Below are 57,671 nucleotides of genomic sequence, written 5' to 3'. Positions count from 1 at the left end.
AAGACGATATCACAACGGGCTACATCTATGTGCTGAGAAGCAAATCCGACGATCCCTTCATTGTTCAGAATTATGAGTTAGTCCACAAAATTGGTGTCACGGTCGGTGATGTCAAAAAGCGAATTGCCAACGCGAAAAAAGACCCAACCTACCTACTCGCAGAGGTAGAAATCGTCGCTACCTTCAAACTGGCTAATATCAACCCAAAGAAACTGGAAGCACTCCTGCACAAGTTTTTCGACAATGTTCGTTTAGATATGGAATTGCGCGATCGCTTTGGCATTCCCGTACAGCCGAGAGAGTGGTTTCTCGTTCCCTTAGAAGCGATTGAAGAAGTCATTGCCAAAATCAAGGCAGGAACAATCGATCAATTTCGCTACGATCCAGAAACCGCAAGTCTCACGCGATCGTAATACCATCCAAAGAGAACAGCTTCACGAAGACGGTTTAATCTAAACCGCGACTCTCCTTACATAATCTTTATATAATTTTGGATTTTCATGAAACCGCTTTATATTGAAGCAGTGGGGCAGCAGATTGAGAGTATAGAACAATTCAAAAAAGGCTTGCTGCAAAAAATGTTTGTTTAGCTTGTTAAAATCAAACCAAATAACCCAGAACTAAACTACCCCCAAGCAGCGACAAACTTAGGAGGTCACGAAACCATGATTGCAGCCCCAGAAAAATTCCCCACCCTAACCCCTGAAGAATACTTCACTTGGGAAGAACAGCAACTAGAAAAACACGAGCTGATCGACGGTCAAGCTTATGCCATGAGTGGCGGTAGTGTTAATCATGGTCGCCTTGCCATTAGACTTACAGCCATGTTTGATAACCACCTAGAAAATAGCAGTTGCATCACGGGCAATTCTGACATCAAAATTAATATTGTTGAGACTAATAACTACACCTACCCCGATGCCAGCGTCACTTGCGACGATCGCGACAAAACCACAACCCAATACATTACCTATCCCTGCTTAGTCGTTGAAGTTCTTTCCCCCAGCACCGAAGCCTATGACAGAGGCAGCAAATTTAGAATGTATCGCCATAATCCAGCCCTACAAGACTATTTGTTAGTCAGTTCCACCCGCCTCGAAATCGATTTGTATCACAAAAAAGAGACAGGCGAATGGCTGATCATTAACTACCAAGCAGGCGACACCATCGAACTCAAAAGCATCAATCTAAATTTTCCCATTGAGCAAATCTATCGCAACCTCGACCTCAACCCAGAAACTGAATCAACTCAATTACTCTAAACTCTATTCCCTACCGCCGAATCCCTCCGCGCCGAAGCTTGGAGAGAAACCAAGTCATGATCCTTTGTGATACGAATGTACTTATAGAATTCTATAAAGGCAATCCCGCGATCGTCCAGGAGCTAAGACAGATCGGCATCGCGCAACTAGCAATCAGCGTGATTGCCCAAGCCGAACTCTACTACGGTGCGCTCAACAAAGCCGAATTACTCAGAATCCAAAAACACCTAAATCTACTGCACAACCTGCCGATTGATCGGCAAGTCTCCAGTCAGTTCATTGAACTCATGGTGCAAGGACTTATACACGATGTTCTACATTGCTTAAGCTTTCCTAGAAGGTAAAGGGCTTTCTTTTTCCAAGCATTCTAACGTTAAAATGAGGTTATCTATTTAGTGCAAAACGAGCCAATGCTAACCCTAGACGAACTCATTGCCGAAGCCACTGCCCTCCCTGATGCTGACAAAGCAATCCTGATTGATAAACTGACAGCAAGCATGGACGAACAATGCACTGCTCCAAAAACCGCAACCATTCCCCCCGCTACTCTCACTAAACTCCGAGGATTTCTAGTATTATCGCTTTTCCTATATGGCATAGCACTTGCGCTACCTTGCCTTTTGTTTAATGTAGTTCCTACAGACTCTGTTGGCGTGAGTCCCTCTGACCCTAATGACGTTTATGCCATGAAGGGGATCGAACTGACTTTCTTTGGCATTATTGGATTACTTTTTCTGCAAATTCCCGCGATTGGATGGTTCGCTAATCCACTCTATTGGTTGTGCTGCATCACTTTTATAATGCAACGATACAGGTTCTCAGCTATAGCTGGAATAGCCGCCGTTCTTATTGGTTTTGGAGGAACATTTTCAGCATTTTGGTTCAAATTACCCGCTGATAGTGGTGGCGTTTCTGAATTTACTCTGAATCAATTATTGTTGGGTTTCTGGCTGTGGCTAGCGGCTCCTGGCTTAATAGCCCTAGTTTCTATCATCGGTCTATTAAAACAGCCAGCCCGATTAAGCACTAGAAGCGATTAAGAGGGGAGCAATAGATATAGCGCTACGCGCTAGGCAATGGGCAATAGGCAATAGGCAATGGGCTTTCTTTGAAGAAAGAAGCTTACCGTATAAGGGATTGAGCGATTTAAATTTTTCTTCATTTGTCCTAACGTGTGTGCGTAGTGCTATAAGAGCTATGAAAACTAAACCTGTCAAGGCAACTTGTAATGAAAAAACATCCCGTAACTTGGTTCTACATCTTAGCGTTTAGCTTCTCATGGCTTGGCATGATATCAGCAGCCTTAGGCTCGCGAGATATTGCCCCATTTGACAGTCCTTACTTTCAGTTGTTTTCCATCTTTTATGCCGTTGGACCTGCGCTTGCGGCTGTTATTGTGTCACAAGTGGCCTATGGGAAGACAGGGGTGCAAGAATTTGATCAGGGGCTTATTCAATGGCGGGTTGGTCTAGTCTGGTACATCGTAGCGGTGCTGGGTCCTGTTGTTCTTTTAATTGCGGCACAAGTCGTCACAAAATTACTTAGCTTGCCCGTAACAATCGCAGTGCCACAAGGCAATTTATCTTTCTTCGCCATTTTTGGTTTCGTGATTAATTTCTTCGCCAATACCTGTGAAGAAATTGGGTGGCGTGGTTTCGCATTGCCACGATTGCAGAAACGACATAATGCCTTGACTGCCACCCTCATAGTGGGCATATTGTGGGGTTTTTGGCATTTGCCGCTTGTCTTTTTGGTAGGCAACCCGATGTCTGAGTTTCCTTTCCTCTGGTTCATCATCATCGTGACCAATGCTTTTATCTATACTTGGATTTACAACAGTACTAAAGGCAGTATTTTGCTCGTGGCACTTTTTCATGGTTCGCTGAACATATTTGGAGCATTTATACCTGGAGTGTCTCCTATCTCGGATGTCCTTCTGAATTGTGTGGTGGTCATCATCCTGATCGCCGTGTTTGGAAGAACGAATCTCTCTCGCCGAAAAAGAGTTTGTGCGGGCTAAAATCTGGTTCCAACTAACCGTTAGGCTCCTGAGTGATTAACACAATGGTCTTGGGCCTGCTGGCTGCTTTCTTCGGTTGTTAGACCACAGTTGCCCACCTTAGGTATGGTGCTGTTTATCCCGGGGATTTTTGGCCCCGGTATCGCGGCGATCTCTGTGGTGAGGTATGCCAGTGGACAGAACGGGCTGCATAGTTGGCTCTGGCGTTCTCTTCAATGGCGGCTTGGCTGGCGCTGGCTGGCGCTGTGCACATTGCCCTGGGCATTCCATCCGATGACAAGGAACTTCCCCGAAATCATTACCAGTCCGAGTCTTCACCGACAACAGATCGCCTAGTCAATCGACATAGCTGGTCAGTTTTACAAAGTAATTTTTCAGTTTGTTAAGGCTTTGGTAACTCTTGTATCATCCTCAGTACAATCGTGAGTTGGGTTGTTCGAGATGAGTTATGGTAAAAAAAACCAAGCAATCCTTAAGTAATTCTTAAAGGAGTCGTGTTCTTTGCCAGATCGCGACACAGCGCTGGAAAACCAGCTTTATTTCTCGGCTGCTGCCACTTTACCTAAGGAAGGAGATTGTATGACTCCCACAATGCTGCGTCAGTTGTGGTCTTTAATTGAAACGACTCAAACTAACCTGCTACTGAAACTTGACGATGCTAGTCTCGTTCAGTGGATACTCAAGCAATTCAAACAAGAGCGAGGTCTCAATTCAGAGGAAATGCATATTTTGAATGACTATCTCTATAATCGCTTGTCTCTGATCCGAGATCTGGCAGAACAACGGTATACGGCAAGTCACTCGTCATCCTAGGGCAATTTGGCTGCAAGCACTCATCAGTTCACCAAAGAGGGGGTGATGAGGTGAAGGGGTGACGGTATACAGAAGATTGAGGTGGGCAATAACACTCTCTTGATAACCTGAGCATTTCCAGGTTGATCACTCCTGCCCACCCGACTTCACCTTCAAGTGACTTATTCTCAACATTTATTAAAAAATATTTCGGTAAATTACTATATATTTCGTGCCTAACCAGCGCTACGTTACCACCAATCCCTGGAACACTAAAGAGAATCTGTTTCAGCTTTTATTTATCTTGTCAGACTGAGATAATAGGTTTAAACTTTGATCAGGACAAGGAAGAAGGCTTCGCGTCAAGCTCCGATCAATGAATCTCAAAGAAGAGAGGTTCCTCTTCCCCCAAATATTAAGCTTTTATAAAAGGTAGACCTGATACAGAAATCTAGGTCATTATTGACTAAACTTAATGAGAATTACTTTTAACAAGTTGCAGAATTCGCATCCTATCATTGGAGTCAAGACGATATGGAATGTCACAAATGTCAGAACACCTGCCACAGTAAGCCCAAAAGAGGGGTTGGCTGGAAATGGTGGGGAAAACCGCCGCAACCATCACCTCTGAAAACTGAACCCATTCCCCAAGTGGCTTTGGTGGGAACGCCCAATGTGGGTAAAAGTGTTCTGTTTAATGCCCTGACGGGAACCTATGTCACCGTGTCAAATTATCCCGGTACAACGGTGGAAGTCTCCAGGGGTCAGATGACGGTTGGGGATCGCCCGTTTGCGGTGGTGGATACGCCGGGAATGTATTCCCTACTCCCGATTACCGAAGAGGAAAAAGTATCGCGGGATTTATTACTCAGCGAACCTGTAGACTTGGTGATTCACGTCGTCGATGCCAAAAACTTAGGGCGAATGCTTCCGTTGACGTTTCAGCTTATTGAAGCGGGTTTGCCGGTGCTGTTAGCCGTCAACATGATCGATGAAGCCGAACAACTGGGGATTGAGATTCACCGGGATCATCTGGAGATGGAATTAGGGATTCCGGTTGTCACTATGGCAGCTGCACTGAATGTTGGTTTACGAGATTTGAAATATAAGGTGGGTGATTATGTTAAGTCAGGTTGCTTATCCGGAACCTATTGAGGGGGCGATCGCGAAACTGGAGTCATTGTTATCACGATTGTCGCTATCCCAGGATTATCCCCTTTCCCGGCGTAGTATTGCCCTACTCTTGTTGCAAAAAGATCCTGCACTTTGGCAACAACTTCAGATTCAGGAGACAGAAGCCGAAATCAAAGCCGCGATCGCAGATGCTGAGAGTCAGTTGGATGAACCGCTAATCGCAGTTATTGCTAAGGCGCGTCAGCAACGGGCGTGGGCGATCGAACAAATTGTCCTCAGCGAATCGAATCAAGGCAAAACCCCCTTAGCGGAACGACTGCACCAACTCACCGTCAATCCGTGGACAGGATTTCCGATTTTGCTGGCGATTCTCTATTACGGGGTTTACAAATTTGTCGGCGAATTCGGCGCGGGGACGATGGTGGATACCATTGAAACCTTTTTTGAGACATATATTAATCCCGTTGTCAACCAAACGGTAACGGTAATTTTGCCCTGGCAACCTTTACAGGATTTAATTGCCAACGACTACGGGATTATTACCCTAGGGATTCGCTATGCTGTGGCGATTGTCTTACCTGTGGTTGCCACATTCTTTTTCATGTTTTCCTTCCTAGAAGACAGTGGCTATCTGCCGCGATTATCCCTGATGCTGGATAACTTGTTTAAGGCGATCGGGTTATCGGGGCGGGCGGTGATTCCAATTGTGTTGGGATTGGGCTGTGATACGATGGCAACCTTAGTTACGCGAACCCTGGAAACGACAAGGGAACGACTCATTGCCACATTTCTGCTCTCCTTAGCCATTCCCTGTGCCGCACAGTGGGGGGTGATTGTGGGATTGTTAGCCCAAAAACCTGCGGCGTTGTTGATTTGGGGAGGAGTGATTGCGGCAATTTTTATGATTACGGGCTATTTAAGCGCCCGAATGCTTCCGGGGAATCCGGCTAGTTTCTACATGGAAATTCCCCCCTTGCGCTTTCCTAAACTGCAAAACATTCTGGTGAAAACCTATCTCAGAATGAAGTGGTATTTCTTGGAGATTTTGCCTCTATTTATTTGGGCATCAGTGATTATTTGGTTTGGGCGTTTGACCGGGTTGTTTGGCTTGATTATTCAGGGGATTGAGCCGATTGCTTTAGGGTTAGGATTGCCCAGAGAAGCTGCACCCATCTTTTTATATGGTTTCTTCCGGCGGGATTACGGCGCGGCTGGGTTGTTTGATATGCAGCAAGAGGGAATTTTTACAGGGAATCAGTTGGTGGTGACGGCGATTGTGTTGACGCTGTTTTTACCTTGTATTGCCCAACTGCAAGTGATGTTGAAAGAGCGGGGGGCGAAAGTAACTTGGGCGATTGTGGCATTTATTTTCCCCTTTGCCTTTTTTGTGGGATATCTGGTCAATGGTTTGTTAAATGTATTAGGAGTAACGATTTAAATGATTGCACTAGCATCGGTTAAACGGGGAAATAGCGGCACCGTTGCTGCGTTGAAGACGAAGGATGAGATGACGTTGCAGAAGTTGATGGCGATGGGGATTAGTCCTGGAATGCCGATTCTGTTGGAGCAGCGGTTTCCCTCTTATATTATTAAGGTGGGCAGAACGCGGGCGGCGTTGGATCGGGAAATGGCAAAGATTATTTATTTGCATCGCTAAGAGGGCAAATGTCACCTGGTTTAGGGTGATTTTGGCTAGGGTTAGATTGACGACAAGTGGAGGGTTAGGCAATGCTGTGTCTTTACCCTAGACAAACCCCTCCCTAACCCTCCCCTGCAAGGGGAGGGAACTCGAATTGATTGAGAACGGGCAATTAAAGAGATTTCTGTGGGATTGGATTTAGGATCTATATTGATGATGAGAGGGCATGGCAGTGCCATGCCCCTACCGTAATTCAAGAGATGGTTGATGGGGTAGGGGTACGATACTATCGTGCCCTTATGATTGTGATGTCAACCGCCCAGTTGACGGCAAGAGATTGGTTGAAAATGCAAGCATCTGTGTCTGTTCAGGTTTGGAAGGCTGGGGAATGGGGTGCAAATCCATACAGGGCTTGGGTTTGCGGCTAGTTCAAGGAGGAGGGAGATGCTTGCAAAATGCTGGAATTCCTTGTATGGTAAGGGCTGTAGCGTTTTGGATTTTGGGAATTTTGCCCCGATTTGACCCGATTTTGGCGTGAGGAGAGTTGGATTTTGGAGATGCTTGCAAAATCGATTGGCAGCCATTATGATTTAAGGGGTCTAGCGATCGCGGTGCGATTACCTTTGATGCCGTTAGGCGTTGAGCACTACCAAATATAGGAATGACAAACGGTGCAATTGAAGAGTGCGATTACCTTTGATGCCGTTAGGCGTTGAGCACATCGAAATCATTTAGATTTCAGTAAAGCGCATACTGTGCTATTACCTTTGATGCCGTTAGGCGTTGAGCACCCACCACAGGGCAAGGCGTAGCTCTTCCATACACCACGTGCTATTACCTTTGATGCCGTTAGGCGTTGAGCACGATATGACTTATCATTTATTGATGGCTTATTGAAGGTGCTATTACCTTTGATGCCGTTAGGCGTTGAGCACTTCCAAGACGACGATCGGGAAATTCCCCAGTTACCTGATCGTGCGATTACCTTTGATGCCGTTAGGCGTTGAGCACTTACTGATAACTGTTCACTGTTAACTGATAAGCTGTTCGGCATTTAAACCTTAATGTCAATAATAGCGAAAGCCTTGTAGTGCGAGCATCTTGCTCGCTACTAATGCCCAATTTAAATGCATGACAGCTTAACTGGTACTCCCACCTCAGATGCCAATCGGCGTGTTCAACTCTAACCAAAGGTATCTTTTATGCAAACACTTGATTCGACCCAAGACACGATTCGTGTGTCTGCCCTCCATGCCCTCGCTTATTGTCCACGCCTATTCTATCTAGAAGAAGTCGAAGAACTCTACACCCAAGACGCCGCCGTTTTTGCAGGGCGCCGACTCCATGTCGAACTGGAAAAACAAGAGGATGAAGACTGGGAAGACTTATTCCTAGAAAGCCCAGAACTCGGATTACGCGGTCGAGTGGACGCCCTCCGCACCCGCGATGGACAAACTATTCCCTACGAACATAAACGTGGACGCTGTTACCGAGACGAGAACAATCAACCCCAAGCTTGGAACAGTGATAAACTGCAAATTCTCGCCTACGCTTACCTGATTGAATCGGCTTTGGGTATCCCAATTTCAGAAGGACGAATTCGTTACCACGCCGATAACGTCTTAGTTCATGTTCCCCTAGATGATCTCGGACGCGCCACGGTGCGAGATGCTATCCAACAAGCGCGAATTCTGCGACAATCCAGTCATCGTCCCCCCGTCACCGACAACGAGAGGATGTGTGTCCGTTGTTCCCTCTCCCCCGTCTGTTTACCCGAAGAAGCCCGACTCGCCCATAATCGGGAATGGCAACCGATGCGCCTCTTTCCCCCGGATGATGAACGCCAGGTGATTCATGTCTTGGAACCGGGAACAGCCGTTGGGCGTACCGGAGAACAATTGAAACTCAGCCGCCGGGGTCAACCTGTGGAAACGGTTCCCGTGCGTCAGGTGGGACAACTCGTCCTCCATAGTTTCTCACAAATCTCCACCCAAGCGCTGCATTTTTGTGTGACTCAAGGAATTGGTGTGCATTTTATCTCTGGGGGTGGACGTTATATCGGCAGTTTTGATACCCGACAAGGCAGTATTCAGCGGCGCATCCATCAATATCAAGCCTTGAGTCAGCCGGATACTTGTCTGGAATTAGCCCGAAAATTAGTCACCTGTCGCGGTCAAGGACAGCGCAAATTCCTGATGCGGGGAAAGCGTGGCAGTCAGGGAAAATCGGCTAAACTAAAACGTGCGATCGCGCAGATGAAAGCGGTACTAAAAAATGTCTCTTCTGCCCCATCTCGTGAATCGTTATTGGGATTGGAAGGGAATTTAGCCGCGTCCTATTTTGCCGCGTTACCCTGTTTAATTGCCGCCACAGTTCCGCCTGAATTACGCTTTGACCATCGCAATCGCCGCCCCCCGAAAGACCGATTTAATGCCCTATTGAGTTTTGGCTATGCCTTATTAATTAAGGATGTGATGAATGCCATCCTTACTGTGGGGCTAGAACCCGCATTGGGATTTTATCACCAACCTCGTTCTCAAGCTTCACCATTGGCACTGGATTTAATGGAAATTTTCCGAGTTCCGTTGGTGGATATGGTGGTTATGGCTTCGATTAATAAAGGTCAGTGGGATGTACAAGCTGACTTTGACGTGCGGGGTGGGATGTACAAGCTGACTTTGACGTGCGGGGAGTACAGGTGTGGTTAAGTGATACGGGACGACGAAAGTTCGTGGGTTTATATGAACGCCGGAAACAGGAAACCTGGAAGCATCCTGTTACGGGTTATTCTCTCACCTATCGCCGTTTGTTGGAACTTGAAGTCCGTTTGCTGGAAAAAGAATGGTTCGGTGAAGGTGGTTTATTTGGTCAATTAATAGTGCGTTGAGGTGGGATATGGGTGAACAAAAAAACTGGTACTTAATTTGTTACGATATCCGCTGTCCCAAGCGCTGGCGCAAGGCGTATAAGTTACTTCAGGGATACGGTGAGCGGATTCAATACTCTATTTTCCGCTGTTTTTTGACCTTGCGGGGACGGGAAAAGTTGCGATGGGAGTTGGAGAGGGTATTAAAGGCGGAGGATAGTTTATTGCTAATTCGTCTTTCCGATCAATGTGTAAGTGGACTTCGCGCTTATAATCGTCCTGAGGCTTGGTCTGAGGTTCAAGCGGGATATCGGATTGTTTGATGCAACACTTAAGATTACCTCTGATGCCATTAGGTGTTGATTGATCATGTTTTAACCTCTCTCCTACAAGGAGAGAGTGCTTTTCTACTCTTGGAAATGGTGTATCACATTGAGTCTGAAAACGCTGTAGCAGCGAGCAAGATGTTAGCAGCGAGCAAGATGTTAGCAGCGAGCAAGATGTTAGCAGCGAGCAAGATGCTCGCAGCGAGCAAGATGCTCGCACTACTATAAGGATGGTTTGGGAAAGGCTTGCCAAACCGATTGGCAGTTATTATGATTTAAGAGTTCCTGTGATCGCTGTGCCATTACCTTTGATGCTGTAAGCGTTGAGTAGAGTAGAGTAGAGTAGAGTACCCATTAGGTGTTGAGCAGAGCAGCGTTGAGCACTATCCCGTAAGTTGGACAGTCGCTGTGAAGCGGGCGGTGAGATTTATTCATACTTGGATCTTGCTGTCCTTGTTCCCTCAGATGCCGTCAGGCGTTTTTCTTGAATTTCCTTTTACTGTTGACGAGGTGTATAAACCAATGTATCCTGTAAGTAAGAATAGAACATCTTAAGCCAGATGGTGCTGAAATTTTGGCTGGTGGGCAATACCCACCCTACGGCTGATATGAGTGCCATTCATCCCCACCTCGGATTGCCGTAAGGCGCTGAAAACACCTGGTTTCAACTAGGTTCAACAATGAATTCGACAATAGTAGAACGGCAAACAGGCGCGTCTCCCATCGAACTGTTTGTCAATTTAAGCTTTAGCATTCAAGGACAAATGCTTCCGGCTGATCACGGCTTTGGCTTGTTTTCGGCTTTATCTAAACGGTGTGCGGCGATTCACCAGCAGAATGAAATTCAGATATTGACGATTCCGGGTATTCCCGATCGCCAAGGGAAGATTGCGCTGACGGATAGATCGCGCCTGCTGATTCGTTTACCGATTACCAAGATTCCCTTGGTTTATGCGATCGCGGGAAAGCGAGTTCAGATTGGCAATCATCCCATACAGATTGGGATTCCCAGGATTGAACCCCTCAACGCCAAGTCAAGGGTGCGATCGCGGATTGTGACGATTAAAGGTTATACCGAACCCGAATCCTTCCTCCAGGCGGCGCAGCGTCAACTGAATCGGTTGGGGGTGTCGGGAGAGTTGCGAATTCCTCTAAATCGGGATCAAACACCGAAGCGCAAAGCGATAAAAATTCAGCAAGATACGGTAGTGGGATTTACCACTGAAGTTAGCCATCTTAGTGAAGAGGATTCCCTGACATTGCAACGGTGGGGATTAGGAGGGCGGCGACACATGGGTTGTGGGGTGTTTTTGTAACCAAGTCATTTGTCAAAACACTGATTTCACTGATTTATGGGAGAGATGGGGGTAGAGGGGTGAGAGGTTAGTCACACGGATTACACTGAAACGTTTATTCTCTCGTCTTGAGAGGCTGAATTCGCTGCGAAAATTAGGTTGATTATGTCTAAATTTAAACGACTTCTGGCTAAATCTCTATCTGATTCTGACTCAACCCGGAGTCAAAATGCGGCGACTTTTACGGGTCATATTGCCTTAGTTAAGCGAGGGGCTGAGGTATTGCTGAAGTGTTTAGATCGGCGAATTTTTCAACAACTGGGATTGGATGAGAGTGAAGTGGACTTATTTGCCAATACGGTGAGATTGGGGGCATACCTGCATGATTGGGGTAAGGCAAATCAGCATTTTCAAGAAATGGTTTATCTGAATACTGCCCAAAAATCCCCAGACCCGAAAAAACGGGACAAGCTTAAACAACTGCGTCAATTATGGGAGAAACATCATGGTAAACAAATGATTCGCCATGAAGTTTTAAGCGGTATCCTCGCCTTGCGTGTTCCTGAATTTCGCCATTGGTTAGAACAATGTGCAAATGCTGATCTGGTGATAGCTGTTTGGGCGGCGATGGGACATCATTTGAAGATGACGTCTGACCTGGACTTGACAATCCGTAGTGGAACCGGAAGTAGTTTATTTATTTATACCGACCACAATGATTTTAAACGAATGTTAAAAATGGGTCGGCAATTGGGACTCCCGGCTAATTTACCTGCCGTTCCTGGAAAAGTCTGGACGAAGGAAGAACTAGAACGGGAATTAAAAGGATTATATCATGAATTTGACCAGATTGAACAGCAGATTATTTCTGAAAACGATACCAGGCGACTGAGATTTATTGCGGCGGTGAAAGCTACGGTAATTGCGGCGGATTTAGCGGGTTCGGCTTTACCTGTTGTGGACGAGAATATTAAGGATTGGATTGAGAACGTTTTATCGATCACCCTATCCGAAAACGACTTAGATCAGGTTCTTCAACAACGACTGCAAGGGAAAAAATTACGCCCGTTTCAACAGAAAATTGCCGCCACTCCCCATCGAATTACCTTAGTTAAAGCCGGGTGTGGTACGGGTAAAACTATTGGGGCGTATGCATGGGCGAAAAAATGGGCAGGCGATCGCAAGTTGTTTTTTGGCTATCCGACGACGGGAACCGCGACGCAGGGGTTTATTGATTACGCTCATGAGACGGATATTGAAGCCGATTTAATGCATTCTCGCGCTGATTTAGACCGAGAAATCTTGTTTTCTGGGGATGAAGATGAAGGGATTGATGATCGCCTAGCCGCCCTCACCGCTTGGAGACAAAAGTTGATTGTTTGCACCGTAGATACAGTTTTGGGGCTAATGCAAAATAATCGGCGATCGCTGTATTCCTGGAGTGCGATCGCTCAAGGGGCTTTTGTGTTTGATGAAGTTCATGCTTATGATAACCGCTTATTTGGGGCTTTATTGCGATTTATAGACACCTTTCGCGGCGCACCCATTCTGTTGATGAGTGCCAGTTTTACAGAGGAACAGATTCAGGCAATTCAAGGAGTAGTTGGCGAATTAGGAGAAGCGACTCAGATTATTGAAGGTCCGAAAAATTTAGAAGTTTTACCACGATATCAGATTGAGTCTATCCCATCAGCCGATCAAGCTTGGGATAGGGTGCGAGAAACATTAACTCGTCAACACCAGAATAAAGTGTTATGGGTGACAAATTCGGTTAAGACTTGTCAGGAATTGTATCTAGAAGCAAAACAACAGATTCCGGATTCCATTCCTGTACTGATTTATCACAGTCGCTATCGCTATTTTGATCGGTTGGAGAAACATAAATGGGTGATAGATGCTTTTGAACATGAGGGTGCGGTGCTAGCAATTACCACTCAAGTTTGTGAAATGTCCTTAGATTTGAGTGCGGATTTATTAGTCACCCCAATCGCCCCAGCATCGGCGTTAATTCAACGGTTAGGGCGATTAAATCGTCGGGTGATTACCACAGCGAACCATCGGGTAAAACTGGCGTCGGGAAAAATTGCCCCAACCTTAGTTTATCCTTGGGATGATTCACGTCCTTACTCCCAAGACGAATTAGAAACGGGACAGCATTTAGTTGATCAATTAGCCGGAAAAGCGATTTGTCAGGAGAATTTAGCCAAGATTGTTGCCCAAATGTCTACTCCAGAACAACAGCCAAGTCAATCGGAATGGTTAGAGGGATGTTGGTGTACCCGTCCAAATTTTTTACGGGAACCGGGTTATACGATTACGGTTTTACTAGAGGAAGATTTAGCTAATATTAAAAATGCCGCCAATCAACGTCAGGATAAATCCTTTAAAAAAGAACGCCAACGGTGGACAATTCCAATTCGGATTATCCCTGGGTTTGAGAAGTGGCGGCGGAATGGATATTATCCCATTGCACCTCCCGATCAGGTGAAATACCGTTCAGAAACAGGGGCAAAATAACCCGTAGGGACACCATCCTTGCGCCCGAAAACCCCAAGCAAACGCCAATAATTTGAATCAGGGCGGGTTTTGTTGTTCGGTTATCAGTCACTCCCTTAATTAAGTCCCTAAACCCGCCCCTACAGATCGGTTCACAACCACCAATTAACCAAATATCCAAGAATGATTTTGAATTTTCATCGTCAATTGAATCAGGGCGGGTTTTGTTGTTCAGTTATCAGTCATCCCTTAATTAAGTCCCTAAACCCGCCCCTACAGCCCTGATTAATTAAAGCCAATTTCAGTAACACTAGGTCGATTAAACGTTTATGTCAACCCAATTAACCTTAAACTTAAACAATCCTCACTTCACCTTACTCCATCGGGCTGGATTAGCGGGATTATGGATGAGTTTAAAGCAACTAGACGCCGAAACAAATGTTCGCGATCGCCCGGGTTATATTACCTGGGAACTAACACAGCGTCAGGTGAGTTTACAGTGGGAGGGAGAGGATTTTCAAGTCTTAAATTGGCTATTAAACGAATCCTTTCAATTAGACGATGGACGGATATCTTTAAGGGGATTAGACTCAAAGACAATGGATATTCAATCTCAGTTAATCCTGCATCAAGGTATCCTGGGAACCTTTTTACAGCATAACAAAACCCACACCTCCACAGGACTTGTCTCTAAATCCTTTATCCTTGAAGAAGGTAAACCGGAATTAGTGGCGCGATATAAACATCTGTCTGGATACATCTATCAACAGGCAAAAATCCTGTGTGACAAGCAGGGAAAATTCCTCACCAAACCGATTAAAGTACCGGGATGGTTAAATCCGGGGACAGTGGTACGACATATTGCTTTTAGTTCCAATACTAGCTTTGAAGAAACACCAGAATCCGTATTCGTTTTATTATTTGCGGCGGTAGCCTGTTGTTACTATTCGATTCGGTCAAAATTACGGGATAAACGGGCAGAATATGCTTTAGTTATTCCCGAAATTACCGACTTAGCCGCTTACGCTAATTGGCGGCGTCATCGGAAATGGCGAGAAGAGGGATATAAGGACTTTTTTGCCTCTGGGTTAGGGGATGCTGGGTTAAAGTTTTTGACCTATATTACTAAAGATATTTTGGCAGAACGTCCCTTTAAACGCTGTCAGGTGATTACATTAGGAACAGTCCCTTGGGCGAGTCAGCAAAAAACGCGCACGGATTTGTATTTAGTTGAGGCAAATGAGCGAATTGAGCGGAATTATCAGGTTTGCGATAATTATTTAAGTACCCGTGATGTGGCGGGGAAAGAAGGGTTGTTTATTTCCTGTAGTTTTGCCAGGGAGTTAATTGCAGAAAACTTAGCCAGGGGTAAACATTGGTATGCAGGTTTGGCAGATAATGCCACGAGTAATGAGTTATTTCAAAAGTTGACCTATGAACGCGGAGGACTAAATCAGATGGTTCAAGAAGTGGAATGGGATCGAGAAAGTGAGAAGCTATTTGTCAAGGCTTGTCATGAAGCAATTGGCTATAACCATAAACAACTTTATAAACGAGCGAAAGACAGGAAGGAAGTGCCGAATTATGAACGGGAAGATACCAAATTTCGCACAGGGTTGGCGCGGTGTAAAACCGCTGTGGCGTTTCGGGAGTTTATTACTGATTACTTATCGAGGGCGCAATTTATGCCCACGCTGGAGGAAAATTGGGAAGGGTTTATGGATTTAATTATGGGGGCAAAGGATTGGAAAAAAGGACGGGATTTGGCGTTATTAGCCTTAGCTAGTTATAAGCGCAGTAGTCAGAGTCAAAAGGTAGGGACGGAGGAATCAGCAGAAGATGAGGATGAAATTGATTTTGGATATTAAATACATAACCCTGATTATTTCTGATTTTGTCGAGGCTTGTTCAGGTATGTAGGGGCGAAGCATTCGTGCTAATTTTTTTATCCGAAGCCGAATAATTTTGGGTTTTAATCGTCAATTGAATCAGGGCGGGTTTCGTTGTTCAGTTATCAGTCACACCCTTAATTAAGTCCCTAAACCCGCCCCTACAGCCCAGATCTCAACCCCAAAGTAATCAATTATCAACCGTTTGGAGAACAAATCATGACGTTTCATTTATTTGGCAATATCTTAACCAGCTACGGCACCGCCGCCAATAACCGTGGCGAAAACGAAGGCAATATCACCACCCTCCAAAAACTCCTCTGGAAAGGAGAGGTTCACACCACCGTATCCGCTGAAGCCATCCGCTGGGCGCTACGATACTATTGGCAAACCGCTGGGAGTGACTATACCGTAAATCGCTGTTGGGATGATCAGAAAAATGATAATGTTTTACAGGGCAGTTTTGATGAAACCACCTACATTGATGATGATGTCCTCGGTTACATGAAAGCAGAAGGGGCGAAACAAGAATTTAGCGACGAAGAGAAAAAAGGGAAAGGCAAAAAAGCCAAAGGAACCAATCTGGCAAGGCGAGGAGTCTTAGAAGTCACTCGCGCCGTTTCCACGATTCCTTATGCGGGAGATATTACCTTTAATTCCGCCAGTGGACAAAAGGGGAGAACCTCTCTTTATGGCACAGAAGTTCACGCCACGCGCTATCAATATGGCTTTGCGTTAACCCCTAATCGATTGAAAGAGACATCTCGGATTATTCCAGTGTTAGACGGGTTAGTTTCCTTAGGAGAAGTCGCCGGAAACCACGCCCGTTTTCTCTATGATTTTTCGCCAGAAAGTTTAGTCTTGCGGTGGACACAGGATTTCTCGCCTCGGATTCTCTATTGTTTCCAGGAAGATGAAGAGGGGGAGATATCTCTGCCCAGTTTAATCCATCGTGTGGAAGTGGGAGACATTGAAGCAACCGAACTCTGGGTAGCGGGTGCAATTGCCAAAACCCCAGAAGGCGATCGCTTGGAGGAATTAGGTGCTAATGTGCTAGCGGGGACAAAAGTAGCAGTTTCGACGCTTAAACAACAGATTGCCAATGATTTACAGTTACCGCAATTGGAGGGAGTATCATGATTACCGCCCTCAAAGTTGAGGTTCCCATCGCCTGTTTCCGTGTCTCCCGCGCCAGGGAATACGCCCAAACCTACCCGGTTCCGCCTCCAGCAACGGTTTATGGTATGCTCTTATCCATGGTGGGAGAAATGGATCGATATCGGCATTGTGGGATTAAGTTAGCGATCGCACTATTAAATGAACCAGAAAAATCCACCATCCTCCGTACCTTTCGCCGATTCAAAAAGAAGCAAATCTTTGATCCCACCAATGCGCGTCCAGATTATCAAGAGTTACTCAGTGATATTCAGTTTATCGTCTGGGTAGCCTCAGGAAACGACAACGCCCAACCAAGATTATGCCAACGATTAACAGACGCGATCGCGAATCCAGAAACGGTGGATCGATTTGGTGGGTTAAGTTTGGGTGAAAGTCGGGATTTAGTCAATGGGATTAATTTGTTACCGGAAGACTATCGGGGTGAATCACTACGCTGGTTAGTGCAACAGGAGGATGGACTATTAACGTTACCCTATTGGGTGGATCATGTTGGTTCAAAAGGAACCCGTTGGCAACGATTTCAGTTACTTCCTCTGAGTGAATGGTGTCAACCGCCTGATAATGCGTGGATAGAGATTCGGGTAGAGTAATTTACAAGCATCTGTGTCTGTTGAGGTTTGGAAGGCTGGGGAATAGGGTGCAAATCCATACAGGGCTTGGGTTTGCGGCTCTTTTAAGGGAGAGGGAGATGCTTGCAAAATGCCGGGATTCCTTTCAGGATAAGGGTTACAGCGTTTTGATTTTTGTCAAAATTAGCCAAATTTGAGTCAATTTTGGCGTGAGGAGAGTGGAGTTGGGGAGATGCTTGCAAAACCGATTGGCAGCCATTATGATTTAAGGGTTCCCGCGATCGCGGTGCGATTACCTTTGATGCCGTAAGGCGTTGAGCACCCCTTCCACAAAAAAAGCCTTTTCTGTGTTCAGGAGTGCGATTACCTTTGATGCCGTAAGGCGTTGAGCACTTACTGGGATATCAAACGGATCGATCAGCCGCCTGTAGTGCGATTACCTTTGATGCCGTAAGGCGTTGAGCACCAGATTGTATTCTGCACACAACTCGTGGAATGCGTGTGCGATTACCTTTGATGCCGTAAGGCGTTGAGCACAACACAAGGATATAAGCCCAAAAACGGGGGTCTAAGGTGCGATTACCTTTGATGCCGTAAGGCGTTGAGCACAAAGGGGTGTCGCCGACTCCCTCCCTGTAATCCCAGGTGCGATTACCTTTGATGCCGTAAGGCGTTGAGCACTAGAAATAGTTGGGCGGGTGAGCCATCTAGGTTCACGTGCGATTACCTTTGATGCCGTAAGGCGTTGAGCACAGACAACTTCTGCGGATCTCGACCTAGTGTTTGGTGTGCGATTACCTTTGATGCCGTAAGGCGTTGAGCACATGTTGGCTGCTATGCAAAGGTCAGTTTTGCCCTCAAGTGCGATTACCTTTGATGCCGTAAGGCGTTGAGCACTTCTCATTCTACCATGAGAGTCGATATGAAACTTAAGTGCGATTACCTTTGATGCCGTAAGGCGTTGAGCACTTTCCGACCTAGCTCAGTGGAACTGGATTGGGAATAGTGCGATTACCTTTGATGCCGTAAGGCGTTGAGCACAAGTGCGATCGCCCGACAGTCGGCGACATTGGTTAGTGCGATTACCTTTGATGCCGTAAGGCGTTGAGCACAGTCGATTAACACAACGTCTGGCTCGAATTCCTTTGTGCGATTACCTTTGATGCCGTAAGGCGTTGAGCACTCCAAGGGCTGAGTGGTCGCCAGAAGAAAGAGATGTGCGATTACCTTTGATGCCGTAAGGCGTTGAGCACTGGCGGGCTAGGTTTCTCAAGGTTATGCCATTGGTGTGCGATTACCTTTGATGCCGTAAGGCGTTGAGCACTTGAGGCTGGAAAACACTTCGTAGAAGGGGAAATAGTGCGATTACCTTTGATGCCGTAAGGCGTTGAGCACCCACTATACTGCGGGGACGGGCGAGGCGGGTTATCTGAGTGCGATTACCTTTGATGCCGTAAGGCGTTGAGCACGAGTGGAAGAGAAGCTATAATTTGCTTTGATTCTGATGTGCGATTACCTTTGATGCCGTAAGGCGTTGAACACTTGGTTATTCGAGAAAGTTCCCCTTCTCCCGTGCAACAAAAGCGAAGCATCCTCTGTCCTCCCCCCTCTTGTAGGGGGGAACGAGGGGGGTAGGGGGGAACGAGGGGGGTAGGGGGGAACGCTGACAGGTGTAGGTTTTTTACTCTTAGGTGGGGACAAGACAAGGAGGACAAGGATGGAAAGAAGACAAGGGGGGAAAACCGTACAGCATTTTGTTCGGTCAAACTAACTTCTAAAAGCCGAAACGCCCTATTTTTCGTTAAAACTCTTCCTTTAAAACTCTTCCTTGTCTACGGTCGCTGAGCGAAGTCGAAGTGATGGTCTACCGGTCTTCCTTGTCTTACCTGAACCGCAATCTTAAAAAACCTACCCTTGTGAGAACGAGGGGGGTAGGGGGGAACGAGGGGGGTCGGGAGAAGGGGTTAGGGGATGAGGGTGAAATGCTTGCCAGTCGTGCTTTTCAGCTTAAGTTGACACCAATAACAGATGTGCGCCCTTCTCCAAGGTGCGATCTAATGTAAGTAAACAATCAAGCGGACATGGTGTAAGTTGGATTACTCTTCCAGAACCCTCCGCCTACGTTCCCAGGAATCAACCGACAAACTTGACATACATTCATTCACCTCAATTCCCCATAATCCTCCATTCTCTTTCCTTAAGTTCCGCTAATTTCTCCAACAAACTTTCGGCTAAATCAAATAACTTAAACTCATCCTCTTCATCACCCGAATCGCGGGTTATCTCTCCAACCGTAACCCCACCTGCCAAAATCGCGATCGCTTCATGCAGTTTATCCGATTCATCAGCAATACTCAAACAGCCTTCCAACCGGGCAATAATTTGAGCTAATCCCTCAGTTTCCATTTGCTGCTGCACTCGCATCGCTAACGGATGATCACTTTCTCGCGCCCAGACTGCGGCGGAATAATCACTCGCCAAAAAAGCACCAATAAATTCGACAATTGAGGTATCAATAAACGTTTCTTCCGATGCTAAAGTAACAGAATTCTCTACCGTTGTTTCATCATCATCCCATCTGTCTAACCAATCTCCCTCGATATCCTCAATATACAAATTCACAAAATCAAGTCCATGAGTCAGCCAATCCTGCTGCATTTTTCGGGATTTTTCCAGCGCTTCAGAAAAAGCGCCTAAGTCATCATGACTGTAATTTTGTTGTTTGGTGACCATAAGTTAGATAGGAAATTCCGTTTGTGCTAAAAAAATTCGGTCGTCATGACTAATCTGCCCAGTTAGGGAAATTGGAGATAACGCCCCAGGGGAAGAAAGTCACTGTTATGAAGTGTTATTGTTACTAACTGCTCCAAAAAATCGGGTTTTCCAGGGTTATAACTTAGAAAAAGTCCTCTATCGATTACCCACATTTGTAGCGTATTTTGCCAATTTTGATATTTTTTTTGAGAATAGTTATTACTCACGCTAGTCACCTGAAGGCAAAGTGGTTTTCTTTGACGATAACTAACAATCAAATCGGTTGCCATAGAAAAATCGGCGATATAGCGTCGCCAAACTGTACCCCCTCGACTCTCTATAGTTTGAACAATGGACTTAAGGATATCATCGTCCGTTTGACTAAATTCGCATGACATCAATTTTTGTTTCCAAATATAAAACTTTGGATCATTGCTATTTAGCCATAGGGGAAAAAGATAACCATACCAATATTGTTCCGTGGGCGTCATTTTCTCAAAAGCAGAGTCCTGCAATTCTGGAGAGGATAAGCCTTTAAGCTTAAGCCAAACGTCAGCATCTCGAATCACCTCTAACAAAAACGCCATGACAAATTTTTTGGCAGTAAGCGAACCTGGCTTGATGTCTTTTACCCAGCGATTGATCTCATCTAACCGTTTCGCTAAACAGGGTTCTATCGATGATGCTTTTTTCATTAGGGATTTGAGTTGATCCTTGATTTCTAGGGGATGCACATGATTGCTCTATTTGTCGATAACGGGATGATGGTTGAATTTATTATATCTCACTTCGTCCCAAGTCTCTACTCAATTAGCCATTAATTAAATTAACCTAAAGAAGCGCTGTATTGAGCAAAAATTGTACTTAGGATCAGGGCAGGTTTATTCACTGGGTAAGATCTCGCCGCAGCTAAGAGTAAAACCCGCCTCTACAAATCAACCTTTTGATTGAAGGGTGTGATGCAAGCGTTGATGGCGAAGACAGCGCCTACTACAAACGGCGCGATCGCACACAAGAAGGCGAGGATGGCAGCGAACCCTAGACGCCTTAAATTAGAACTAGCCAATACCTGGATCATTTCTGTTGCTTATTCAGATTGCTGGGACTGTAGCCAATTGAGCAATACTTGAGTGCTACTAAAATAATTGGTAATCCCCACATTTCGCAAGGCGGCTTGAACTTCGGGTGTACCAAAGTCCCGTTCATTACTACTCAAAAATACTTGAGTTTCCGTCGGGTATAACCGAGCCTGATGTAGAATACAGTGAAGAATCAGATTATCTGTATAATCTTGATCAATTAAAGAAATAGTTAAACCATCTTGGATTATGGGCGACGTTAAATCAATGAGTTCGGCTTTCCCAGATATCTGGTTAATCGCTTGAAACAGACGCATTTTTACCTCTGACAGTAACGCCCTGTTTTCTTGACGGGATTGATCTAAATATAATAGTAATCGTTGAGCATGGGATGAGGTTTGATCACGCCGTACTTGACTAATTTGTAAGTTTAACTCATTTTCAAAGCGTCTGCGATACTTTAGCTCCTTTTCCAAGGCTGATAATGCTTCCATCACGCAAATACTTGGCAGGACGAATTGTACCGATGGTAAGCTACTCTCTAACAGAGTATTGGCTTGCGGATCACGCCCAGTACAAATACTCATCAAAAAATTGGTCTCCAAGTAAAGTATCACCCGCAATCTCCACGTCACTTTTGGTGCTTCCATCTTCTAGCTGCTGCAACAAACCAATAGCAGCTAAATCGTTAGTTGCTGGCGGTGTGACGGATTTCCAGTGATAAGCTAAGTCTCGCAGCCAAGACTCAATTAACGCTTCTAGATAATCTCCATCAATGGTTTGATTGTCGCAGCTTGGATCATAGTAGTTTACTATATTTGTTGTTTTTAGGGAACAGATCGCCTCAGACCAATTGACGCCATCCCATTGAACAATTTGAATCGTTTCGGGGTCAACTAGCATCGCGAATGGAACGACGGTTTGTGTGGCTTTTAGGTAGGAGGTAAATTGAGAGAGGGTAAGCTTAACCACACGGCTACCTCTGACATCAGCAACTAGAACAACTCGTCCCTGTTTGTCTAAGGCAATTACATCAGCAGAGATTTGATGGCGGAATATCGGATTGGCGGTTTCCATAGGGTTGATTGGTGATGGGTGATTGGTTATAGTTTAACAACAATGGGTTGACAATCTAATCCCTTGGCGGCTGTTAATTTTTCTTCACACTCAATCGGATTCGGCTGAAATAACAGTTTCAAATTGGTCGTATCTTCGGGAACTTCAAACACAAGCTGTCCCTGTCGTTGATCGCCGGGACTAATTTCACCTGTCGGCGTCTCAATATCCTCCAATGCACTGGCTAAAAGCGCCACTTCATAAGTATTATTGTTGCTATCGATAACTTCAAAGGAAACCACGGAAAAGGTTTGTGGTTGTTGTCCTTGATTAACAATTGTTGTATCGACTACTACCCACTGATTTCCTTTATTGGGTTGAATCACGCCTTTTCCGGGATGTACCCTGGTGCTGTTAACAGTAAATTGGAGATTGAGATTGTTTTGGCTGATGGAAATGACCTCACCGAGAGAATGGGTTGGTGCTGAAATGGGCTTGGTTGCAGGAGATTCAGTCGTTTCCCCAGACGTGCGATCGCGACTTTCAATCGTCTCAGGGTTTTGTTCTGATGGAGAACATCCTAGGGCTAAAGTGAGGAGGGTAATCGACGCGATCGCACCGATTCTTTTTATTGTTTTATACATACTTAGCCATCCTTGTCAAGACAAGCAAGAAAAATAAACGTGATAAATTGACTAACATTTGGGCAAATCAAACGAATCTAGGCAACAATTTGGTTGATAAGCGATAGCCATGGGCAAGAAACTGGTAGAAGGCAGGAGGTAAAAGTTATATATTATTGTAGGGGCGGGTTTAGCCGTTTAATTGATGGGTATACCGATAACTTATCAACAAAACCCGCCCTCTTGTCGTTTCGATTTGAGACAAATGACAAATGACAAATGACAAATGACGAATCTCCTAACTTCCCAACATCTGCAACTTATACAAAGCCGCATACAAACCATTCTGTTGCAACAGGTGTTCATGAGAACCAGATTCAACCAACTCACCCCGCTTAAGCACCAAAATTCGGTCTACATTGCGGATGGTTGAGAGACGGTGGGCGATAATAATCGCCGTGCGTTTTTCCAATAAATGATCAAGGGCTTGTTGAATCAACGCTTCGGTTCCCACATCTAAACTCGCCGTCGCTTCATCTAACACCAGAATTTGTGGATCACGAATTGCCGCCCGCGCAAATGCTAATAACTGCTTTTGACCCCCAGAAAGGTTGGTTCCCCTCTCCCGAAGTTGAGTATCGTAACCTTGAGGAAGTTGTTCAATAAATTGTGCCACATTTGTGGCTTCCGCCGCCGCTTTAACTTCTTCAATCGAGTAGTCTTCGCCCAAGGTAATATTACTTTTAACATCCCCAGCAAACAAAAACCCCTCTTGCAAAATAACCGCCATCTGACGCCGTAATTCAGCTTGGGGCAAATCCCGAATATCAACCCCATCCACTAAAATGCGTCCCTTTGTCGCTTCATAGAGGCGACACAGCAAGCGAATAATCGAACTCTTTCCCGCCCCCGTGGGACCGACTAACGCCACTTTTTCTCCGGGGCGAATGGTAAAGTTTAAATCCTTGAGAACATAGTCATCATCTTTATAAGCAAACCAGACATGTTCAAAGCGAATTTCACCTCGATGCGCCGCTATTTCTCTCTTACCATTTGTTCTCTGCTGTTCTGAAATTAACGCCGCATGAGATAACTCTGGATCACGAATTTCAATCGGCTCATGCATAATATCACTCACCCGTTCAAGTGCCGTGAATCCAGCTTGGAACATGGTAAACTTGTCCGCAAACTGACGCAAAGGATTAAATAAACGCTGGGCATAAAGAATAAAAGCAGATAAGACACCAAAACTGAGATTATCTCGCAGAATTAACCAGCCTCCTAACCATAATACCGCCGCGATCGCAACCAAAGAAATCCACTCTAATGTGGCAGATACAGCAGAATCGTGAAAAATGGTTTTATCAACTTCCGCGACATAGCGCTGGTTCACCGCCCGAAACATCTCAGCATTCACTTGTTCCCGGCGAAATAGTTGGACAATATTAATCCCAGCGATATTTTCTTGCAACATTGAGTTGAGTGTGGAGAGTTCTTCTCTAGCTGTATAATTCGCTTTCCGATATTGCCGCTGGAAGTAGACAATTAACCCGGTAACTGGAAATAACATTAATATCAAAATTAGCGCCAGTTGCCATTGTAGGGAAAACATGAAAATGGCAATAACCAGCATTGAGAAAATGTCATTGAGAATGCCAATGGCACCACTGGAAAAGACTAATCCTAATGCTTCCACATCACTGGTGATCCGGGTAATCAGTTTTCCCACCGGAGTTCGGTCAAAAAATCGCACCGCCAGGGAGGTAATATGGTCAAATAAATCATTGCGAATCCCGGCGGTAATTTGCTGACCTAATTTTTCTTCCAGGAATTTCTGGAAAATGCTACAGGATAATCGGATAATGATACTCAGTAATAACAGAGTCGCCAGGATATTGATGCCTTCGGATAAAGAACGATTATCCAGAAACCACCACGTTTCTTCTTGACGAATCAAGGAAACCGCTTGACCAATAATTAAGGGTTGAATCGCACCTAGAATGGATACGGGAATGAGTAAAATAATCGCTGTGATCAGTAAGCGTTTTTTAGTCAGCGCGTAAGGAACCAATCTCCGGAAAAGTCGCCAATCCGTTTCCCCGCGTCGGTTAACGCCTCTAGATGTTGGTGATGATGCCTTAGTCATAGTAAACCCTGGTTTGTAAAAGTCATACAGTCATAAATTCATACATTCGTAGGGGCGAAGAAACCTTCGCGCCCATATTTTTCGGTTCTACGGCTAAATTTTCGCCGCGAACGCTTCGCCCAGTAAAATTCTAAATTTTCGTCACCAAGGCTTTTTCTATAATAGGATTCTGTTTCCACAATTGGAAATCGTTCTCCCGATAGATACGCCGGAAAATGCGGCTGAAAATACGTCCAATATATCATTCTAAATTAAACTATTCAGATAACTTCATACTCATTCCTGATAAAGGATTGACAAAACCCGAACATTGACAGTCAGAGGATTGTTAACTGTTCAAGGTGTGGGTACGGGGAACCGTCTTCTAGCATACAGGTTAACCTATCTGGGCAGATTCTGGAGGAGTTCGTCGTGGCGCTGTCTTCGCCTTAAAGTCAGACACTGACTACAAACGCTGAAGTCAGCAACATTCTCGGTAGGTGTGTCAACCCGCCTCGACAAGCGCCGGATGTATTTCTTTCCAAGATAACGGATCGAGATACACCCGTACAGTGGAGTCAATTTAGCAATTTAGAGGTAAAATTGAGATAAAATTATCCAGTATTAGAAGCAGGAGAAACAAGAATGGCTCAATCAAAATCCAATCCTACAGTACATCGTCGAGGCAGAGTATTTTCTGAGATTCAATGGTCTCCGGAAAAAATAGCCCATTGGAAATCTGAAAAGGAAGAATTGTATCAGCGTTGTCAATTAATTTTTGACCGATTAAAGCCGGAACTCTTTAGTAAGTATAACAATGGGTATGTCGTGATTGAGCCAAATAGTGAAACCTATATTATAGACTTCAATGAGATTACACTCCTGCAAAAGGTGCTTCAAACTTATCCTCACACCCAAACCTTTATGTTTAAGGTGAATAAAACTGGAGTATTCGGCACAATATGATTGAGGGGGAATTTGGAGATAATGAGGAGTTGATTTTTCCAATCGAGATCATTGCGGCTGAAGGATTATATTCTTCAGTCTGATTACTCATGAATTCTGCCATCGGGTAAAATAGCTCCCGATAAAATAGCTCCCGTTAATTTAACCAACAATCGGTCGCCTGTTCCCACTTTAGCGCCCCGCAAATCCGCACCACTCAAATCCGCACCACTTAAATCTGCACCAATTAAATTCGCATCCCGTAAATTTGCCTGAACTAAACAGGCTTGAAATAAGTTAGCGCGAAACAGATTTGCTCCTTCTAAATTCGCGCCACTGAGATTCACCTTATGTAAAAAAGCATCCGTCAGGTTAGCTTGACTGAGATTGGCATTACTAAGATTACGTCCAGATAGGTCTTTTTCTTTCAGATCAACCCCCTGAAAATTAGCGCCACTGAGATCAGGCTGCGATCGCGGGCGCTGGGATTGCTTAGGTTCTCTGGGTTGGTAGTAGTTCCTGGATGAGGAAGGCGGTTGCTGCGGTTCTCTGGGTTGGTAGTAGTTCCTGGAGGAGGAGGGCGGTTGCTGCGGTTCTCTGGATTGATAGTAACGCCGCGATTGAGTGGGTTCTCGTCGGGGCGATTTAGCACGGTAATAATAGGTATTGGAAGCAGGTTTGGGCGGCGGTGAGGATGGAGGTTTGGGGGTTTTGGGTTTTTGCGATCGCAGTTCGTCTCGCGCTTGGTTAATTTCCTTGAGTTTGGCTTCAGCTTTCTGACGCAAGCGCTGATTGTCCTCGGGGACGCGATCCGGGTGCCAAATAAATGCCAAGTCTTTGTAAGCTTGGTTCACGTCTTCTAGGGAGGCTCCGGGTTCTAGTCCCAGTATTCTGTAGTAGTGGTCTAAATTGTTAGATGACATTGCCGTTTAGCGCCTGTTGAGCCGTTAGCACGAGGTTGGAGAACAGATCCGAGTGAATGCGCTACGCCAAACTTAGGTAAATCTAGTGGCGTGGCACAGCTCATAGGTGGACTAGGAAATTAGCGGAAAGCCTTAATCAGTAAAGATTGTAGCATTTTTCTAAAGTCACAATTTGTAATCTTAGGTATATGGACAATATACTCAATGCGTGCTTATATTAACCTCAAAATTAGTGACAGTTGACCGAACTCAACCCAGTTCCTATGGCGTTACAGTCTTGGGTTCGGCGGTGAGAATTATCGTGCCATTGGCATGTCTATACCAGCCTTGCGCTTCGACAATTCTTTTGGGTTCGTTATCGGTTGGGCGTTGGTTATCACGGCTGACCCGATCCGATTCTATCGGATCAGTGGCTTCAGCCTCGACGTCAATACGCCAATCTTCCCAAATGGCATGGGCATTGAGGATTTCATGGGGTGGAGTCGGCGATAATCATCAAGTTCCCCGCCTCCCCTAAGCCAAAACTGTCCACACTCACTTGCGCCCGATCGCGAATCTGTAAGGCTCCCGTTTCAATTGTCAAGTTTCCCGCCATGCCATTCCCTGTACTTGTCGTGAACAAGCCATTGGGATGCCGAGTATTATCGGAGGTTCCAATCAGTTGTACATCTTGGGAAGCATTCACCGTTAAATTTCCCCCATTGCCAGAACCAATGAACTCACTACAATAAATAAATGATGTAGGAGTGAATACTTGAACGATTTTACTCTAGCCAATCAGGAGTCTTTAGATGAATTAGCCTGGGCGATGGAAGCCTGTCAGGGACAGTTTTGCCTGATGTTGGCGCGTTGTAACTATGGATATTTGCAACAACGCCTGATCCAGCAACTGCAAGATGAATGCACCTTCGACATCCGACTTATTCACCTGAAGCCAGACGACAAAACCCTATTTAGCACCGTGCGATCGCAACTAGGACAGGAGATACCTTCTGCCCTTATGGTATCTGGCTTTGCCGCTTTAGACAATGTGGATGACATGTTCGCGGCGATGAATCAGGTGCGGGAAGAGTTTCGCAAGAATTTTCCCTTTCCTTTCATCCTATGGATGAATGATCGGGTTTATATTCGACTGCTGAGAGTTGCGCCAGATTTCGAGAGTTGGGCAACAACAACCGCCTTTGCAATACCAACGGATGAGTTAGTTAATGCTCTCCAGCAGGCTGTCACATCTCTATTTACCAAAGCCTTAGCTGTAAATTCCCCTCAATCTTTATATAAGTTAGCCAACGTTTTAGACCTAGGTTGCTTAACTCGTTCAGAATTCGAGGTATCCTTAAAAGAGTTATCTCAGCGGGAACTAGAGTTAACCCCCCAGTTTGCCGCAGATTTAGCATTTCTACGAGGAATAAATGCGGGGGATAGTCCAGAAGCCTTAGATTATTTACAGAAAAGTTTAGAATTTTGGCAACAACAAACCCATGTAGGGGCGGGTTTTACCGATAACCCTTCGCCTCAAACCGATAATCTAAATCAACCAACCCTTATTGAAGAACCCGGAGAAACGATTAACCCTCAATTAAAAGTCGGGTTAGTATTATTTCACATTGGACTCTACCACTATTACGCCGTTGATCGAACAAAACACCGCGAACTAAATTGGCAACCCGCCAAGATTCCTTTACAGCAAACTTTGGACATTTTTGAACAAGAAAACCGCCCCGATTTAGTGGCAAAATCCATTACCCAACTTGAACGAGTCTTGCAACGGATGCAATCATGGGATGAATTAGAACAAGTGGCACAAAAGGCGTTATCCTTGCATCAACGGTATAGCAGTACCAGTAGATTAGCCCAAGATTATAGTTTTTTAGCCGAAGTCGCCTTACAGCAACAGCGTTGGGAAGATAGTCGCAAAGCCGCACAACAAGCCGAGGATATTTTAGCCCAACTCCCGGAACAGAATCGATGGTTTCAGGGATTAAACTTGCTATTTTTAGCCCAAGCGGAACGACAATTGGGCAATAAACAAGACGCGATCGCGCATTTGGTGCAAGCCAGAGATTTAGGCGATCGAGGACATCCTTTAGTATATATCCGAATTCTCGTAGAATTGCGCGACCTTTATTTTGAAGAAAAGCATTATTTAGCAGCATTTGCCACAAAGCAACTGCGGCGTTCTATTGAACAACAATATAGTATTTGCGCCTTTATTGGTGCGGGAAGACTACAACCACACCGACAAGAAGCGTCAGCCAAAACCGATAATCAAGAAACAGTTGCGCCGGAAATTATCGCATCAGGGCGACAGCGGGATTTAGAGCGGTTATTAGAGCGGATTGGACGGAATGACTGTAAGCTAATCGTAATTCATGGATTATCAGGCGTGGGCAAAAGTTCCCTCGTAAATGCGGGATTAATGCCAGCCTTAAAACACAGAGTTATTGGTATTCAAAATAATTTGCCTCTTTTAATCCGAGTTTATACCAATTGGGTAGAGGAATTGAACAAGCAGTTGGTAACGGATTTCGTAACGGATGAGTTAGAGGAGGAAAAAACGACAAATAATCCTATAGGGGCGGGTTTAGACGATAGCGTTTCTAGAAAACCACAAATCTCTAAACAAAACCCGCCCGATTCTTCTGTAGGGGCGGGTTTAGGAGATAACCTTTCCAGAAAACCACAAACCTCTCAACAAAACCCGCCCTCACCTTCTCAGGATGTAGACAATAACTTTTCCAGAAAAACACCAACCTCGCCACAAACCCCGCATTACGCCAAAATCCTGGAACAGTTACGGAAAAATGAACAGCACAATATCAGGACAGTGCTAATTTTTGACCAGTTTGAAGAATTCTTCTTTGTTTATCCCAATTTAGCGCAACGGCGACCATTTTGGGACTTTTTAGGAGACTGTCTGAATATTTTATCAGTTAAAGTAATTCTATCGCTGCGGGAGGATTACCTGCATTATCTACTAGAGTGTAATCGCCTCGATAGCATGAGTGTCATTGGTCATGATATTTTAGGCAAGAATGTACTGTATGGATTAGGGAATTTTTCACCCGCCGATGCCCGATCAATTATAGAAGATTTAACCACGCGATCGCGCTTTTACCTAGAACCTGCCTTAATTGATGAATTGGTCAAGGATTTAGCGGGTCAAACGGGGGAAATATTACCCATTGAATTACAGATTGTGGGGGCGCAACTGCAAGCGGAAAATATTAAAACTTTGGCTGACTATCGAGAGGTAGGAACGAAGGAGGAATTAGTCAAGCACTATAGCAATCCTAAATAGGATGCAACAAGTAGACGGCTTGAAATCAAGGTATAGCAAGGGTTTCAGTTTTGAAAATTGCCACAATCAATTTAGGATTGCTATATGTCGAAGCTGTGATTGAGGATTGTGGTATTGAGAATCGACAAGCAGCGGAATTGGCGCTGTATTTACTGACGGATGAAAAGGGAACTCGTCCGCTAAAGACTCGCGCTGAATTAGAACGGGATTTAAAGGAGTTAGTTGATGAGTTAACGGCAAACGCGAGTAAATTAGATTTGGCACTCAAGATTTTTGTTGAATCGGGATTAGTGTTTCTATTACCAGAGATTCCGGCGGATCGCTATCAATTAGTTCATGATTATTTAGCCGCATTTATTCGTCAGCAGCAACAACTAGGATTGTTGGTGGAATTGGCAGAAGCCAGGGAGAAGCAGAAGTTAACCGAAGCCCAATTAAGGCAAGCCCTAAAAGAGAAAGAAACGGCATTACACAAAGAACAGGAGGAACGCAAGCGGGTAGAAATTACTGAAATTGAAGCACTCAGTACCCTATCTAAAGCTCTATTTTTGTCTCATGACCACCTAGGAGCTTTAGTTGTTAGTATCAAGGCATGCAGAAAATTACGAAATATACAAGTGCCATCTATAATCCAGACTCGGGTGTTGTGTAGACTATGGGAGATAGTCTACTCTATAAAAGAACGTAATCGCTTTCATGGACATAGCGGTGGAGTTTTAAGTGTTAGCTTTAGTCCTGACAACCAGACAATTGCCTCAGCTAGCTTTGATGGTACTGTGAGACTCTGGCGTCTAGATGGCACTTTAGTCAAAACCTTTCAGGGACATAGTGATGGGGTTAATAGCGTTAGCTTTAGTCCTGATGGTCAAACAATTGCTGCCTCTAATCGTAACGGAACAGTGCAACTCTGGCGTCTAGACGGCACTCTAATACAAACCATTCAAGCACATAGCAATTGGATTAATAGTGTTAGTTTTAGCCCTGATGGTCAGATAATTGCCTCAGGTAGTGGTGATGGAACAGTGAAACTTTGGCATTTAGATGGAACTTTAGCACAAACCTTTGAGGGACATAGCAATAGGGTTAGTAGTGTTAGTTTTAGTCCTGATGGTCAGATAATTGCCTCCGCTAGCTTTGATGGCAGAGTAAAACTTTGGCATTTAGATGGAACTTTAGCACAAATCTTGAATGGTCATAGTGGTAGGGTCTACAGTATCAGCTTTAGTTCCGATGGTCAGACAATCGCTTCAGGCAGTGGTGATGTCACAGTAAAACTCTGGCGTTTAGACGGTACAATTGTCCAAAATTTTGAGGGACATAACGGAGGAATTTATAGTGTCAGTTTTAGCTCTAATGGTCAGATGATTGCCTCGGCTAGCTTTGATGGTACTGTGAAACTATGGAGTTTAGATAGTACCGTCATCCAAACTTTTGAGGGGCATAACGGGGGAATTTATAGTGTCAGCTTTAGCCCTAATGGTCAGATGATTGCCTCCACGAGTTTTGATGGTAAAGCCGCAAAACTCTGGCGTACAGATGGTACACTTATCAAAAACTTTGAAGGACATAGCAATTGGGTCAGTAGTGTTAGCTTCAGTCCTGATAGTCAAATGCTTGCTTCAGCTAGTCATGATGGCACAGTCAAACTCTGGGGAACAGATGGTACAGAACTAAAAACTTTTCAAGGACATAGCGGTGGCATCACCAGTGTCAGTTTTAACCCGGATGGTCAAACACTCGCCTCAGCAAGCAGTAAAGGTACGGTAAAACTTTGGCATATAGATGGCACAGAATTGCGAACGTTTCAAGGGCATAGTCATTGGGTTAGTCGTATCAGTTTTAGTCCTGATGGTCAGATACTTGCCTCCGCTAGCCGTGATAGTACAGTGAAGCTTTGGCGTCTAGATGGTACACTTGTTTGTACCTTAAAGGGGAATGGCAACTGGATTAACAGTGTTAGCTTTAGCCCGGATGGTCAAACACTTGCCTGTGCTATTGGTGATGGTACCGTAAAACTTTGGTGTATAGATGGCACAGAATTGCGAACCTTGCAAGGACATGGCAATTGGGTCAATAGTGTTAGCTTCAGTCCTGATGGTCAGACACTTGCTTCAGCCAGTGGTGATGGCACAGTGAAACTTTGGCGTGTAGATGGTACAGAGTTGCAAACATTTCAAGGACATAGCAATTGGGTTTATGATGTCAGTTTCAGTCCTGATGGTCAAAAACTTGCCTCTGCTAGCCGTGACGGTACAGTAAAGGTCGTAGCATGGAATTTAAATTTGGACGAGTTGCTATGGCGCGGTTGTAATTGGCTGCGAGACTATCTCAAGACTAACCCAAATGTGAGTGAGAGCGATCGCAAACTCTGTGAGGGTATTGAGAAAAGTCGTTAAGTTACCCTCTTTTTGCCACGGCGATTGAAATCGCTGCTACACAAACATAGGCAAAGCCTTCCCGAAGGGTAGGCCGCCTACGCGGACTAGGTTATAACGGGGGTAGGGACACCCGGATTTAGTATGAAACTAAAGTCTAAGACGACTGGATAAAAATTTTAGTCCATTTTAATGGACTTGGGCTATTAGCCTGGAGTTTGAACTCCAGGCTGGTTTCCGGGTCTACTCATTTAATATAAAAAAGCTAAATTAGACAATTAGCGGTGATATTTGCGGTCAACAAAAGTCTAGTTAAAAAATTGGTAAAGCAACAAAAAACGGAGGAAAAATTATCACCATAAATTCCAGAGAGGCATCTGCTGCTGGCAGCCTTAGAAAAGTATTAAACCTGATCAGAATCTATTGGAGGATGCTGACCAATTGTGCGTAGCACTCGCCGCAAATTCACCACGCCCTCACGATTAAGCTGCAACCGCTCCACAGTTGCACGTCCAGTTGGAGTCAAACCAATCACTATTGTAAAGTCTTCATTCCAGCTAAACTGGTCTGCCCACCTCTGGCGGCGAGGGTGATACAACGATACTAAATTTCCACTCACAGGATCGCGTGCTTCAATATGCGTGTACTTACGGTTGTTGCATCCTTGGCAAGCCAAAGCTAGATTGTCATTCTCATCGGTTCCACCTTTTGAACGAGGTGTAATATGTTCGATAGAAAAGGGATCGGGTGAAAAACGAGCCTGACTGCGACAGTACTCGCAACATCCATCAGCACGACGAGCAATAGCTTCCTTCTGTTTCGCTGTTAACTTTGGCTCAGACATAGGCAGGGGCTTTAATGCCTAATTCCTGCATGAGTGTCTCCAATGAGGTGTTTCGCAAACTTGCCAGTTCAATTAAATACTGAATTCGACAAGCATTGGCTTGTTCAATTTGGTCGGAGATCTCAATTAATGTTGCCTGTTCCTCAGGTGTTAAGATTTCAGCACGGCGTTTAGCCAGCAGGGCATGATACTGTTCCCATCTTTGTGGTGGTAAACCCAAATTAATGTTTTGCAATAAGTCAGCTTCAGCCTTTGACAGGCGGGAAGCAGTACGCCGAACGGGTCGCAAGTGTTCTTTCAGAGCATTTACAATGTAATGATTGGGATCAAGACCTTGTTGGGCAGCCTCATCCCGTAACTGTTGTTCGAGTTCTGGCGTAAGCTCAAGTGTGATGGTTGCCATCTGAATACCCTTGATCAATATGTTTCCTTATCTTACCTGCGAGAATGAATGTTGGATTAGCACGGCTGGCAATTATAGCAGTAGACACATCGATTAGGACTTTCGGCACCATTGTAGAGACGTTGCATGCAACGTCTCTACATAAATGATGTGTCCTAAGCTGTTCGGCATTTAAACCTTAATATCAATAATGGCGCAATCTTTGTAGTGCGTTAAGCGAAGCCATGCCGCAGGCTTTGCATCTTGCTCGCTACTAATACCCAATTTAAATGCATGACAGCTTAACCGCTATGGCGGTTGCTATACTTTGACCACAGTCTCACCAACCGCCTTGAGTTTAAACCCAAGGCTGAAAGCTAAAGTTGAAGACGACTGGATAAGAATTTTAGTCCATTTTAATGGACTTGGGCTATTAGCCCGGAGTTTGAACTCCGGGCTGTTTTTCAGGTTTACTTTATACCCTTAAACCGTTCTTTCGCCGACTGAAATGCTTCTTGCATCACCGATTGAATCTTCTGGGGATCGGGTTTTTTCCCGCCCATTAAATCCCCAAAATAAACACAAGCCCCCTCACCCAACGCCCAGGTATAAGCCGCCGCCCAAGACGCCGCGATCGCACTCCCTAAACCGGGTAAAAATTTGATTAATTCTCGTCCCACAGCTTGCGCCACAAAACCCCCCGCGATCGCACTCACGACTCCCCCAGCTTGGGAAGGCGTCAGCGTTTGTCCATATAATTTCCCCAACAACCCAACCAGCGAAACTTGTAGCGCAGTTAAAACGGGCATTGTGGCAAAAGGTAACGGTACCGCCGCCAAGGTTGCTGCCATAATCGAAAAGGCTAAAATATAACGTCGCCCGACATCCCGATAGAGATTCCCCAGTTGCTGACCCGCGTCTTTTTCTTCCAATAATTGCGAAATTGCCCTGGATTCGGCTTCCGGTAACAACTCGGCTAAGGCGTCGCTGAGTGCCTCTAAGCCATAAAATACAGGATTATATTCATCTTCTTCTAGGGTAAAATCAATCATAACCGCCCGATTATAAAGTCCCTTAAAAGCCTGCTGAATCCCCTCAAAGGCGCGATTCAACTCTTCATAGTCTGGCGGATAAGCAGGATGATCAACGACATCAGCCGGATAAAGTTCATGTAAACAAGTTACAGCCAGCAAACAGGGAATCTCTGGATATTTCTCTTGTAACTGTTCAGCCACCTGTCGCAGCGTATCCGTGGCAAAGTCATTAATTTTCACCGTCAAAATCAGGATTCTGGCACGATGAGTATCCTGTTCCAATTCACCTGCCAATTCCTGAATAATTATCGGCGTTTCTTGGTTAACATCACCCAAACCCACAGTATCGGTAAAAATCAGCAACGGTAGGTCATTCGACGGATAAGCATAACGCTCAGTATATTGCGTATGGGGACGAAATCCCTGACCCACAATCTCCGCTGAAACCCCAGTCAATCCCCGCACAATGGAACTTTTCCCTGATTGAGGCTTGCCAATCAGCAGCGCTTGGGTTGTGGGGAGTTCTTTGCGTACCGACGCCAAAATCTCAGCGACTTGCGCCTCATTAACACTAAACCAGTCAATCACCGTTTGTGTAACTTGTTCGGTGGGAAGGAGTTTCTGCAAGCGATCGCTGGCTGTAGTCCAGAGTCCAGCCATGCGGTTCGTCCAGGAGTTATCAACCGACTCTGAGGGTGTCCCTTCCGTTGGTTTTTGCACCTGCTGAGAATCAGCCGATGGTACGTCAGCCTTATGTTCGTCAGTCATCCTAATCGATGAATCCCTTCAATCCTGCCTATCTTTAAGATTACAAGTAGAGACGCGCCATGGCGCGTCTCTACCGATTGATTGGTTGAACATTTGCCAGATATCCGATTCTGTATCCGCTAGATTGACCGAATTCACCGCTAAAAATCCCTCGTTGGTTTGAGGCGGATGATCTCGTAATGCGCGATAAAAATCCTCAATCACCTGATCAGGAACTTGGCGCTGGCGCTGTCGGTTCCAAACTTTGCAGGTTTCTAGGGGAGTGGTGAGATACCAGGCTATCCAGCGCACGGTTTCACCGGATATCTTGGGCAAAAGCGATCGCCGCCATTCGGGTTTGGCATTGGTTGCATCGTAAATCACCGGGTTTCCATCGGCAATGGATCGATGAATTTGCTGTAATACTTGCGTTTCAATCAATGACCAATCCCCTTGGATGTTCTCATCCCCAAATAACTGCGCCCGGATCGCGTCTGTGGACACAATCACGGCTTTGGGTTCGAGTTGAGTTAGTTTGGCAGCTAGGGTAGACTTACCGGAACTGGGAGAACCTATGAGAAAATGACAGATCATCAATCCATTGTTTCAAACGCGATTTACCTGACAATTAACCGATTACAGAACACAATTATATGACTTCTGTCAATACAAATTTATACCTAATTTTAGAGAACCTCGGTTTCTTTATTGTTGCCACTGGATTTACTGCAATTGTCGGCTGGGCGTGGCGGAAGGCGAAACCATTTACTATTCCTGAACCCTTGCCCGGATGGTTTAAAATTTGGTTTGGTACAGTTCAGGTTATCGGAGTCTTGGTTCCCCTAGTCGTTATGCTTCTCTGGGGCGTCTGGTGGAACCATTCTACCGTGTTAACTGTACTTGCCTCCTATTTTTTGATGCTAGGATTACAAATTTTATCGGAGATAATCACATTAAAACAGTTTCAATCGGTTGTTTGGGTAATGGTTCCCTACTTATACCTGCCTTATCGCCTCTGGCAATTATATGAAGGACTCACTATCTTGAGTTCTGATAGCCAATTGACGTGGGTGCGGATTCTGTTAATGGTCGAAATTGTTGTTTGGACAGGTAACTATTTCTTAGACTTGGCACAGCTTCCCCGGCTGTTTCGATGGGAGGTGCAGGAAAAAGCTACATACGACACAGCTACTTCCATCAATTCACAACCATAAGCCACTCAATTACTTCAGCGGTTTCTTGTAGTTCTTGCTCTAACCTAGCCCGGAAAGAGGGATGATCTTGCGCTCGATTGATTTGCCAGAGTCCATAGGCAGCATATTGAGCGATAATAAACGTTTTCAGGTGAGGTAACTGTGCTTGGGGAAAAGGTCTAATCTGGTTATAGCCATGTAAGAGCTTGTCTAAATACAGGGAGAAGTCTCGCTCATATATATAGTCGTTCAAGAAGCGAGCTAGATCGTAAACCCAATAGCCAAAACCACAATCAGCAAAGTCAATAATCCTCATTTCCTGCTGATCAATCAGAATATTTCCTGACCAAAAATCACCATGAATCAGACCAAACTGGCTGCGATCTTCTGTGAGCAATGCGATTGTTTCTTTAAATTGTTGGCTAACGCTTTCAAATAGATTTCGGTAAGGCTGGGGAGTTAAATCCCAAACCTTAGCCCCATCGTTACTATAGCCAGCCATGTCTCCGAATAATCCATTCCAATCCCAACGTGGTCTAGTAAAGTTTTCTGGTATAGACCAATGCTCGGCGTGGTCATGCAATTGACCTAAAAGACGACCCACAGACTCAAGTTGTAGGAGTTGTGACTCTTGGCTAGTATCCTCAGATGAAAGGGAACTGCCATTTAACCATCGAGTCAACGAGCAAACGCGAGGTTCGGGGACTCCTTGAGCCTCACTCAACGTACATAGTTTGTCATTTAATGTGGGTATTGGCTCCGGGACAGGTAATTGTGCTTCCTGACTCAGGAATTGTAGCCAGCGTAATTCTGAATCAATCGCATCAATGGGCAGATAATTGGCTCGGTGAACTCTTAAAGCAAAGCGAGACGATGAATAGCGATACCTACGGTGGGCTTTACCTACGCTCTTTTGTTTAGTGATAGATAAATTGGGTGTATCAACAGCAAAAACTGTGTTTTCCCCATGGGAGATCAATTTAAGTGCTGTCGGCTCAACCCCATATTGAGTCAGAGACTGTTTGGCAACTTTACTCAGCCTGTTAACTTGCTCAGATGCGGTTAATGGATTGACCGGGGTATAGTCTTGACTCTGATCGTTTGATGGGGGGTGATAATTTTTATCTAGGTGAGTGGGTTGACTGAATTGGAAAAGTTCCTGGACTCTAACAAATAGAAACTTATATATTTCAGGGATTTTTTGATACTCCCGTTGGGTAATAGAGACGCGGGTTTGCTTTTCGTAATTAACCGTCTCTTGAAACCAAGAGCGATAGTAGACAATATATAGAATCGGTCGCACCTGGTTAGAAATATTGGGTGTTCCCCCATGCCATAGTTGATAATCCATCAAGTAACAAGATCCGGTGGAGACAAAGGGAACGGATGAATTTCTCTTTTCTAATTCTTCTGATTGAGAGAGACGATGACTACCTTTCCAAACCTGGGTAGATCCGGTAGCTGGTGTCAAATCTATCAGAGGAACCACAACGGTAATCGCAAAACTAGGCAGTTTAAGATCTAAAGCCTCATCTTCAAATAGTGCTGGATGATCTTGGTGAATATGTTGTTGTTCAGCACCAGGAAGGGCAATCACTGCTCCAAAACTACCGAGAATAAAATCCTTTCCTAGTAAACCTTGCATCAAGTACATCAACAAGGGATTCCCGTATAGGTTGGGATGATTAAAGGGATACTGAAAATTGACTGTGATCATTTTCCGCTTAACGCCGACCCCTAAGGCATCTGGATGATCCTTGTCTTCAAAATAGGTGTTGTATTGCTCGGAAAATGACTGGTTTAGTTCAGCAATAAAGTCTTTGGCAAAGAGATTTTTAATCACAAGAACACCATTTTTTGCAAATAACTCTTTTGCCGTTTTGATTAAGACTGGATTAACTAAATCTGATTGGGGTAGATTGACAGGTAAACTAATTTCTGGTGGTTTATTTGAGCTGATATTTTTATAAACCTGAATTGAGAAATTAGACATCGGTATGGTTTTGGGAATTGAAGAAATAAGACAGATCAAGTTGCCCTATAGCACTCTTTGTTTGTCGTGAGAACTTTAGTTCTCGCTTCGCATAGCTAGAGAGGGCTAAAGTTCCCTCTCTACGAACCCAATCTATTCCACAATTTTAGCTGTGTCAGTCCACTACTGAGCGATATAGTTGGAGCTAATGCCCTCAAGTTGTCCAAGACCGACTAGGGCTTGATGCACGATAGCACAGGTTTCGGCGCGTGAAATGACTTGGTTGAGATTCAGGGTACGGACGTTAGGGTAGTTCACCAAGATGCCTTTTTCAACTAAGGCTGCAATGTAAACGCGATCGCTAGCCGGGATGGTATTGGCATCGCTAAACACACTCAGGATCTCGTCAACGCTTCTGCCAGACGTTACTTGAGTGTATCCCAATCCTTTGGCAATTGAAGTCAACACATTTAGCTTCGTGAGGCGTTGATTTACATTGAAATTACTGCGGGTGATGTCAACGAAGCCCATTGAATAAGCAGTTTGCAGATCACCATGAGCCCAAAAATCTCTGGGAATACTTTGCACAACAGTCACTGGTCTGACTCGAGGAACGTTGAACGCCTTACTAACAATTGCGGCAAACTGTGCCTGGGTTATGCCAGTCTCAGGTAGGAAGTCTCTATCCGGAAAGCCTTGTATTATGTTGAGAGAGGATAGCCGATAGATAAAACGACTAGCCCAGTAGCTCTTACGGACATCAGGAAATATGAACTCGGGCGCATCATTAAAAATTTGGACGAGTGTGTCAGAACTACAATCAATGGGTTCGATAAAGTTGCCCCCAGCCGAAATATTCCCTTGAACAGAGAATTTAGCTCCCTTTTTAGCTCCCTTTTTACAGGTTCTGATGCGTTTGAACTTCTTGCACTTCTTCCCACGTGTACCGTTAGATACGACGATGTAAGATTCGCCATCTGCATCAACAATGCCAGAAACACCACCATATCCTTTTTTGGTTTGGGTAATAACAACGTCTGTATAGTCAGTATCGGTTGTAGAAAGATATTGAAATGTGAGTTGATTAGTCTGAGTTGTCTTGACAGTCAGGCTACCAATTTGATCGCCTACTGAGACAGCGTCTGTAGAAGCCGTTGAATATTCAATCGTTTGTAGTGCTGAAGCTCCGGACAGATAGGCGGCTTCATTGTCAAAAACTTGGATCAACGTAGCAGAACTGAAATTACCCGTGGCTGTGAACTCTGAACCCCTGGTAACAGTCCTTTCAAAGAAGAGACTACAGTATTTCTTGAACTTCTTACCCTTTTTAAATTTATTGCTGACTTTAGATTTCTTACCGACTTTGGATTTCTTCCCGGCTTTTTTCGACTTCTTCCCGGCTTTCTTCGATTTCTTATTTTGACTGATTTGCTCCTGGTCAATATTGCCTTGGAAAATAACGGTGTCCCTTTCGTTGTCAGGATTAGCGGTGATGGCTGTACCTGTACCTGTATCGGTTAAGTCAGCATTCTGGGGTGTAAGAAATTGAAAAGTCAGTTCTCTTGATTCAGGAACTGTGCGATCGCTGGGGCGTATATCCTCAACTTCGACTGGATCTACACCCAAATCGGTGTTTGGCACATCAGTCAGCTCATTGCCTTGTAACATGGCGATTTGAGCGATTACGCTAGTCGGGCTAGCAACAAGCCCAACAGACAAAACTAAACAGCGAAGGAATTTAAATTGCGAGGATTTCTGGCTCATTAATTTGAACTAGCTCCTGTAGTAATTAAGGAATTTGACTCAGTATAGCTAAATATCACCGTTAGACCAATCCTAAACGCTTGAGTAAGGGTAAACTGGTCTTTTCAAATTGTTCAATCTGCTCTTTTAACTCAATCTGATTTGCCTCTGAAGTTTCCAACGGTTTGCCATCTTTGATCAGTCTTTCACCTTGAACTTGCAGAATATTCCAAATAAATTGAACCGGATCTCCCTGACGCATAGAAGCGAGTAACAAAAGTTGTTCAGAACGACTGACATCAATGCCACTTCCGGTCGTTGGTGAGGCAAGAATTTGAGTATCAGCTCCAAATCTAGCTCGTTTCAGGACAGCCGTATTAAATCGGGTAACAGATTCTTTCCGTTCTTCTTCTCCCTCCTCTGGCAAGGCAGGAACGGCACTATAGTTGGTTATCAATATTTTGAGGGCTTGCAGAATGGAGGCAAAATCTAGCTTAGTTAAATAAGGTTGCTTCATCAGTTCCCTGAGCGTCTGAGGACGCTCTGCTAATGCCGCAATCAGAGGCTGATAAATTTTTTCATCCAGTTTAATCGGACGACCAACCAAGTCAATTTCATATTCAATATCTTCTGGATCAACAATCAGAGCGAATCTAAAATTACTGAGGAGTTCAACTTGTTCTAAGCTTGGTAACTTAATTAGTCCTTTAACATAAATATCTCGACGAAATCGGGTGTTAAACAAAAAGTCTCGAATCGTTTGGCGCAGCGTTATATCTGTCGTCTCTGCCAATAGATTTAACTGAGCTTGATCTAGCTTGAAATCATGAAATTGATCATCAATATCTGCTGAGGTAGCAAAAGTGAGCTTGGCTTCAGCCAGTTGCTTTGTGACTTCAAAATGGTATAGAGGTCGCCAATTACCATTAAAATATTCATGAGCTAGATAATTTCGAGAATCATCCTGCATCTCTGCTAAACTATGCTGCACTACAGGATTTTCCTGGAAATATCTGGCTTTAAGGGTTTGAAGCTGCTCGGCAAATGCTAGTCCTTTTTCGACTTTCTGAATACTTGAATCATGAGTGCTACCTACATATTGAACCATGAGTTCCCTGAGTGGCATTACGGCTGACCAACCGGGTAAAGTATTATAGCTGACATAAACAGCACCGCCAAACTTCAATTTTTGGCGGAGTAAGTCAACAAGTGTACGTCGATTTTCATCGCTAATCCAGGAGTACACACCATGTAAAGTAATGAAATCAAATTTAGGCGTATCTGCGGCGAGAAATTCGGCAAAACTCTGATCAGAAAAATGAATATTCTTGAGATTGGCAGCGTCAGCCAGACGCTGGGCTTCTGCGGCATGAGTTGGATTAAAATCGATGCCCCAAAATTGACTCTGTGGGTTAGCAGCCGCCATGACATTAGTTGTGAAACCCTGACCACAACCTAACTCACAGTAGGTAATGTTCTCAATCGATGGGGGGACAAACCGACTATCTAGAAGGTTGAAAGCAATGTTAATGGGTGCTAGCTCTGGAAAAAAACTGTAGTCATAGCTGACATCGGAAACGTAGCCTTGAGTCCAATCTTCCATATCTTGGATCAATCCTGATAAGTCCAGTGAAAATTTAGTTTTATAGCAACCGCCATGGCGGTTAGGACACATCATTTATGTAGAGACGCGCCATGGCGCGTCTGGAACAATGGTGCCGAAAGTCCTAATCGATGTGTCTACTGCTATACAACAATGTAAGTCTACGTTGCCGGGGTTGATTTGTCCAGGACGGACGCAGATATAGCAGTTTCCTCTGCTATGCGGTACATTGTCGATCCCCCTAAATCCCCGTGCAATAAAAGCGAAGCATCCTTTGGTTTCCCCCTTTTTAAGGGGGACGGAAGGGGGATCTGAAGGGGGACTTTGATCGACTTATAGATCGCGTATCTGTATTGGAAGATATTATGTCTGGAAATTAAAATACAGCCTAGCAAAAACGGGGTTTTGGGGTTAGTTTTCGGACAAATATAACGGCTATAAATGTAAACGATAGAGTGATTTAATACCAATTATGACTAACGAGTGCAGTAAGCCCTAATTAGATCCCCGACTTGTTCAAGAAGTCGGGGATTTAGGTTTAGTGATGATGATGGTGATGATGATGATGACTGGAAGCTGATTCCGGATTAACCGCGATCGCAGTTTCGGCTAAAAGCGCTTCAATCTGAGGATTTGCCCAATCTGCCACCATGGCTAAAAAGTCAGGATGATCATTGACACAAGGCATCTGTACATAGGTCACATCAGAGTTACGATGCTCTAAAGCGTGAATAATGTGATGAACATCCAGCAAGGTTTCATGATTTTCTGTGGCAAAGCCAATCGGCATAAATACGATCGCTTTTGCCCCTAAATCAATCAGATTCTGCGCGGCTAACTCAGTATTGGGTTGTGTCCACTTAATCAGAGGGGTTTGGTGATTCAGCCAGCCGACTGAAATTAAGGGATACTTATTAATTAGCTTTTCCCGTACCCGTTCATACAATGCCTCACTTTCCATGATGCCGGAGGTAAATCCCTTTGCCTCATGGGGACAACCATGGTTCATCAGAACAATGCCAATTTGAGAGGGTAAGTAAGCAGAGGCTAAATCAGCCGCAATTTTTTCCTCTACCATCTGCGCCATCAAGTCAATGTAGGCGGGTTCGTTGTAAAAGGAAGGGATATACCGTTGTCCTTTGAGCCAATGTTCATCGCCCTCCGTCAACTTGACTAAGGCATTATTCACCTGTTCGACAGCAATGCCACTGGTGAAGATAGAATCAACGACGAGGAGGGGATAAATTAGCAGTTTATCAAAGCCTTGGGCTTTAATCTGCTCCAGCACTTGTTCCGGTAAAAACGGAGCGCAGAAGTTAAACGCCTTAAAGACTTGGACGCGATCGCCCCATTTTTCTTGCAGGTGTTGTTCAATTCCGGCTCGTTGCTGCTCAAAAATTTGGTTGTGGGGGGAGATGAAATTGTTGTGCTGATGTCCCCACTCATGGAAATCAAAAACGGCTAACAGTTTGGCTAAGGGGGGATACACCCAGGTGGGTACAGGCGCAAACTTAGCGGTTAATAAGTTTAAGGCTTGCTCGTTATAGTTGGCAAAATCTTCGTAACTTTCGACTTCCCCGTAACCCATGAGTAAAACGGCAACGCGATCGCCGCCTTCTGGGTTAGATGTGGGTATTGATTGGACTTTTTCAGGAGTGGCAACCACAAGACTATCCTATCAATTGATGGAACATTCACTGGGTCTCTTCCGAGGTTAGGAATTGAGACTCGCCAGTTACCCTTAGGGTAGCATCCCCTGTGGGGGGATGATTCACCTGTCTCGCTACAATTAGTTTATTTGAAGCAATACGCCAATCAGGGGTGGCAAAAAACTAATGCATGAGCCAGAGCCGAAAAATTGGCATCAAAAGACCTGGGTGAGAGTCCTGCTACTAATCTTTGCTGTGCTGATCGCGGGGGGGCTTTACTTGCTTTCTATCCGCATCGCCACTCAAAGACCTCGAACTGTTCCGGTTACACCCGACACGTCAGGCTTAGAATGATTCAACCGTCTTGTCAACGGAGAGGGAGGGATTCGAACCCTCGTTAGAGTTTCCCCTAAACAGCATTTCCAGTGCTGCGCCTTAAACCGCTCGGCCACCTCTCCAGGGGGTTTATTATGATGTGTGCGAGACTTAACAGTATCAAACTTAGCACACAATCTGTAATTATACACGAAAGGGATGACTCGATTCTATAAAATTACCATTCACCATCGCCAAACCAATACCAAGCACACTCTAGAAGTCCCAAGCGATCGCTACATTCTCCAAGCCGCAGAAGACCAAGGCGTACAACTCCCATTTTCTTGTCGCAATGGCGCTTGCACCACCTGTGCGGTGCGTGTCCTCTCCGGTGACATCTATCAACCGGAAGCCATGGGACTCTCGCCAGCGCTGCGCGAAAAAGGGTATGCACTTTTATGTGTGGGGTATCCCCGTTCTGACATAGAAGTCGAAACCCAGGATGAAGATGAAGTCTACGAACTCCAGTTTGGGCGCTATTTTGGTAAAGGCAAAATTCGGTTTGGATTACCCTTAGATGAGGATTAAACCGCACAGTCGCTCCCTCTATTTCAGTTACTCCCCCCTTTTTAAGGGGGGCTGGGGGGGATCAAAACACCACACAGCTAACTTTAACAGCAATACAGCTTATCCCAGCCGCCTTATCGCCCTCCTAATTAGCTGTAGCTTTCTCCTTTTCCTGGGAGGATGTCAATCTAAACAAGTTACTCCTGGTATCCCTGTACAAGTCCAACAAGTCGTCAGTGGACAAACCATCGAGGTATTAGATACCACTCAACAACCCGCCTTAATTGTTCGGGTGCGGTTAATTGGTATAGAAGCACCCGACTTGAGACAACAGCCTTGGGGAAACGCAGCCAAAACTCGGATTGAACAACTTATCGGTGAAACCAGGGGTCAACAACTGGTACTCCAATCGGTTTTCTTAGAACCTGATGTGCAAACCAAAGACAGTTTTGGTCGTTGGTTAGCCTACGTTTGGCATGATGGAGTCATGCTCAATGAGCAACTGATTAAAGAAGGATATGTTTTAGCGACACCGCGATCGCCTAATAATAAATATAATGAACGCCTAATCCGCGCTCAGGAATACGCCAGGATTATGGGATATGGCATTTGGAGCCCGGAACAACCCCTCCGTTTAACCCCTGCTGAATTTCGGCGACGCAATCCTTAGAAGAAGGCAGGAAGCAAGTTTGTAGTAAGCACTTTAGTGCTTAAACGCATAGCTGGAGTTGGCTCAGGTTCCCTCACGACAAAACAAATCTGATAGATTTTTCCGATTTTCTGGGCGCACGTCGGTTTGGAATTGGGCGCACGTCGGTCATCCGTGTCAACTTAAGCTCAACCCCTCTCCCCCACTATGCATTACCCACATCTTTCTTAACATTAGCGAGAGCGATCGCTATAGCGCTCTCCAACCCCTATTCCTACATAGCCCATTCTCAATAAAACTCGGTCTTTGTCAAGAGTAGTTTGTGGTAATTTGTCAAGTTTAGTGGAATGAATTGAATTTGAAAGCCTTGTTAAACAAGGCTTTCAGGATTGTTAAGAAAGATGCGTATAAGGGATAGGTCGTGGGAGAGGGGCTGGGGGTGAGGGGTTGAGCTTAAGTTGACACTGATGCACGTCGGTGCGCCCCTACAATGCTAATCCACCAAATAAGCTGTGCCACGCCAGTAGCTTGCTTCTAGCGAAGCGAGTATGACGAATGACAAATGACAAATGACAAATAACTAAAACTGCCCATTCCCCTGAACCACTTGTTTCAGTGTGGTTAACGTCTCCAACGTAATCATCCCGCGACGATACCCTTTCTGATTGGACATCCCCAGAAACACCGAGTCCCCACGTTTGGGATTGCGGGAAAATCGCGGTGAGGAATTGAGATAAACCGAAGCACTATCAACTTTGAGAGAAAATTGGCGACTTTCCAGATAAGACTCAGTAACTAAGCAGTCAGCGTGGCGGCTACTGTATTGATTAATCCACGCGATCGCGTCTTCGGTGCTATCGACTAATTTAAAGGCAACAACCTTATCTAAATACGGTTGACTCCATTCTGATTCAGACGCTAAAGTTAATTGATCGGGAAACTTTGCCACTAACTCGGCATCGGCTTTGAGTTTGAAGCCCTTGTCGCTCAAACTCTTACAGAGATTCATTAACGAGGATGGCTTTTGATTACGATGGATCAAGACTTTTTCGATCGCATTCACTGGATCAGGGATACTAGCGTGGCTATCTAAAATAATCGATCGCACCCCATCCCAAGTCCCTGATTCAGACCAGTAGAGATAGCAGTTCCCCATTGCTGATCTTAAAACGGGTACCGTTGCTTGTTGCAAAACTTGCTGCACTAGCGTCGGGCGTCCGTAAGGAATCACCAAGTTTAAATAGTCATCCCGTGTGACTAAATCTCGCATAGAAGCCCCCTGTTCGGAAGGGAACAATTCCAAACAACCTGAGGGTAAACCCGCCTCGTCCAAGGCGTTCTGTAACGCTTCGGCAATGACTTGATTGGATTGACTGGCTTCGCTACTTCCTTTTAATATCAAACTATTTCCGGTTTTAATACAAAAACCCGCCGCGATCGCACCTAACTCTGGGAACGCCTCATAAATTAAGGCAATCACGCCCAACGGCATCATTTGACAATAGGTTTGAGAATGGTCAAGTTGATAAGACGCATTCATCACCCGACGAATCGGATCAGATAATTCCCCAATCCGCTGCAAAATCCCAATCGCAATCTGGAGTCGTTCTGGCGTCAGCTTCAGCCAATCTAATACCAACTCAGGAACTGCCATTTCTCGACTGGCTTCCAAGTCCATGGTATTGGCATCCAAGATATCATCAAACGCATTTTGCAAGGCTTTTACCATCGCTTGAACGCCACGCGATCGCTCAACTCCTTTTGTGGTTGCCAAAACCACAGATGCCCGATATGCTCTGGCAATCACAGGGTTGGACTGAGGCGTAGGATCAGAGGCTTCCATATCCATCATTTACGAACGCCGATAAGCTAACCACACCATAAGCGCTGGCAACACCGCTAAAATCACTGCCAGTAACGCCCAAAGAATTATAGAAGGACCGGTTGGAGATTGCAGCGCTAGGGGTAACCAGACAATCAGCAAAACCAGCACAATTAAGAGGGCTACAGGTAGATAGCTTTCCCCAAGATTCCCTTGGGTACTCGCCCAGCGATGACCTGTCCAACGCCACGTTTTTTTGTAGGGATAAGTCGTCGATAATTGCTCGATTATAAGCCCATTTTCTTCAAGAACGAAAATCTGCTGACAGCGATTACAGCCAAAGGCTTCTGTCAGGGTAATCGGCACTAAACACCCCCGCCGCCGACAAGGGCAGGGATATTCCTTACTTAAATCTATCTTTTGAGCTTTCTGAGGTGGCACAAGCGCTATTCAAAACCAAGATTACGTTGATGATTGAATGTTCCTGATGACATAATCAGGCTGCATCGTGATTCACTATAACTTAAACTTATCCCCATCAATTCTCCACTAGAGGCTTTCTGGGAGACGCTCATGCTCTCATATTAGCGCTTTCTTTTCCCTTGACCAATTTTGGGTAACCAGCCCTGCATAGACAAACTGTATATAAGAAAAAGCGAGGTCATTACAACTTCGCTTTTCAACTAAGCGGGTAACGCGATTCGAACGCGCGACATTCACCTTGGCAAGGTGACGCTCTACCACTGAGCTATACCCGCATTTATTTTGCTTTATATAGTGTCTCAGAATAATCGAGCTTTGTCAAGTGATTTGTTGAGTTGCCATGACTCTCCTGTTCCAAGACATGACCTGCAACAGGGAGAGGTAGAGTCTGAGTAGATCATGAATTCCCAGACTCATTGTATTCTGAAGCTGACTCTGAAGGAAGAGACCGCCCTGATGAAACAGGCAAGGACTGAGGAGTTCCTGCCGGATCATAAGCATTATAAGAGGTTGAGCCATTTTGCCCCTTGAACTGCTGCATTAAACTCGCCATTTCTAAGGCACTCATGGCATATTCCCAACCCTTATTACTCTTGATTCCTGCTCGTTCTAAGGCTTGCTGCATCGTATCAGCCGTTAGAACCCCAAAGACGACAGGGATTCCAGTTTGAAAGCTAGCGGCGGCAATGCCCTTAGAGACTTCAGCCGCCACATAATCAAAATGGGGGGTTTGACCGCGAATGACAGCGCCCAAGCAAATCACCGCATCATAGCGATGGCTAAGGGCAGCTTGACGAGCCATGAGAGGGACTTCAAAACTACCGGGAACCCAAATATAATCAACTTGGGAGCCATGAGGATTGGGATCAACACCGTGGCGTTTCAGGCAATCTTGACACCCGGCTAATAGTTTCTCTGTCACGAGATCATTAAATCGACCGATGATAATTGCCAAGCGCAGGGAGCTGGCTGATGTGAAATTTCCCTCAAAAACTGCCATGGCTATCTTTGCCCTCTTGCGTCATGAGCATCTGTCTGTTGGTGGAGAAGCCCCGTCTGAATTCAATCATTCAGCCGGGGAGAAGGTCAGGCTACCACAAAATAGTTCAGGATGCCAACCACAATAACCAGAGCCAGCCAAAGCCCTGAACCTAGCCAAATCAAGTTTTTTGATTGCTCCCAGTTTTGGGGGGTAGCATAGGCGACAGGGACACCCACCACCATGACGAATGACAAAATAACCAAAGCTGCCAGTGATATTTGAAATAAGATAGACATTTCCTGTTGTGCCTTTCAAGACGTTAAATCCTTCTGATTAGTAAGCTACCAAAAATTGACCCGCTTTTTTGAAAAAACTGAAAATCAGCAACAAGGGAGATGAGGAAGCAGGGGGAGCAGAGGGAGCAGGGGAAGCAGAGGGAGCAAACAAATGACGAATGACAAATGACAAATGACGAATGACAAACCATGGACTTAATCCTGTGTCACACGATTAGCGACTTTGATGCCCTAGGAGCAGCCGTCGGGCTGACACGCCTGAAAACAGGAGCCAAACTTGTCCTAACAGGGGGCGCTCACCCGGCGGTTCGGGATTTTTTGGCACTGCATCGAGATGAGTATGCTTTGATTGAACGACGTTCGGTTAAAGTAGACCAAATTCATTCTCTTGTCGTGGTGGATACCCAAAAGCGCGATCGCTTAGGGAAAGCTGCTCAATGGTTCGACTTGCCTTATCTTACTGCCATTGAACTTTACGACCATCACGGCGACACTGACAGTGATATTCCTGCCACATTCCGACAGGTTGAACCCGTGGGTGCCACCACAACGCTCATCGTCGAGCAATTACAACAAACGTCAATCCAATTAACCACCGCCGAAGCCACAGTGATGGCACTCGGTATCCATGTGGATACAGGTTCCTTAACCTTTGACCAAACTACTCCACGGGATGCCATGGCTCTGGCTTGGGTAATGGCACAAGGGGCAAATATCCGCCAGATTGCCGACTATGTTGATCCAGGACTTTCGCCGCAGTTGCAACAATTGCTCACCACAGCCCTAGAGCAGTTACAATCTGAAAATTATCAAGGTAATACCCTGTCTTGGGTGTTCCTGAAAACTCAAGACTATGTACCGGGACTCTCAAGTTTAGCCTCACGATTAGTTGACCTGACGGAAAGCGACGCCCTATTGCTGGCGGCGGAGTATGGGGGAGATGTAGAGACGTGCCATGGCACGTCTGGGAGCAGGGAAGCTGGGGAAGATGTGAGTGAATCCAACAATCAACAATCAAAATCATCCCGTCTGACGATAATCGGGCGATCGCGAATTCCTGGCACGAATTTAAATGCGCTCTTACAACCCCTAGGTGGAGGGGGGCATTCTCAAGCCGCCGCCGTCACCCTACGCCATGACAATCCCCCAGAGGTTTTGCCCCAACTCGTTGATCAATTCAAGGAGCAAATTCCCCAACCCCTAAGCGCCCTAGAGTTAATGTCTTCCCCGGTGCGAACTATTCGCCCCGATACAACCGTTGGCGAAGCACAGCGGATTTTGCTGCGTTATGGGCATTCTGGACTGTCTGTGGTTGATGAACATGACCAGTTAATTGGGATTATTTCACGGCGAGATATTGATCTGGCGCTGCATCACGGTTTAGGTCATGCCCCAGTTAAAGGGTATATGACCCGAAACCTGAAAACCATTACCCCCCAAACCTCACTACCCGAAATTGAGTCGCTGATGGTGACTTATGATATTGGACGCTTACCCGTGTTAGAGAATGGGCAGTTAGTCGGGATTGTCACTCGTACCGATGTGCTGCGACAAGTGCGCCAAGATCAAGAGCGCTGGGGAGAGACTTGCCCTATCCAGATGACCTATCCCTCATCCCGCCTGTTAAATATGCGGGAACGCCTTGCTCCTGCCCTGTGGCAATTGCTCACTCAAGCCGCCCAGGAAGCCCAGGAACGGGGTTGGCATCTCTATTTAGTGGGGGGAGCCGTTCGTGACGTATTGCTGGCGGATGAGAGCCAACCTTTGCTCCTAGAAGACGTGGATTTGGTGGTTGATGGGTTTCATCGGGCGGCTGATGTGGGTGCAGGTGTAACTTTGGCGAAAGCCTTACGCGAACGTTACCCGAATGCTCGCTTAGATGTTCATGGGGCGTTTCAAACGGCAGCATTGTTGTGGCATAATGACCCGGTGCTGGATTCCCTGTGGATTGATATTGCCACGGCTCGAACTGAGTTTTATCCCTATCCAGCGGCGAATCCAGAAGTGGAAGCCAGTTCTATTCGCCAGGATCTTTATCGGCGAGACTTTACGATTAACGCTATGGCAGCCCGACTGACGGGGAGGCGAGGTGAGGCGTTGCCCCTACTGGATTTTTTTGGTGGGATGTTGGATTTGCGATCGCGTCAAATTCGCGTCTTGCACGCCAATAGTTTTATCGAAGATCCCACCCGCATTTATCGAGCGGTGCGGTTTGCCGTGCGCTTAGGCTTTGAACTGGAACCCCAAACCCAAGACTATATCCAGTATGCGTTAGAGAGTGGTGTTTATGAGCGATCGCTAGGAGCAAATACGCGAGCGCCTGCTCTAGAAACCCGCTTGAAAGCTGAATTAAAGTACATTCTAGAAGCTCCCTATTGGCAACGGGCATTCCAACTCATCGGCTCACTCGGAGCATTACGCTGTCTTCATCCCAGCTTAAAGCTTGACCCATTGTTATGGTGGCGGGTTCGTCTAATTGACCGTTGGTTACGACGGTTTGATCCGGATCAAACCCTAAAACATTGGCAGATGCGTCTTGAGGTGTTAATTGCTCATTTAGAGCCTCAAGAACGGGGCAAGGTGGCAGAAAATTTACAACTGCCTATTGATAGTATTGAGCGACTGCAGCATCTCGGACAAGCCCAAACCGAAGTAGTGGAGTCTCTACCCCAATGTCAGCGTCCCAGTGAAGTCGTTTTGCTGCTACGTCAGTATAAATTACCCACATTGGTTTTGATTGCCGTACACAGTTCTCGGGCAATTCGGCGCAAGTTGTGGCACTATTTCACGAACTTGGCAACCGTGCAAGCGCCTCTCAATGGGAATGATCTCAAACGTTTGGGTTATAAGCCAGGACCACACTATAAAGAAATGCTGGATGCTCTGTTAACCGCAACCTTGGATGGCGTGATTCAGGATGAGGCAGATGCCCAAGCATTTTTAGAGCAGCATTATCCTCGTTCGACGTAAATGTTGAGTGTTGAGTGTTGGCACAATTTGGATATACTCCATCTAGGCTATAGCATTATTTGTGCTTGTGGGGAGTGAATTTTTATGAACTTGAAGGCAGAACGGACTTTAAACCAAGGGAAATACGTTCTCAGTAACCAACTGGGTGCGGGTGTTTTCAGTCTTACCTACAAAGCAACCGATACTGAGTCAGGTCAATCGGTTGTGATTAAAACCATAGGGGAAGCGCTGCGCCAGCATCCCAATGTTAATCAATTCAAGCAGGAATTTTTAGACATTGCCAAACGCTTGAACTATTGCCAACATCCTCATCTGGTTCGCGTCCTCGACTATTTTGAGGACACGGGATATCCCTACCTGGTGATGGAATATATCCCTGGACAGACATTGGCAGACGTTCTGCAAGCGGGTTCCTTGCCAGAGGCGGAGGCGATCAACTATATCCGTCAAATCAGTGATGCGGTAAAGGTTCTACACCAAGTCGAGTTACTACACCGAGATATCCAACCCAAAAACATTATTCGGCGTCAGGATAGCGATCGCGTTGTGTTATGTGAGGTGGGGATGCTCTATGAGTTCACCCCAGGCGTCCAACAAACCTACGCCAGCTTCCTCTCTGCTGGCTACGCTCCTCCAGAAGAGAATACCTTAACCCCTACAGCAACGCCGCAAACGGATATCTATGCCTTAACTGCCACATTTTACTGCCTACTCACAGGCTCTCCTCCCTTACCTGCACCCGTCAGACAAGCTTTGTTAGCCAAGGAAAAGGATCGCCTATTTCCCTCATCCTCTCAGCCAGCCTCGTCTAACTTAAGCTCCCCCATTCAACAAGCCGTAAAATCTGGTTTAGAACTCATCCCTAACAATCGTCCCCAAACGATAGACACTTGGCTAAAGCAGCTTCCCCTGCAAGAGTCTGTTGCTATTCCTGAACCCATAATCCCTCAGCCCGTCAAAACCCAGCCCCACTCAAAACCATACCCTCGAAAGTCCCCAAAACTCAAAACTCTACCCTCGAAGGTGACAAAGGGTCAACATTCCAAATCCTGTCCTAGAGCGAAGGGAAGGAGCAACACTCAAAACCCTGTACTAGAGCGCCGGGAAGGAACAAGACTCAAAACAGCTAGAACAAAAGCCTCAATCCCATTACAAGCTTTATTTATGACAGGCGCGATCGCTGCGTCAGCCGGGATTGGATTCGGCTGTGCGGTACGACTCAACCAACCCGGTGAACCTGGATCAACAATTTTGCATACTCAACAAACCTTTCCCCCCCGTAGCGATTGGCCCGTTTCCGAATCGCAACTTTGATTGGTTATTGGTCATTGGTCATTAGTCCTTTGTCCTTTGTCCTTTGGTCATTGGTCATTGGTCAAGTCGGGGCGGGCGCGAGTTACATCTGGGTGTGACCGAAAAGATAGCAGTGAAACCCGCCCCTACATAATTTCCTCCATCTCCCTCATCTCCCCTATCTACCCTATCACCCAGCATTCAGTTAAACGTTATAATTTGCTACAGGATAAGCGATGGTGCAGGCTCACTCGCGATTTATCCGAGGGATGAAACCGAGCTCGGCGTTTAGCCTAGCAACTTGAGTTGCGAGTATATTTTTCTCATAACACCACCAATTAAGTGTTATGCTAATGACAGCGGTAAAGCGCTTATGAAAAGCGAAGTTGGTCTAGCGGATTGTGATTTCTTAGTGTCCGGAACCCTGGTAGCAGAAATCCTAAATCTTGTAAAGTAAGAAACGTTAAAGCGAGAATTCGAGAAATCTCGATACATTTGAATCATATAAGACCTGTGAAGGCATTGAAATACCGTGGGACACACGGGAATTTAAGCTTAAGGAGTGAGTTGAAAGACTCAGGAATGCTCTGTAAGACCAAGGGGAAGACACTCAACTTGTTGAGCGGATGAACTAAGGCAAGATCAGCCTAAGAATCACCCGACGTTTTAACCAGGTGAGTGTCAAGAAGACCCAAACCATATTCCCCATGAGCAATCCAGTCATTCATGCCTTTTTTGTCGGACGATCGCTAGCTCAAACTCTGGGCGATCGCGTAGAAGACTCCTTAACGAATGCTCTTAGCGAACTTGGCAAATTTGATGCTGAACAGCGAGAGCATTTGCAACAGTTTACTGAGCAAGTCATGGAAAGGGCGCAACAGGAAATGGAAATCGCCATGGGCGATCGCTCTTCTAGTACTACTGTTTCGACTGGTTCTCAATCCGTTGATCTACAAGCTACTATTGACGAGTTACGAGCTGAAATTGCTCGCTTGCGGACTGAGCTACAGCTCTATCGCAATCAATCAGTGACTTGATTTGAGTGATACTGGAGGTATTTCCCTTTTCCCTTCACTCATTACAGCTTTTCCCAATCCGCTTCTGGAATCTCCTCTATCCCTAGGGTACTTTTTCCTTGAAGCCTTGGAGCTATATGCCTTGGAGCCATCTGCCTTGTCTCTACCAAAAAGGGGGTAGTCACCCCAGATTTGGTATTACAGATACTCGCTTAGGGTGTGCTTAGCTTTCAAAGATTTTGAATTTTTATTAAGATTAAGAGGAGACCATCATTCAGGAATCTAGGTGTCTGCTGTTTCTGATAACTATGTCAACCTCAAACAATATAAGGAACGCCAGGTGTCTAGCCAACGTTCCCTAAGAGGGATAAACCAAGACAAGGCATATCGTTGGAATCGGGAAAACTATTCCCGACATCGACGATTTGTCGATATTTGGACATTTGTTTTAACCCTCCTCTTCCAGTTGTGGCTCAACGGCAAACCTTGGAGCTATCCAGGGGGCATGACCGATGCAAAACAGGCGGCTCGTCGTAAGACACAGGCAATCTGGATTCGAGATACGTTCTTAGAGTTAGGTCCAACCTTCATCAAGGTGGGACAGCTATTTTCAACTCGGTCTGACTTATTCCCTGGTGAATATGTAGAGGAACTGTCTAAACTACAGGATCGCGTTCCGGCTTTTAACTATGATCAAGTCGAGGCAATTGTCAAGAAAGATTTAGGGAAATCTGTAAGTGAACTCTTTGACAATTTTGATCCGATTCCTCTAGCAGCAGCCAGTTTAGGACAAGTCCACAAAGCTCAACTCCAGAGTGGAGAAGAGGTTGTGGTCAAGGTACAACGACCGGGCTTGCGGAAACTGTTTACGATAGACCTACAAATTCTCAAGGGGATTGCCCGTTACTTCCAAAATCACCCCGATTGGGGTCGAGGTCGAGACTGGATGGGCATTTATGAAGAATGCTGTCGCATTCTTTGGGAAGAGATTGATTATCTTAGTGAAGGTCGCAATGCCGATACCTTCCGCCGCAATTTCCGCACCTACGATTGGGTAAAAGTTCCTCGTGTCTATTGGCGCTATACCTCAAATCGAGTCTTAACCCTAGAGTATGCTCCAGGAATTAAGATTAGTCACTACGAGGCATTAGAAGCCGCTGGATTAGATCGGAAACTTTTGGCTCAACTAGGGGCAAAAGCTTACCTACAGCAGTTGCTCAATGACGGTTTTTTCCATGCCGATCCCCATCCCGGTAATATTGCGGTTAGTCCGGAAGGCTCATTGATCTTTTATGATTTCGGCATGATGGGGCGGATTAAGGCAAATGTCAGGGAAGGGTTGATGCAGACGCTCTTTGGCGTTGCCCAAAAAGATGCCAGTCGAGTGGTTGAGTCTCTAGTCGCATTAGGTGCCTTGTCTCCGGTTGATGATATGGGTCCGGTGCGGCGTTCGATCCAGTATATGCTGGATCACTTTATGGATAAGCCCTTTGAACAACAGTCGGTGAGTGAAATTAGCGACGATCTCTATGAAATTGCCTATGGTCAACCCTTTCGCTTTCCGGCAACCTTCACGTTTGTGATGCGAGCCTTTTCCACCTTGGAAGGAGTGGGCAAGGGCTTAGACCCAGAATTTAACTTTATGGAAGTAGCAAAACCTTTTGCTCTGCAAATCATGACTAACGGTAATAGCCCTGAGGGTAATACATTCTTGAATGAATTGGGACGCCAAGCGGCTCAAGTGAGTAGTACGGCGTTGGGATTACCTCGGCGGATTGAGGATACGATTGAAAAATTAGAACGGGGAGATATACGTCTACGGGTTCGTTCTATCGAGTCGGATCGGATCTTGCGCCGCATGAGTAGCATTCAGATAGGAACAAACTATGCGTTACTACTCAGTGCATTCACATTGTCAGCTACGATCTTATTTGTTAATGGTCAAGTCGGGCTGGCATTAGTTGTGGCGTTAGTCGCCGCCGCGATCGCTTTTGCCCTAATTCGTTTACTCCGAAGGCTCGACCGATACGATCGCATGTTATAACTCCCATAAGGTTATTGACGCCAGCACAAACTTTATGAAATGTCGCTTTACGGGTCTAACTGACCCGGGCTTAATTCGTACCGTAAACCAGGACTATTACTACATCGATCCGAAGGGACGCTTTTTCATTGTCGCCGACGGCATGGGCGGTCATGCTGGGGGACAGGAAGCCAGCCAACTGGCTACAGAGGTCATTCAGGCACGTTTAGAGCGGCAATGGCTAGAGTCAGTCCCTTCGGAAAGGTTACTGGAACAAGCCCTCTACGATGCTAATCAGGCAATCTTAGAGGATCAAAAAAATCATCCCGAACGGGCAGATATGGGCACGACGGCTGTCGTGGTCATCTTCCGTAAAGGTCAGCCTTGGCTGGCTCATGTGGGTGATTCTCGCCTATATCGATGGCGACAATTAAAACTCGAACAAATGACGGATGACCATACCTGGGTAGCACGCGCCATGAAAGCTGGGGATCTGACTCCAGAACAGGCGCGAACGCATCCCTGGCGTCATGTGTTGTCTCAATGTCTAGGTCGCCAAGATTTAAAATCAGTTGATGTCGAGTCCATGGAGATTCAGTCAGGAGATTTCCTGCTCCTTTGTACCGACGGACTGACGGAGGAACTCTCAGACACCGCGATCGCGTCCCATCTCCAGTCCAATGGGGATGGCGAAGAAATAACGGCTAACCTAATTGCTGCCGCCAAAGACAAAGGCGGACGGGACAATATCACCGTGATTCTAGTCAAAATTGACGCGATCTGACTCAGAGAGCTTAAAAAATTGTTAAATTGTCGGGTTTGCACCATTTAACCGTCACGGCGATCCCTTGAGCGCCCTCTTGTTCTAAATCCTCAATGTAACCTGCTTCATAAGACGCGGCTTCTTCTGGACTATCAAAGGGTCCAAAGTAGTAAGTGACCGCAGGTTCAGCAGTGACAATTTCTACCCACCAAGCGAAGGAACTCTGAGCCTCTGTGTTAGGAGTTAAGCTTCGTATGCTGACAATCTTGCCACCTAATTGGGAAATTCGCCGCATCGTTTGGTTCATGCGGCTGTACGGAACTCTGATAAAGACAGAACTACTCCGACGAATGGGGTAGTTGAGGGTGTCGGTAGCTGCACTCTGACGCAAACCGACGACTTCATAAATAAAATAACGATTATCCAACAAGATACTACCTGGTTAAGCCAGCAACACTTGAGTTCTAGAGAAGGGGTGTCGGGTGTGGGGAATAGCCACCAATGGATAAAGGGGGTAACAAAGGCGGATTTGGTATTAAGCTGTTCGGCATTTAAACCTTAATGTCAATAATGGCGAAAGCCTTGTAGTGCGTTTAGCGAAGCCATGCCGCAGGCTTTAGCGAAGCCATGCCGCAGGCTTTGCATCTTGCTCGCTACTAATACCCAATTTAAATGCA

At 45.6% G+C, this 57,671-nt stretch carries 49 protein-coding genes, 2 tRNA genes, 1 pseudogene and 2 CRISPR repeat arrays (1 of these 54 running past the window's edge); of the genes and pseudogenes, 29 read left to right on the top strand and 23 right to left on the bottom strand.

The window, feature by feature from the left end; all coding sequences use genetic code 11:
- From RH949_RS30730 to cas5, 16 genes and pseudogenes are all read left to right on the top strand, one after another.
- Positions 1–413, top strand: the 3' end of a protein-coding gene (locus tag RH949_RS30730; protein WP_446358538.1) for a GIY-YIG nuclease family protein. Its footprint begins 808 nt before the window's first position; only the last 413 of its 1,221 coding nucleotides appear in the window; the start codon falls outside the window, past its left edge; its stop codon occupies positions 411–413.
- A gap of 252 nt (positions 414–665) precedes the next feature.
- Positions 666–1,262, top strand: a complete 597-nt coding sequence (locus RH949_RS30725) for a Uma2 family endonuclease (RefSeq protein ID WP_446358536.1) — start codon at positions 666–668, stop codon at positions 1,260–1,262.
- A 56-nt stretch (positions 1,263–1,318) separates the two neighbouring features.
- On the top strand, positions 1,319–1,606 hold the full coding sequence (locus tag RH949_RS30720) for a PIN domain-containing protein (RefSeq protein WP_006102362.1): 288 nt from the start codon (positions 1,319–1,321) through the stop codon (positions 1,604–1,606).
- Between the two features lie 51 nt (positions 1,607–1,657).
- Positions 1,658–2,302, top strand: coding sequence for a hypothetical protein (locus tag RH949_RS30715; RefSeq protein ID WP_446358533.1), 645 nt, complete (start codon positions 1,658–1,660; stop codon positions 2,300–2,302).
- A gap of 188 nt (positions 2,303–2,490) precedes the next feature.
- Complete coding sequence (locus RH949_RS30710) at positions 2,491–3,282, top strand: CPBP family intramembrane glutamic endopeptidase (RefSeq protein WP_446358531.1); 792 nt, start codon at positions 2,491–2,493, stop codon at positions 3,280–3,282.
- A 579-nt stretch (positions 3,283–3,861) separates the two neighbouring features.
- Positions 3,862–4,095 (top strand): hypothetical protein, encoded by a 234-nt coding sequence (locus RH949_RS30705; RefSeq protein WP_044208127.1) that lies wholly within the window; start codon positions 3,862–3,864, stop codon positions 4,093–4,095.
- 513 nt (positions 4,096–4,608) lie between these two features.
- A complete protein-coding gene (locus tag RH949_RS30700; protein WP_006102259.1) occupies positions 4,609–5,229 on the top strand; it encodes a FeoB small GTPase domain-containing protein in 621 nt (206 codons plus the stop codon).
- Complete coding sequence (locus tag RH949_RS30695; protein ID WP_006102196.1) at positions 5,195–6,646, top strand: ferrous iron transporter B; 1,452 nt, start codon at positions 5,195–5,197, stop codon at positions 6,644–6,646. Before RH949_RS30700 ends, RH949_RS30695 begins: the two co-directional genes overlap by 35 nt.
- Positions 6,647–6,865 (top strand): FeoA family protein, encoded by a 219-nt coding sequence (locus tag RH949_RS30690; RefSeq protein ID WP_044208130.1) that lies wholly within the window; start codon positions 6,647–6,649, stop codon positions 6,863–6,865.
- A 593-nt stretch (positions 6,866–7,458) separates the two neighbouring features.
- Positions 7,459–7,858: direct repeats of the CRISPR family, unit length 36 nt; unit sequence GTGCTATTACCTTTGATGCCGTTAGGCGTTGAGCAC.
- 191 nt (positions 7,859–8,049) lie between these two features.
- Positions 8,050–9,734 (top strand): annotated as a pseudogene (gene cas1, locus RH949_RS30685) (type I-MYXAN CRISPR-associated endonuclease Cas1).
- Between the two features lie 8 nt (positions 9,735–9,742).
- On the top strand, positions 9,743–10,036 hold the full coding sequence (cas2, locus tag RH949_RS30680) for a CRISPR-associated endonuclease Cas2 (protein ID WP_044208133.1): 294 nt from the start codon (positions 9,743–9,745) through the stop codon (positions 10,034–10,036).
- 683 nt (positions 10,037–10,719) lie between these two features.
- Positions 10,720–11,355, top strand: coding sequence for a type I-MYXAN CRISPR-associated protein Cas6/Cmx6 (gene cas6, locus RH949_RS30675; RefSeq protein WP_446358528.1), 636 nt, complete (start codon positions 10,720–10,722; stop codon positions 11,353–11,355).
- A 144-nt stretch (positions 11,356–11,499) separates the two neighbouring features.
- The gene (gene cas3 / locus RH949_RS30670) at positions 11,500–13,851 is read left to right on the top strand and encodes a CRISPR-associated helicase Cas3' (RefSeq protein ID WP_446358526.1); all 2,352 of its coding nucleotides are present in this window, start codon (positions 11,500–11,502) and stop codon (positions 13,849–13,851) included.
- A gap of 308 nt (positions 13,852–14,159) precedes the next feature.
- A complete protein-coding gene (gene cas8a1 / locus RH949_RS30665; RefSeq protein WP_446358524.1) occupies positions 14,160–15,698 on the top strand; it encodes a type I-MYXAN CRISPR-associated Cas8a1/Cmx1 in 1,539 nt (512 codons plus the stop codon).
- Between the two features lie 240 nt (positions 15,699–15,938).
- Positions 15,939–16,859: a type I-B CRISPR-associated protein Cas7/Cst2/DevR gene (cas7i, locus tag RH949_RS30660; protein ID WP_446358522.1), complete on the top strand. Its 921-nt coding sequence runs from the start codon at positions 15,939–15,941 to the stop codon at positions 16,857–16,859.
- Positions 16,856–17,488, top strand: coding sequence for a type I-MYXAN CRISPR-associated protein Cas5/Cmx5/DevS (gene cas5 / locus RH949_RS30655; protein WP_446358520.1), 633 nt, complete (start codon positions 16,856–16,858; stop codon positions 17,486–17,488). The genes cas7i and cas5 overlap by 4 nt, the downstream gene beginning before the upstream one ends.
- Positions 17,489–17,753: 265 nt before the next feature.
- A CRISPR array of direct repeats spans positions 17,754–19,009; the repeat unit is 36 nt; unit sequence GTGCGATTACCTTTGATGCCGTAAGGCGTTGAGCAC.
- Between the two features lie 624 nt (positions 19,010–19,633).
- Here the strand turns inward: cas5 and RH949_RS30650 are convergent.
- The 6 genes from RH949_RS30650 to RH949_RS30625 all read right to left on the bottom strand — a co-directional run bounded on the left by RH949_RS30650 (position 19,634) and on the right by RH949_RS30625 (position 25,125).
- The gene (locus tag RH949_RS30650; RefSeq protein ID WP_446358518.1) at positions 19,634–20,200 is read right to left on the bottom strand and encodes a hypothetical protein; all 567 of its coding nucleotides are present in this window, start codon (positions 20,198–20,200) and stop codon (positions 19,634–19,636) included.
- Positions 20,201–20,262: 62 nt separating this feature from the next.
- Positions 20,263–20,955 carry a hypothetical protein gene (locus RH949_RS30645; RefSeq protein WP_006102131.1) on the bottom strand — a complete coding sequence of 231 codons (693 nt, stop codon included), beginning with the start codon at positions 20,953–20,955 and terminating at the stop codon, positions 20,263–20,265.
- 353 nt (positions 20,956–21,308) lie between these two features.
- On the bottom strand, positions 21,309–21,887 hold the full coding sequence (locus RH949_RS30640) for a PIN domain-containing protein (RefSeq protein WP_044208138.1): 579 nt from the start codon (positions 21,885–21,887) through the stop codon (positions 21,309–21,311).
- Entirely contained in the window at positions 21,865–22,377 is a 513-nt protein-coding gene (locus tag RH949_RS30635; RefSeq protein WP_446358515.1) for a hypothetical protein, read from the bottom strand. The genes RH949_RS30640 and RH949_RS30635 overlap by 23 nt, the downstream gene beginning before the upstream one ends.
- A gap of 26 nt (positions 22,378–22,403) precedes the next feature.
- Positions 22,404–23,000: a DUF4352 domain-containing protein gene (locus tag RH949_RS30630; protein ID WP_446358513.1), complete on the bottom strand. Its 597-nt coding sequence runs from the start codon at positions 22,998–23,000 to the stop codon at positions 22,404–22,406.
- A gap of 277 nt (positions 23,001–23,277) precedes the next feature.
- The gene (locus RH949_RS30625) at positions 23,278–25,125 is read right to left on the bottom strand and encodes an ABC transporter ATP-binding protein (RefSeq protein ID WP_446358511.1); all 1,848 of its coding nucleotides are present in this window, start codon (positions 25,123–25,125) and stop codon (positions 23,278–23,280) included.
- 624 nt (positions 25,126–25,749) lie between these two features.
- Between RH949_RS30625 and RH949_RS30620 the strand changes: the two genes are divergently transcribed.
- Positions 25,750–26,070, top strand: coding sequence for a hypothetical protein (locus RH949_RS30620; RefSeq protein WP_446358509.1), 321 nt, complete (start codon positions 25,750–25,752; stop codon positions 26,068–26,070).
- Positions 26,071–26,153: 83 nt separating this feature from the next.
- Here RH949_RS30620 and RH949_RS30615 read toward each other — a convergent pair whose 3' ends face one another.
- On the bottom strand, positions 26,154–26,972 hold the full coding sequence (locus RH949_RS30615; protein WP_446358507.1) for a pentapeptide repeat-containing protein: 819 nt from the start codon (positions 26,970–26,972) through the stop codon (positions 26,154–26,156).
- Between the two features lie 312 nt (positions 26,973–27,284).
- Between RH949_RS30615 and RH949_RS30610 the strand changes: the two genes are divergently transcribed.
- Positions 27,285–27,464, top strand: a complete 180-nt coding sequence (locus RH949_RS30610; RefSeq protein ID WP_446358505.1) for a hypothetical protein — start codon at positions 27,285–27,287, stop codon at positions 27,462–27,464.
- Here RH949_RS30610 and RH949_RS30605 read toward each other — a convergent pair.
- Positions 27,442–27,657: a hypothetical protein gene (locus RH949_RS30605; protein WP_006102179.1), complete on the bottom strand. Its 216-nt coding sequence runs from the start codon at positions 27,655–27,657 to the stop codon at positions 27,442–27,444. The genes RH949_RS30610 and RH949_RS30605 overlap by 23 nt on opposite strands.
- A gap of 69 nt (positions 27,658–27,726) precedes the next feature.
- Here RH949_RS30605 and RH949_RS30600 point away from each other — a divergent pair, with 69 nt between their 5' ends.
- Positions 27,727–30,273 carry an nSTAND1 domain-containing NTPase gene (locus tag RH949_RS30600; protein ID WP_446358503.1) on the top strand — a complete coding sequence of 849 codons (2,547 nt, stop codon included), beginning with the start codon at positions 27,727–27,729 and terminating at the stop codon, positions 30,271–30,273.
- 50 nt (positions 30,274–30,323) lie between these two features.
- Positions 30,324–32,669, top strand: a complete 2,346-nt coding sequence (locus tag RH949_RS30595) for a WD40 domain-containing protein (RefSeq protein WP_446358501.1) — start codon at positions 30,324–30,326, stop codon at positions 32,667–32,669.
- Between the two features lie 382 nt (positions 32,670–33,051).
- Here the strand turns inward: RH949_RS30595 and RH949_RS30590 are convergent, their stop codons facing one another.
- The 4 genes from RH949_RS30590 to RH949_RS30575 form a co-directional block, all read right to left on the bottom strand.
- On the bottom strand, positions 33,052–33,492 hold the full coding sequence (locus tag RH949_RS30590) for an HNH endonuclease (RefSeq protein ID WP_446358499.1): 441 nt from the start codon (positions 33,490–33,492) through the stop codon (positions 33,052–33,054).
- On the bottom strand, positions 33,485–33,895 hold the full coding sequence (locus RH949_RS30585) for a hypothetical protein (protein WP_446358497.1): 411 nt from the start codon (positions 33,893–33,895) through the stop codon (positions 33,485–33,487). The genes RH949_RS30590 and RH949_RS30585 overlap by 8 nt, the downstream gene beginning before the upstream one ends.
- Positions 33,896–34,344: 449 nt before the next feature.
- Positions 34,345–35,676, bottom strand: a complete 1,332-nt coding sequence (locus RH949_RS30580; RefSeq protein WP_006102161.1) for a GTPase family protein — start codon at positions 35,674–35,676, stop codon at positions 34,345–34,347.
- A gap of 18 nt (positions 35,677–35,694) precedes the next feature.
- Positions 35,695–36,249 carry an AAA family ATPase gene (locus RH949_RS30575; protein ID WP_446358495.1) on the bottom strand — a complete coding sequence of 185 codons (555 nt, stop codon included), beginning with the start codon at positions 36,247–36,249 and terminating at the stop codon, positions 35,695–35,697.
- Positions 36,250–36,308: 59 nt separating this feature from the next.
- Between RH949_RS30575 and RH949_RS30570 the strand changes: the two genes are divergently transcribed.
- Positions 36,309–36,869: a hypothetical protein gene (locus RH949_RS30570; RefSeq protein WP_446358493.1), complete on the top strand. Its 561-nt coding sequence runs from the start codon at positions 36,309–36,311 to the stop codon at positions 36,867–36,869.
- Here the strand turns inward: RH949_RS30570 and RH949_RS30565 are convergent.
- The 4 genes from RH949_RS30565 to RH949_RS30550 form a co-directional block, all read right to left on the bottom strand.
- Positions 36,853–38,841 (bottom strand): phosphotransferase, encoded by a 1,989-nt coding sequence (locus RH949_RS30565; RefSeq protein ID WP_446358491.1) that lies wholly within the window; start codon positions 38,839–38,841, stop codon positions 36,853–36,855. The genes RH949_RS30570 and RH949_RS30565 overlap by 17 nt on opposite strands.
- Positions 38,842–39,003: 162 nt before the next feature.
- Entirely contained in the window at positions 39,004–40,488 is a 1,485-nt protein-coding gene (locus tag RH949_RS30560) for an S-layer homology domain-containing protein (protein ID WP_446358489.1), read from the bottom strand.
- Positions 40,489–40,645: 157 nt separating this feature from the next.
- Entirely contained in the window at positions 40,646–42,241 is a 1,596-nt protein-coding gene (locus tag RH949_RS30555) for a class I SAM-dependent methyltransferase (RefSeq protein WP_446358487.1), read from the bottom strand.
- 463 nt (positions 42,242–42,704) lie between these two features.
- A complete protein-coding gene (locus RH949_RS30550) occupies positions 42,705–43,832 on the bottom strand; it encodes a ferrochelatase (protein WP_446358485.1) in 1,128 nt (375 codons plus the stop codon).
- A 169-nt stretch (positions 43,833–44,001) separates the two neighbouring features.
- Between RH949_RS30550 and RH949_RS30545 the strand changes: the two genes are divergently transcribed.
- The gene (locus RH949_RS30545; protein ID WP_446358483.1) at positions 44,002–44,169 is read left to right on the top strand and encodes a hypothetical protein; all 168 of its coding nucleotides are present in this window, start codon (positions 44,002–44,004) and stop codon (positions 44,167–44,169) included.
- Positions 44,170–44,186: 17 nt separating this feature from the next.
- On the opposite strand, the gene RH949_RS30540 is transcribed toward RH949_RS30545, so the two are convergent.
- Positions 44,187–44,273, bottom strand: a tRNA-Ser gene (locus RH949_RS30540).
- Between the two features lie 76 nt (positions 44,274–44,349).
- On the opposite strand from RH949_RS30540, the gene RH949_RS30535 reads away from it, so the two are divergent.
- Both RH949_RS30535 and RH949_RS30530 read left to right on the top strand, forming a co-directional pair.
- Positions 44,350–44,718: a 2Fe-2S iron-sulfur cluster-binding protein gene (locus RH949_RS30535; protein WP_446358481.1), complete on the top strand. Its 369-nt coding sequence runs from the start codon at positions 44,350–44,352 to the stop codon at positions 44,716–44,718.
- The gene (locus RH949_RS30530; RefSeq protein ID WP_446358479.1) at positions 44,708–45,367 is read left to right on the top strand and encodes a thermonuclease family protein; all 660 of its coding nucleotides are present in this window, start codon (positions 44,708–44,710) and stop codon (positions 45,365–45,367) included. The genes RH949_RS30535 and RH949_RS30530 overlap by 11 nt, the downstream gene beginning before the upstream one ends.
- A gap of 559 nt (positions 45,368–45,926) precedes the next feature.
- On the opposite strand, the gene RH949_RS30525 is transcribed toward RH949_RS30530, so the two are convergent.
- From RH949_RS30525 to psbZ, 5 genes are all read right to left on the bottom strand, one after another.
- Complete coding sequence (locus tag RH949_RS30525) at positions 45,927–47,189, bottom strand: glutamate-5-semialdehyde dehydrogenase (RefSeq protein WP_446358649.1); 1,263 nt, start codon at positions 47,187–47,189, stop codon at positions 45,927–45,929.
- 9 nt (positions 47,190–47,198) lie between these two features.
- Positions 47,199–47,609: a hypothetical protein gene (locus tag RH949_RS30520; RefSeq protein ID WP_006102156.1), complete on the bottom strand. Its 411-nt coding sequence runs from the start codon at positions 47,607–47,609 to the stop codon at positions 47,199–47,201.
- A 245-nt stretch (positions 47,610–47,854) separates the two neighbouring features.
- Positions 47,855–47,926 (bottom strand) — tRNA-Gly (locus RH949_RS30515).
- Between the two features lie 122 nt (positions 47,927–48,048).
- Positions 48,049–48,651: a 6,7-dimethyl-8-ribityllumazine synthase gene (gene ribH, locus RH949_RS30510; protein ID WP_044208144.1), complete on the bottom strand. Its 603-nt coding sequence runs from the start codon at positions 48,649–48,651 to the stop codon at positions 48,049–48,051.
- 86 nt (positions 48,652–48,737) lie between these two features.
- Positions 48,738–48,929, bottom strand: a complete 192-nt coding sequence (gene psbZ, locus RH949_RS30505) for a photosystem II reaction center protein PsbZ (RefSeq protein WP_006102213.1) — start codon at positions 48,927–48,929, stop codon at positions 48,738–48,740.
- A 189-nt stretch (positions 48,930–49,118) separates the two neighbouring features.
- Between psbZ and RH949_RS30500 the strand changes: the two genes are divergently transcribed.
- The 5 genes from RH949_RS30500 (at position 49,119) to RH949_RS30480 (ending at position 57,015) form a co-directional block, all read left to right on the top strand.
- Positions 49,119–51,899 carry a CBS domain-containing protein gene (locus RH949_RS30500; RefSeq protein ID WP_446358476.1) on the top strand — a complete coding sequence of 927 codons (2,781 nt, stop codon included), beginning with the start codon at positions 49,119–49,121 and terminating at the stop codon, positions 51,897–51,899.
- An 84-nt stretch (positions 51,900–51,983) separates the two neighbouring features.
- Positions 51,984–53,213, top strand: a complete 1,230-nt coding sequence (locus tag RH949_RS30495) for a serine/threonine protein kinase (protein ID WP_446358474.1) — start codon at positions 51,984–51,986, stop codon at positions 53,211–53,213.
- 686 nt (positions 53,214–53,899) lie between these two features.
- Positions 53,900–54,229 carry a DUF6825 family protein gene (locus tag RH949_RS30490; RefSeq protein WP_044208147.1) on the top strand — a complete coding sequence of 110 codons (330 nt, stop codon included), beginning with the start codon at positions 53,900–53,902 and terminating at the stop codon, positions 54,227–54,229.
- A gap of 319 nt (positions 54,230–54,548) precedes the next feature.
- Positions 54,549–56,252, top strand: a complete 1,704-nt coding sequence (locus RH949_RS30485) for an ABC1 kinase family protein (RefSeq protein WP_446358647.1) — start codon at positions 54,549–54,551, stop codon at positions 56,250–56,252.
- Between the two features lie 34 nt (positions 56,253–56,286).
- Positions 56,287–57,015: a Stp1/IreP family PP2C-type Ser/Thr phosphatase gene (locus RH949_RS30480; protein ID WP_446358472.1), complete on the top strand. Its 729-nt coding sequence runs from the start codon at positions 56,287–56,289 to the stop codon at positions 57,013–57,015.
- Positions 57,016–57,025: 10 nt separating this feature from the next.
- Here RH949_RS30480 and RH949_RS30475 read toward each other — a convergent pair whose 3' ends face one another.
- Positions 57,026–57,421 (bottom strand): DUF1816 domain-containing protein, encoded by a 396-nt coding sequence (locus RH949_RS30475; protein ID WP_157453223.1) that lies wholly within the window; start codon positions 57,419–57,421, stop codon positions 57,026–57,028.
- Positions 57,422–57,671 lie beyond the last annotated feature (250 nt).

The organism is Coleofasciculus sp. A1-SPW-01, assembly GCF_040217205.1.
In the GTDB taxonomy this organism is placed as follows: Bacteria; Cyanobacteriota; Cyanobacteriia; order Cyanobacteriales; family Coleofasciculaceae; genus Coleofasciculus; species Coleofasciculus chthonoplastes_A.
The sequence above is the reverse complement of the archived record's forward strand: the minus strand, read 5'-3'. Positions and strand labels throughout refer to the sequence as shown.

Bases quoted from the DNA above. Each gene is read 5' to 3' on its own strand.
- RH949_RS30525 (WP_446358649.1), bottom strand. From the start codon at position 47,189: ATGGAAGCCTCTGATCCTACGCCTCAGTCCAACCCTGTGATTGCCAGA.
- RH949_RS30625 (WP_446358511.1), bottom strand. From the start codon at position 25,125: ATGACTAAGGCATCATCACCAACATCTAGAGGCGTTAACCGACGCGGG.
- RH949_RS30700 (WP_006102259.1), top strand. From the start codon at position 4,609: ATGGAATGTCACAAATGTCAGAACACCTGCCACAGTAAGCCCAAAAGA.
- cas3 (WP_446358526.1), top strand. From the start codon at position 11,500: ATGTCTAAATTTAAACGACTTCTGGCTAAATCTCTATCTGATTCTGAC.
- cas2 (WP_044208133.1), top strand. From the start codon at position 9,743: ATGGGTGAACAAAAAAACTGGTACTTAATTTGTTACGATATCCGCTGT.
- RH949_RS30610 (WP_446358505.1), top strand. From the start codon at position 27,285: ATGTCTATACCAGCCTTGCGCTTCGACAATTCTTTTGGGTTCGTTATC.
- RH949_RS30650 (WP_446358518.1), bottom strand. From the start codon at position 20,200: ATGGTCACCAAACAACAAAATTACAGTCATGATGACTTAGGCGCTTTT.
- RH949_RS30710 (WP_446358531.1), top strand. From the start codon at position 2,491: ATGAAAAAACATCCCGTAACTTGGTTCTACATCTTAGCGTTTAGCTTC.
- psbZ (WP_006102213.1), bottom strand. From the start codon at position 48,929: ATGTCTATCTTATTTCAAATATCACTGGCAGCTTTGGTTATTTTGTCA.
- RH949_RS30575 (WP_446358495.1), bottom strand. From the start codon at position 36,249: ATGATCTGTCATTTTCTCATAGGTTCTCCCAGTTCCGGTAAGTCTACC.
- RH949_RS30580 (WP_006102161.1), bottom strand. From the start codon at position 35,676: ATGACTGACGAACATAAGGCTGACGTACCATCGGCTGATTCTCAGCAG.
- cas8a1 (WP_446358524.1), top strand. From the start codon at position 14,160: ATGTCAACCCAATTAACCTTAAACTTAAACAATCCTCACTTCACCTTA.
- RH949_RS30570 (WP_446358493.1), top strand. From the start codon at position 36,309: ATGACTTCTGTCAATACAAATTTATACCTAATTTTAGAGAACCTCGGT.
- RH949_RS30585 (WP_446358497.1), bottom strand. From the start codon at position 33,895: ATGGCAACCATCACACTTGAGCTTACGCCAGAACTCGAACAACAGTTA.
- RH949_RS30720 (WP_006102362.1), top strand. From the start codon at position 1,319: ATGATCCTTTGTGATACGAATGTACTTATAGAATTCTATAAAGGCAAT.
- RH949_RS30635 (WP_446358515.1), bottom strand. From the start codon at position 22,377: ATGGAAACCGCCAATCCGATATTCCGCCATCAAATCTCTGCTGATGTA.
- RH949_RS30535 (WP_446358481.1), top strand. From the start codon at position 44,350: ATGACTCGATTCTATAAAATTACCATTCACCATCGCCAAACCAATACC.
- cas6 (WP_446358528.1), top strand. From the start codon at position 10,720: ATGAATTCGACAATAGTAGAACGGCAAACAGGCGCGTCTCCCATCGAA.
- ribH (WP_044208144.1), bottom strand. From the start codon at position 48,651: ATGGCAGTTTTTGAGGGAAATTTCACATCAGCCAGCTCCCTGCGCTTG.
- RH949_RS30530 (WP_446358479.1), top strand. From the start codon at position 44,708: ATGAGGATTAAACCGCACAGTCGCTCCCTCTATTTCAGTTACTCCCCC.
- cas7i (WP_446358522.1), top strand. From the start codon at position 15,939: ATGACGTTTCATTTATTTGGCAATATCTTAACCAGCTACGGCACCGCC.
- RH949_RS30615 (WP_446358507.1), bottom strand. From the start codon at position 26,972: ATGTCATCTAACAATTTAGACCACTACTACAGAATACTGGGACTAGAA.
- RH949_RS30705 (WP_044208127.1), top strand. From the start codon at position 3,862: ATGACTCCCACAATGCTGCGTCAGTTGTGGTCTTTAATTGAAACGACT.
- RH949_RS30490 (WP_044208147.1), top strand. From the start codon at position 53,900: ATGAGCAATCCAGTCATTCATGCCTTTTTTGTCGGACGATCGCTAGCT.
- RH949_RS30725 (WP_446358536.1), top strand. From the start codon at position 666: ATGATTGCAGCCCCAGAAAAATTCCCCACCCTAACCCCTGAAGAATAC.
- RH949_RS30555 (WP_446358487.1), bottom strand. From the start codon at position 42,241: ATGATGTGTCCTAACCGCCATGGCGGTTGCTATAAAACTAAATTTTCA.
- RH949_RS30630 (WP_446358513.1), bottom strand. From the start codon at position 23,000: ATGTATAAAACAATAAAAAGAATCGGTGCGATCGCGTCGATTACCCTC.
- RH949_RS30500 (WP_446358476.1), top strand. From the start codon at position 49,119: ATGGACTTAATCCTGTGTCACACGATTAGCGACTTTGATGCCCTAGGA.
- RH949_RS30690 (WP_044208130.1), top strand. From the start codon at position 6,647: ATGATTGCACTAGCATCGGTTAAACGGGGAAATAGCGGCACCGTTGCT.
- RH949_RS30545 (WP_446358483.1), top strand. From the start codon at position 44,002: ATGCATGAGCCAGAGCCGAAAAATTGGCATCAAAAGACCTGGGTGAGA.
- RH949_RS30640 (WP_044208138.1), bottom strand. From the start codon at position 21,887: ATGAGTATTTGTACTGGGCGTGATCCGCAAGCCAATACTCTGTTAGAG.
- RH949_RS30565 (WP_446358491.1), bottom strand. From the start codon at position 38,841: ATGTCTAATTTCTCAATTCAGGTTTATAAAAATATCAGCTCAAATAAA.
- RH949_RS30480 (WP_446358472.1), top strand. From the start codon at position 56,287: ATGAAATGTCGCTTTACGGGTCTAACTGACCCGGGCTTAATTCGTACC.
- RH949_RS30620 (WP_446358509.1), top strand. From the start codon at position 25,750: ATGGCTCAATCAAAATCCAATCCTACAGTACATCGTCGAGGCAGAGTA.
- RH949_RS30590 (WP_446358499.1), bottom strand. From the start codon at position 33,492: ATGTCTGAGCCAAAGTTAACAGCGAAACAGAAGGAAGCTATTGCTCGT.
- cas5 (WP_446358520.1), top strand. From the start codon at position 16,856: ATGATTACCGCCCTCAAAGTTGAGGTTCCCATCGCCTGTTTCCGTGTC.
- RH949_RS30495 (WP_446358474.1), top strand. From the start codon at position 51,984: ATGAACTTGAAGGCAGAACGGACTTTAAACCAAGGGAAATACGTTCTC.
- RH949_RS30560 (WP_446358489.1), bottom strand. From the start codon at position 40,488: ATGTTACAAGGCAATGAGCTGACTGATGTGCCAAACACCGATTTGGGT.
- RH949_RS30695 (WP_006102196.1), top strand. From the start codon at position 5,195: ATGTTAAGTCAGGTTGCTTATCCGGAACCTATTGAGGGGGCGATCGCG.